Here is a 40,832-nt window from a genome sequence, read left to right on the forward strand (position 1 = left end):
AGGAAGATGAAAACGATCATATTGAAGAGTTTGGTGTGCTGGTACTGCGCCCCGGCTCTTGTAATGTGTTGGATATCGAAGTGGAAACCCATAGCCTGGATGATGCTGAGGATTAATTGAAAGATTAGCCGACCGCCAGTTTAGCCGCTTGCTTCCACATAAAGCTGGGCATTTTTTGCTTCAGCTTCCAGGTTAGATTCATTGGCTGGCTGCCGGTATGGCTGACATATTCAACCTCACCAAAATGAACAAAACCCATAGTACGTCCGTACTCATCTTTGCTCTGTTCACGGACAAACAGAAACAAACGCTTGCCTAACGACTGGTGATGAATATAGTCGAGCCCTCGCCCACGATCAGGTCGAGCACTGTTTTGTGACTGCCAATGAAATAAAGACTCACTGATTGCATAGTCGTGATACATGGTAGTTGGAGAAAACTGTTTTTCATTCTTGTTTAGAGTGACAAACAGCAGCTCCAGATTCTGATCCTTTAACACCAACACCCCTTCTCTTGCTGGCGCCTGCCTTTCAAAACTTGTGGCTGCAAAACCAACCAGTATCTGCTCACGTGCATAACGTGCATGGAGTTGGAGTGGATTATTGGATAGACCAATAATAGGCTGCTGCTCCGTATGGATACGGTTCATCAACAATCGCAGCAGATCCTTCAGCTCACTTTTTAGCCTTGTGTCATTCAAAGCTCTCAAACTTGCAGCAAGAGAATCAAAACCCACTGCTTTACCGGGCTTTTGCCAAAAATCATAGTGGCACATCAGTGCCATGCCCTGATCCATTTGCTCTGTCAGCTCAAAGTTATTCTGGCAAAGGCGCTCCAGAAAACAAAAATAATCATAACTATCACTGGTTAGCAGCCGAGTCCGTATGGCACGCTCATAAATCTGTTCAAGATTAAGCGCTGATCCAAGAGTACCAATTGGCGGCTCTTTCACTTGATCCTTGGCTTTTGCTACAAGGCTTGACCAACTACCCCGTTTATAAAGCTCTTCCAGCTGAATGTGTGGATGTATTTTAAGGAAGTTGCCCAGCGTTAATGGCAGGGTCGACTGATGGTTAAACTGGCGGATCAAACCAAGCAGTCGGCTCAAGGTTAAACTGGCCTGGCGGATGTTATCTAGCACCATTTCCTGTGTGCGTTTGGACAGCTCTATCCGACAACCCAGAGGCGCATGAGGAAAACCTTGCTTGATTTCGTCACTGATCGCACGGTTTGTTTTCCCGATTAGGGCACGAAATTTGTGAGAAAAATCGTACTCAGGACGTGAATTGCCAACAAAATCCAAGACTGTACAGCAGTCTTTCCCATCTGATAAACGCAGACCACGTCCAAGTTGTTGCAGAAAAATAGTCAGACTCTCTGTTGGCCGTAGAAAAAGTAGTGTGTCGACCTCGGGGATATCAACACCTTCGTTAAAAATATCCACGACAAAAAGTACTTTGATTTCACCTGATCGTAGCGCTTGTTGTTTCTGGTGACGCTCAGCGGAATTGTCACTGGTCAACAGATCACAGGGTATACCTTTAAGTATGAATTGCTGACACATATACCGAGCATGTTCACGACTCACACAAAAAGCCAGTGCTCTCATGCGATTCATATCCGTCACAATTTCTTGCAGGCTCTGCAGAACTTTATCAACCCGCTGCTGATTGTGAGTGTACAGGTTAGTCAGTTGCGCTATGTCGTAACGTCCACGACTCCAGCTGATTTGACGAAGATCTGTGTCATCATCAATACCAAAATACTGGAAAGGACTGAGATGTCTGCGGTTGATGGCTTCCGGCAAACGAATTTCTGCTGCAATCACACCACCAAAGTCAGCCAAAATATCAGAACCATCATGCCGTTCTGGTGTTGCTGTTAAGCCAAGCAGTACTTGGGGAGTAAAAAAATCTAGAAGTCCACGGTAGCTACTCGCAGCGATGTGATGTACCTCATCAATGACTATGTAGTCATAGTAGCTTGGCTCTAACCGCAAGCTGGATAACTGGTTATTCAAAGTCTGGATGGAGGCAAATAGCTGGCGGTAATGCTCTGGGCGGTTTCCACCAACCCAGAGCTCGCCAAAGGTGCTGTTTTTGAGTACGCCACGGAAAGCAGCTCGCGCTTGCTTGAGAATTTCTTCACGATGGGCAATAAATAAAAAATGAGCCGTAGGGTTTTCTTTGATGAATCGAGCAAAATCAAAAGCAGAAATCAAGGTTTTCCCAGTGCCTGTCGCTGCCACAACCAAATTTTTATAGCGCTGATGCAGTGATCGCTCGACAGCTAATTGCTCCAATATTTCTTGCTGGTGTGGAAATGGCTGCAGGTCAAAAAAATGCTGCTCGGTTGCGCCAAATCCGCCGCGAGCCTGGCTCAATGCCTGTTTAAGTTTATCCGTGCTAGCTGCTTTGCCATCAAACAACTCAAACTCACTCGAAGCCCAATAGGTTTCAAAGGTACTGAGTGATTTATCAATAATATGAGGGATTTCCTGAGAGGTGATTTTCAGGTTCCATTCCAGCCCACTGGTTAGTGCTGAGTGTGATAGGTTAGATGAGCCAATGTAACCCGTGTGGAAGCCTGTATTGCGAAGAAAAAGGTAGCTTTTGGCGTGCAAGCGTTCTCGTTGGGTGTTGTAACTCAGCTTGACTTCTGTGTTGGGCAAGGAGGCCAGGAACTCGACTGCTTTGGCATCTGTCGCTCCCATGTAAGAGGTTGTAATGACTTTGAGTTCACGTCCACTATGAGTAAATGCCTCCAGCTCTTTTCGAAAGATTCGAATACCCGCCCACTTAATAAAAGAAATTAGCCAATAAATTGTATCAGCGGACATAATTTCACGCTTGAGCTCACTTTCCAGCGACAGTCCTGCATTACTACCACAGAACAATTCACTTTGTGTTAGCCCTGTCAGCGGAAATATGTCATCGACATATTTCTTTAGATCTGCTGCTATCGGATTATCAAGCTCATAGAGAGCAGTGAGAATTCTCCCTTGACAATCAATCAGATTATCGCCAAAAAAATCATCATCCTGTAGCTGATTTTTAAGCCACATAAGTAGTTGATTTGATAACTCGATCTGATTTTTTAGCTGATCATCATCCTGCGGGATGGAGTTAATTGCGTATTTGAGGATTTGAGTTAAAAAGCGTGAAAGCCAGATCGAGGCCTCGCCTGTCTCCAGCTGACGCTCGCCAACAAAGAACTTATCGTGGTTTAAATGCTTCGAAACCAGCTGAGTAATCAGCTGCTCATAGATCCCTAAAGACTGCATTAGTAGATTCCTTTTTAACCCAGCGGCTCATGCCTAGGCCAAAAATCAAGCTGGGGCCGAGCATCAGGATGCCGTAGATCACCGGGGGTACAGACATCTGGGCATTACCCAGCACCATCAGGGTGACCACCAGCGCAGTGCCACCATTTTGCACACCCACTTCCAGACCAATGGTGATACGTCGGGCAGCATCCTGTCGCCAGAGTTTTGCCCAGTACCAACCGGCAATTAATGCCAGGGTATTCATCAGCAACACCGCGGGGGCTGTGGCCGCCAGAAAAGCAGGCATACGCTCCCAGTGTTTACTGCTGATGGCAACAATCACCAGCAACAGAAAAGCAAAAGACAGGGGTTTCATGGCGCGGGTGGCACGCTGCGCAAAACCCGGCCAGTTGGATGCTGTTAGCATCCCCAGCAGGATAGGCAGCAGTGAAACCAGGATCAGTTGTGCCCAGGTGCGTAATAAAGGCAGTTCAATCGCCAGGCTTTCTTTCAGCCAGTAATTAATAGCCAGTGCCGACAACAGCGGTAAGGTAAAGGGGATAATCAGGCTGGTAATGGCCGTCAGGGTGACGGATAAAGCCACATCACCACGACTGAGAAAAGTCATCAGGTTAGAGGTGGCACCACTGGGTGCAAAGCTGAGTATCATTAACCCAACTGCAAAGATGGGTTGTAAATCGAAAAGATAGATGACCAGTAGAGCCATCAAAGGTGGCAGGATAAACTGTCCGGTGAGTCCTGCCAATACTGCAAGGGGTGCTTGGCGCACCCGCATAAAATCACTCACAGAAAGCGTCATGCCCATTCCGAGCATAATCAGGAACAGGGCAGCGGGTAGAAAAAAACTCAGCAGCCAATCTTGTCCCATGTTTCAGCCTCAGTGCTGGTTTTCGTTATCAAAGTCGTCCACTTCATCCAGAACCTGGGATAAAAGTGGTGCCTGATCATCCAGGTCAAAGACCATAAAAGACAGCTCAATTTCAACAAATGCATCAAACAGCGCGCGATCAATGTCATCCGGCCAGAGTGCTTCATCTTCTTCCCAGGAGAACAGCTCGTTTTCCAGCAGATCCAGATACCGCTCTTCAATCAGGTCATCCAGTGCTTCTTCGTCCTCCAGCTCAGAAATCAGGTAGGTGGTGGCCTCCTGATTGACTTCTTCAAGGCTGACCTGCTCTCCTGCACTGTCTTCCAGGCTGTTGATCCAGTCAACAAAAGGCTGTCTTAATCGGACACTGATGGCAGAACGGTTGAGCATTTTCATGGTGAATCTCCGGCGGATGGCTGGTGGGCATTATGCTCACTTCCCGGCAGGAAACCAAGGGATAAACCCTTGATTTCCTGCCGGTGTGGATCAGTTATTAGTGTGCAGCGCCTCATTCAGCTCAATCGCTGAACGGTTGGCTAAACACTCAACACGACCTGTCTGGGAGTTGCGACGAAACATCAGGTCATCCTGACCAGCCAGAGCACGGGCAGCCACGGTACTGACCACCTGCCCCTGATCATCCAGCAGGGTGATTTTGCTGCCGGAGGTGACATACAGGCCAGATTCCACTGTGCAACGATCACCCAGCGGGATACCAATACCAGCATTGGCACCAATCAGGCACTTGTCACCCACGGAGATGGTGATGTTGCCACCACCAGACAAAGTACCCATGGTTGAGCAGCCGCCACCCAGATCGGAACCGGCACCCACAAATACACCAGCACTGATGCGACCCTCAATCATGTTGGGGCCTTCTGTACCGGCATTAAAGTTGACAAAACCTTCATGCATGATGGTAGTGCCTTCACCCAGATAAGCACCCAGGCGTACCCGCGCAGTATCAGCAATACGCACACCGGTGGGCACCACAAAGTCACACATACGCGGGAATTTATCCACACTGTCAATGGTAAGAATCTTGCCTTCCATCCGCGCATGCAGCTGGCGCTGGGGCAGCTCATCCAGATCTATGGCGCCGTCACTGGTCCAGGCCACATTTTTCAGCAGGCCAAAAGCACCGGTCAGGTTAACACCATGGGGTTTGATCAGGCGGTGAGACAAAAGATGCAGCTTGAGGTAAACCTCCGGCACACTGGCCGGATCAGCATCGGTAGCCAGCAGAGTCACCACCAGCGGGCGATGACTGCGTTTCATTTGTTCAGCAATCACTGCCAGGTCATGGTGACCAGCGGCATCCAGTGCTTCAGACAAGGCGCTGAGGCGTTCAACATTGATGGTATGAGCCTGATTACCACCTTCATAACCGGAGGCATCAATTAATGCCTGTGCCAGGGTTGCATCAGGTTTTAATGACGGACGCGGATAATAAACTTCCAGCCATTCACCCTTGCTGTTATGGGTGCCAACACCAAAACCGCAGGCAAAAAATTCGGGAGTACTCATAGCTCTTTCCTCAAAGTTTAAATTCAGTTCAATTTTGTCTGCCATTCAGCGCGGCTTGCCACTCGACCGAATCAAATCCGACCAGCAGCTGATGACCGGTATCCAGTACCGGACGTTTGATCAGGCTTGGATTGGCCTGCATCAGTTGAATGGCAGAGGTGGCATTGATCGCTTCACGATCAGATTCCGGCAGTTTGCGCCAAGTGATACCGCGACGGTTGACCAGTACTTCCCAACCCAGTTGATCAACCCACTGCTGCAGGATGGCAGTATCAATACCGGCTTTTTTGTAATCATGAAAGTGGCAGTCCAGTTGCTGCTGTTGCAGCCACTGACGCGCTTTTTTCATGGTATCGCAGTTGGGAATTCCGTATAGAGTCAGCATTTTAACCTTTTTCTCAACATCCTGCTTCAATAAACCGACGCAGTCGCTGCGCCCCTTCAATACACTCGTCCAGTTCAGCCACCAGCGCCATACGGATACGGCCAACCGCCGGGTTACGACCCTCCACCTCACGCGACAGATAACGCCCCGGCAACACACCCAGATTCTGGGTTTCCAGTAGGCGGCGGGTGAACAACTCATCATCAATTGGAGTCACCGGCCAGAGATAAAAACCAGCATCTGGGCGCTGTATATCCATCACCGGTTGCAGTATTTCCAGTACCGCATTGAACTTGGCGCGATAAATTTCACGGTTGGCTTTTACATGGGCTTCATCCTGCCAGGCAACCTGTGAAGCCACCTGATGATGCGGTGGCATAGCACAACCATGGTAGGTGCGATAACGTAAAAAAGCCTGAATCAGTTGTTCATCACCGGCAACAAAACCTGAACGCAATCCCGGCAGATTGGAACGTTTGGACAAGGAGTGGAACACCAGGCAACGGCTGAAATCCAGCCGTCCACTTTCAGCACAGGCTTGCAGCAGACCGGGCGGTGGATTGTTTTCATCAAAATAGATTTCTGAATAACACTCATCGGCACAGATGACAAAATCGTACTCATCTGCCAGCGCCAGCAGTTTTTTCTGCTGCTCCAGTGATAACAGCGCCCCGGTGGGATTACCCGGAGAGCAGATAAACACCAGCTGGGTGTCACGCCAGACCTCAGCAGGTACCTGGGCAAAGTCCGGCTGGAAGCCATTTTCAGCCGTGCAGCTTAAATAATGCGGTTGACCACCCGCGAGTAAAGCCGCACCTTCATAAATCTGATAAAAGGGGTTGGGCATCAGCACTTTTGCTGGGCGTGAGGCATCCACCAGCGTTTGTACTATGGCAAACAGGGCTTCACGAGTGCCATTCACTGGCAACACCTGCGTCTCGGCATTCATGGCCGCTGCAGGTAACTTAAAGCGCCATTCACACCAGTCGACAATGGCCTGACGCAAGGACAAATCACCCTTGGTGACGGGGTATTTACTAACTCCCTTTAGCGCACCACTGAGTGCATCCAGTACCACTTGTGGCGCTTCATGCTGGGGCTCACCAATAGTAAAAGCAATGCGCTTAAGGTCTGCCGGTGGGGTAACGCCTGCAGTTAATACCGCAAGCTTTTCAAAGGGATAGGGATGAAGCTGTTTCAGATAGGGATTCATTCAGTGCACTGCTCCTGTAAAAGCGCTTGTCAGTCTTTAATCCAATAATTTAACGGCTCCGACCCACGGCATAGGCGGGATAACCCGGCTCTCTGGCTTGTTTGTCCAGCTCTTCACATAAACGCGCCTGCAATTGCAGACACAGCTCAGGGTCTGACAGCGGGCTACCATCTTGATGGGTGATAAAAAACACGTCCTCCACCCGTTCACCGAGGGTGGCAATTTTGGCATTCTGCAACCACAGATCAAATTCCACAAAAATTCGTCCAATCCGTGCCAGTAGGCCAGGGCGATCCGGTGTAATCACTTCAATTAGTGTGCGCAGGTTGCTTGGATCATTGCTGATATAAACCTGGGTTGGCATGGTGAAGTGTTTTAATTGTCGTGGTGTATGGTGTTGCACCAGTGCCGGGAAGTTTTCCGGATTATGCAGAGCGCTGATCAGTTCCTGACGGATTTCTTCCAGCCGCTCAGCAGCCCTGGGCACCTGTCCATCCTGCTCCAGCACAATCAGGGTGTTCAGGGTGTAACCGTTACGGCTGGTGGAGATACGAGCATCATGGATGGACAAACCCAGCCGATCCATAATTGCAGCGGTTGCGGCAAAACCAAAAGCGGCATCACGGGTATGAATAAACACCTTGGTGCCCCCTTCTTTCATGTCATCCGTTGGGGCAGCCACCAGCACCAGTGGTTCACTGCTTTTGCTATGTTGCAGAATACCCTTAGTATGCCAAGCCACTTCACTGGGTGCATCCTGCAAGAAATAATCATCATCCAGGGTTGTCCAGAGTTCCAACACCTTCTGCTGATCAACACCCATGGCACGCAGTATCGCCAGTGCCTGTTGCTGGGTTTCTTCAACCCATTCCGCTGGATCAATCGGGTTTTCCAGACCCCGTCGGAAGGCGCGGGTGGTTTCTGTGTACAGCTGATTCAGCAGAGCCGCGCGCCAGCCGTTCCACAAGGTGGGATTGGTGGCATTAATATCTGCAACCGTCAGCACATGCAGGTAATCCAGATGCACTTGATCACCGACTGTTTCTGCAAAGTGGCGAATCACATCTGGATCGGATATATCCTGTTTTTGAGCAGTCATGGACATCAATAGGTGGTTTTCCACCAGCCAGCAGACCAGATGAGTATCCCGTTTTGATAACTGGTGGCGCTCGCAGAACAGCCGCGCATCTTCAGCACCCAATTCGGAATGATCACCACCCCGCCCCTTACCCAGATCATGATACAAACCCGCCAGCCAGAGGATTTCCAGCTTGGGTAACTGATGAATGATGCTGGCCGCCAGCGGGAAGTTTTTCTCTTTTCCGGGTTCACGAAAACTTTGCTGAAAACGCAGTAACCGCAGGGTATGGGCATCCACGGTGTAAACATGAAATAGATCATGCTGGGTCAGGCCCACAGCATGTCCAAACTCCGGCAGATAACGTCCCAACATGCCGTAACGGCTCATGCGAGTCAGTTGCAAGGGTACATCACCCGCAGCGCGTAATAATTCCATAAACAGGCTGCTGGCACGTAAATCACGGCGGAAAGCTTCATCGATCAGATGACGGTGATCGCGCAGCGCACGAATGGTGATGGCGCGCACCCCTTCAATTTCTGGGTGTTGTGCCATCAGCAAAAAAATTTCAATCAGGGCAAAAGGGTGACGCTCAAACACTTCATTCCCCACCTCATCACCCAGATGTTCAATCAACCCGTTACGGATCTGGAAACGCCGGTTGATCGGGGTGATCTTCTGTTCTTCATCTTTTTTCAGCAGCACTTCTTCAAAATGCTGCAGTAAAACGTCATTCAGTTCGGTCAGGGTGGTGACCACGCGGAAATACCGCTTCATGAATTGCTCAACGGCTAGACGTTTTTCTGTATCCAGATAACCAAACAACACCGCCAGCTGACGCTGGTAATCAAACAACAGGCGATCTTCTGCTCGCCCGGAAATCATGTGCAGGGCATAACGCACTTGCCACAGAAAACACTGTCCCTGCTCCAGAATACGCATTTCAGTTTCAGTGAGGAAACCTTCCGCCAGCAGATCCTGCACGGTGGTGGCATTAAAGTGGCGCTTGGCGACCCAGCCAACCATCTGAATGTCACGCAGACCGCCGGGAGAGCTTTTGATGTTGGGTTCCAGACTGTATTCACTGTTGTTGAATTTGTAGTGGCGGGTGATCTGTTCCTGCCATTTGGCTTCAAAAAATTTTGCTGAAGTCCACATACATTCGGTGCTGAGACGCTGCACCATTTCAGTTCTCAGGGCATCGTTGCCGACCAGCGTGCGATTTTCCAGCAGGTTGGTGGCAACGGTGATATCAGCGCGTGCTTCACGCTCACAATCGGCCAGTGAGCGCACACTGTGCCCCACATCCAGCTTGATATCCCACAACAGGGTAATAAAATCCGACAACAACTGGCGATAACGGGTGTCATCGTCATCTTTCAGCAGAATCAGCAGATCAATATCCGATTTGGGATGTAACTCTCCGCGGCCATAACCACCCACCGCCAGCAAGGCAATACGCTCATCCGGCCAGTCAAAACGCTGCCAGATACAACTCATCAGCTGATCCATCGCCCAGGCACGACCGTAAATCAGATCCCTGATATCCGCACCATCATAAAAGGCCTGATCCAGGCGCTGGTTGATCAAGGCCAGCGCCTGCTTAAGCAGTGGAATGACAGGAAGGGTCGAGTCTTTGAGCTGAGACTTCAGCTTGGCAAAGTGATACAGGGATAAATCGGGTCTGAACTGGTAGTTAACACTCATCACCCTGCCTCACTGACTCTTGTCTGGATATTCAATGTTTAGGATATTAAAAGGGTTCTTCGCTGCGTCGGGTCAACACTTCCACCCCGGTTTCGGTCACCAGCAGGGTATGCTCCCACTGCGCCGACAGACTGTGATCCTTGGTAACCACTGTCCAGCCATCTTTCAGCAAACGACAGTGGCGTTTGCCTGCATTAATCATCGGTTCAATGGTAAAACACATGCCCGGTGCCAGCACCAGGTCACTGCGCGGGGTGTAACCATCATAATGCAGAATCTGGGGATCTTCGTGGAACACCTGGCCAATACCATGACCACAATACTCCTGTACCACTGAGAAACGCTCCTTGTCGGCCATTTTCTGGATCAGCTGGCCGATTTCAGAAATGCGTGCACCTGGCTTCACCAGGGCAATGGCAGCATAGAGTGCATCGCGAGTGAACTCGGTCAGACGCCGCGCCAGAATGGAGGGTTCACCGACATAAAACATCTTGCTGGTATCACCATGATAACCATCCTTGATCACGGTAATGTCGATATTGACCACATCACCCTTTTTAAGAATCTTGTTTTCATCCGGAATGCCGTGACAGATTACATGGTTGACCGAGGTACAGATGGATTTCGGGAAACCGTGGTAATTCAGGGGAGCGGGAATGGCATCCTGCTCTTCGGTAATATAACGATGGCAGATGTCATTCAGCGCCCCGGTGGTAATACCAGGCTGAACATGAGGTGCGATCATCTCCAGCACTTCCGCAGCCAGACGACCGGCCACACGCATTTTTGCTATTTCTTCAGGTGTCTTGATACGGACATTCATTCAGGAAAACTCTTGCGTAAAAAAATCACCCGGAAGAAACCCGGGCTTTATGTCAGAGCCGAACTATGCTATAAAGTGCGCGCTCAAAATCAACCACGAAGGATACGGCAAGGGCAAGCCAATGGCAAACCCACGAACGTCTCCAAAACGGTTGGATTCTGAGCCAATAAACCGCACAAAAACTGTGCATTATAACGTCACACATATACCGACACATGCATCTGGGTGCCTGTCAGTTTTACTGAGAGGTTGATGTCTGGGGTATATGGAGGCCTAACCCGTACTATCGGAGTATTTTTTCATGGCACAAGTATCCATGCGTGACCTGCTGCTGGCTGGCGCACACTTTGGTCACCAGACCCGTTACTGGAACCCGAAAATGGGTAAGTACATTTTCGGCGCTCGTAACAAGATTCACATCATCAACCTGGAAAAAACCGTTCCTGCACTGAACGAAGCCATCAGCTTTGTTGAGAAGCTGGCCGGTGGCAAAAACAAAATTCTGTTTGTTGGCACCAAGCGCGCTGCTGCCAAGGTGATCCGCGAAGAAGCAGACAAAGTGGGCATGCCTTACGTCAACCACCGCTGGTTAGGCGGTATGCTGACCAACTACAAAACCATCCGTCAGTCTATCCGTCGCCTGCGTGATCTGGAAACCCAGCAGCAGGACGGTACTTTTGACAAGCTGACCAAAAAAGAAGTGCTGATGAACCAGCGCGAGATGGAGAAACTGGAACGCTCCATCGGCGGCATCAAGAACATGGGCGGCCTGCCTGATGCCCTGTTTGTGGTTGACGTTGACCACGAGCGCCTGGCCATCAACGAAGCCAACAAGCTGGGTATCCCGGTCATTGGTATTGTTGATACCAACTCTAACCCAGACGGTGTTGACTTTGTTATCCCCGGTAACGATGATGCCATCCGCGCTGTTCAGCTGTATGTTCGCTCCATTGCCGCTGCTTGTGGCAAAGCACGCGAAGAAGCGGGTGAGGAACTGGTTGAAGTTGCAGAAGACTCTGCCGAGTAATCACAGTGTCACCGGCCTGAACCAGTATTCAGGCCGGTTTCTCTATTTCCCGGTTGCTGCCTCCTGATTCGACTGCACCACCTTTGGTTATCCACGTGTGGTTATCCGTGTGAGCAGCAACCCTCTAAATATCTTCTAATCAAGGGGTTTAAGTCATGGCAGTAATTAGCGCCTCCCAGGTAAAAGAACTTCGTGAGCGTACCGGTCTGGCAATGATGGAGTGCAAAAAAGCACTGCAGGAAGCCGACGGTGACATCGAGCTGGCAATTGAAAATCTGCGTAAATCTTCCGGTCTGAAAGCCGCTAAAAAAGCAGGTCGTATTGCTGCTGAAGGCGCTATCGCTACTCGTGTTGCAGCAGATGGCAGCTACGGTGTGATGATCGAAATCAACTCCGAAACCGACTTTGTTGCCCGCGATGATAACTTCCTGAACTTTGTTAATCAGGTTGCTGAAAAACTGCTGGCTACCCGCGAGACCAACGTTGCAACCCTGACTGCCGGTGAGCTGGAATCTGCCCGTGAAGCACTGGTACAGAAAATCGGTGAAAACATCACTGTACGTCGCGCCACTGTTGTTGAAGGCGCCTTGGTTGGTGAGTATGTTCACGGTGGCCGCATTGGTGTACTGACTGTACTGAATGGCGGCACTGCCGAAGCAGCCAAAGACGTTGCTATGCACGTTGCTGCAGTTAATCCGCGCGTTTGCAAGCCAGAAGACATGCCGCAGGAAGTGCTGGACAAGGAAAAAGAAATTATCCTGGCTCAGCCTGACATGGCTGGCAAACCGGCTGAAATCGCTGAAAAAATGGTCGGTGGCCGTATCAAGAAATTCCTGGCTGAAAACAGCCTGAGTGAACAGCCCTTCATCAAAAACCCTGACCAAACTGTTGCTGCTTTTGTTAAAGCTGCCGGTGGTGAACTGGTCAGCTTCCAGCGTTTTGAAGTGGGTGAAGGCATCGAAAAAGAAGAAGTGGATTTTGCTGCTGAAGTCGCCGCTCAGGCTGCTGCTGGTCGCTGAGATCTGCCTTGTCTGCTGACTGATCAGTAAGCAGGAAGCACCTCCAGAAACGTGCTGGGTTAACCCAGCACGTTTTTGTGCAACTGAATACCAGAAAAAAACCTCACCAACACCAGGAGACTTGCCGCTATGGCTAATACCGATCGTAACGCAAAATACAAACGGATCCTGCTCAAACTCAGTGGCGAAGCCCTGATGGGCGATCAGGATTTTGGCATCGATGCCAAGGTACTGGATCGCATGGCGCTGGAAATTGGTCAACTGGTGGGTATTGGTGTACAGGTTGGCATAGTGATTGGTGGCGGCAATCTGTTTCGTGGCGCGGCATTAAGTGCAGCCGGCATGGAACGTGTCACCGGTGATCACATGGGCATGCTGGCAACAGTGATGAACGCCCTAGCCATGCGCGATGCACTGGAGCGCAGCAACATCCGCACCCGCGTAATGTCGGCCATCCCGATGAGCGGTGTCGTTGAACATTATGACCGCCGTACTGGCATCCGTTACCTTACTTCCGGTGATGTGGTGATCTTTGCAGCCGGAACCGGCAACCCATTTTTCACCACCGATTCTGCAGCCTGCTTGCGCGGCATAGAAATTGATGCCGATGTAGTAATCAAAGCCACCAAGGTGGATGGTGTTTACAATAAAGACCCGGTTAAGCACCCGGATGCGGTAAAATACGACCGACTGACCTACGACGAAGCTCTGGATCAAAAGCTGGAAGTGATGGATCTGACCGCCATCTGTCTGGTACGCGACCAGTCTATGCCAGTTCGGGTATTTAACATGAACAAACCCGGTGCCCTGCTGAACCTGGTGGTTGGTGGACAGGAAGGCACACTCATTGATATGGGTCAGGATTGATATGAGTCAGGATTGATCAAAAACACTGACCCAAACAACTTTTTGCAAGAGGCAAACACAGTGATCAACGAAATCATTAAAGATGCGCAAGAGCGCATGGACAAGAGTCTTGAATCCCTGCAAGGTGCTTTTAACAAAATTCGCACCGGTCGCGCTCACCCCAGCATCCTGGATTCGGTTCGTGTCGATTATTACGGCAGCGAAGTGCCCATCAGCCAAGTGGCCAACGTCAACGTTGAAGACAATCGCACACTGGTGGTGATTCCCTGGGAAAAAAACATGGTGCCTGCGGTTGAAAAGGCCATCATGAAATCGGATTTGGGTCTGAATCCCAACACTGCTGGCAGCAACATTCGTGTACCCATGCCCGCTCTGACGGAAGAAACCCGCAAGGGTTACATCAAACAGGCTCGTGCAGAAGCAGAACATGGCCGAGTAGCGGTACGCAACATTCGTCGTGATGCCAACAACCAGTTGAAAGCACTGCTCAAAGATAAAGAAATCAGTGAAGACGAAGATCGTCGTGCTCAGGATGAAATCCAGAAGCGGACCGACCAGCATATTGCCGAGGTCGATCGCTTGCTGACTGGAAAAGAAGAAGACCTGATGCAGATCTGATGCAAAAAGGCCTACAGACTGCATGAAATCATCAGCGGAAAAATACCCGGTTCTGGAGCTGTTGCCCCGCCATGTTGCCATCATCATGGATGGCAACAATCGCTGGGCAAAGGCTCGCAAACTGCCGGGTATTGCAGGTCATAAGGCCGGAGTGGATGCCGTTCGTGCGGTCATGGAGATCGCGCTGCGCCTGGAGATTCCTGTGCTGACACTCTTTGCTTTTTCCAGCGAAAACTGGAAAAGGCCGGCAGAAGAAGTCAGTGGTCTGATGGAGTTATTCAAATGGGCGCTAAAACGCGAAACCCGTCGTCTGAATAAATACGGTGTACGCTTGCAGATTATTGGTGACCGCAGTAGCTTCACCCCTGAACTGCAAAAACTGATGACCAAGGCGGAAGAGCAGACTGCTGCCAACAGCAAACTAACACTGGTGATTGCTGCCAACTACGGTGGTCGTTGGGATATCACCCAGGCCGCAGCAAAACTGGCCGAGCAGTTGGCCGTCGGTGAGATTACCCGTGAACAGTTGACCGAAGAAGCGCTGCAGCAGCATCTCAGCCTGAATGGTCTGCCCGATCCCGATCTTTGCATTCGTACCAGCGGTGAACAGCGCATCAGTAACTTTCTACTGTGGCAGCTGGCCTATGCCGAACTGGTGTTCGTTGAGGACTTCTGGCCGGACTTTCGCCAGGATGCCTTTTATGACACCCTGAAAATCTTTGCCGGTCGCCAGCGACGTTTTGGCGGGCGTGAAGAACACAATAACAACAGCTGACCGGGAACACCCAGCCATGCTCAAACAAAGAATCATCACTGCCCTGATCCTGGCACCACTCGCCTTGTGGGGGCTTTTTGGCCTGGATTCCACCGCCTTTGCTGTATTCACTGGCCTGGTGATTGCTATTGCCGCCTGGGAGTGGGCTCGACTGTCCGGTTTACAACTCACTGGACAAGTGGTGTTTCCAGCCATCATCCTGCTGGCATTGTTCGGAGCTTATGGCCAACCTCATTTATTACATCAGGCACTCTGGCTTGGAGCAGTTTGGTGGTTGCTGGCGCTGTTTTTTGTTATTACCTACCCACGCACCGCTCATCTCTGGCGTTGTACGTCCCGCCGCGTGTTTATGGGTGTTTTTGTATTAATTCCAGCCTGGGCTGGTTTTGTGCTACTGCGCGAAACCGGCTGGTTCTGGCTGTTATATGTGTTGCTGATTGCCTGGGTGGCTGATGTTTTTGCCTACTTTGCCGGTCGTGCATTCGGTAAACACAAGCTGGCACCGGCGGTCAGCCCCGGCAAATCATGGGAAGGTGTACTTGGTGGCATGTTCGGTACAGCACTGCTTAGCATGGCGGCCAGCCTGTGGCTGAGTTTCAGCCTGATGCAGTTTGTTACCCTGTTGATTCTGACCTTGATTATTACCGCTGTTTCGGTACTGGGTGACCTGACTGAAAGCCTGGTTAAACGTGAAGCTGGTATGAAAGATTCCAGCCAACTGCTACCCGGCCATGGCGGTGTAATGGATCGCATTGATAGCCTGACCTCCGCCATCCCGCTTTTTGCCTTGCTGCTGCTGAATTTTACCGGGGCTCTACTATGATTCGTGTTGCACTATTGGGAGCAACCGGTTCCATCGGTCAGTCAACCCTGGATGTGATCCGTCGCAACAACGAACAATACGAGGTGTTTGCAGTCAGCGGGCACCAACGTCTGACTCAACTGCTTAGCATCTGCCAGGAATTTAACCCGTCTCTGGCCTGTGTACCCGAATCCGCTGCCGCTGAATTTCAGCAACAACTCCGTGTTGTCGGCTGTACCACCGAGGTACTCTGCGGCACAGCTGGACTGGAACAACTGGCAGCAGGCAGCCAGGTTGATGTGGTGGTGGCTGCCATTGTGGGTGCTGCTGGCTTATTGCCAACTCTAGCGGCTGTAAAGGCGGGTAAGCGTATTCTGCTGGCAAACAAGGAAGCACTGGTGATGTCCGGTGCACTGTTTATGGAGGCCGTAGAACGGCACGGCGCCACCTTGCTGCCAATTGACTCAGAACACAATGCCATTTTTCAGTGCCTGCCCGTTGATTTCAGTCGTCGCAGCTTTGTCGAACAGGGCATTGAGAAGCTGTTATTAACAGCATCCGGTGGGCCTTTCCGGGGCTGGCAGCGCGAAGCACTGCTATCCGTAACACCTGAACAGGCGGTTGCTCATCCCAACTGGTCCATGGGGCGCAAAATTTCAGTTGATTCAGCCACACTGATGAATAAAGGTCTGGAGTTAATCGAAGCCTGCTGGCTGTTTAATGTCCAGCCCGAAGCCATACAGGTGGTGGTTCATCCACAGAGCATCATTCACTCGATGGTTAGCTATCGGGATGGCAGTGTACTGGCACAGCTCGGCAACCCGGATATGCGCACCCCCATCGCCCATGCACTGGCCTGGCCGGAACGTATTCATGCCGGTGTAAAGCCACTGGATTTGATGAGCAGTGCAGCTCTGACTTTTGAGCAGGCGGATGAAACCGCCTTTCCTTGCCTGAACCTGGCGCGGGAAGCCTTTCGCTTAGGTGGCACTGCTCCAGCCACTTTAAATGCGGCTAATGAGGTGGCAGTTGAGGCTTTTCTGGAACGCCGCATTCGTTTTACCCAGATAGCAGAAGTGATTGACCGGGTCTTGAATCTGAGCAAAATTCGTCCGGCAAACGATCTGCAACTTCTGCTGTCAGAAGACCGGCTTGCCCGTCAACTGGCACAACAAGTCATTGGACAATTCCATTAACACACCAGACGTATAACCGAGTTGTCATGGATTTTTTACATACCGTATTCGCATTAATCATCACGCTGGGCATCCTGATCACTTTTCACGAGTTCGGGCATTTCTGGGTCGCCCGCCGTTGTGGTGTCAAGGTGCTGCGATTTTCAGTCGGTTTTGGTAAACCCCTGCTGCGCTGGCATGATCGCCAGGGCACCGAGTATGTGATTGCCCTGCTGCCACTCGGTGGTTATGTCAAAATGCTGGATGAACGCGAAGGTGAGGTTCCTGCAGAACTGCTGGATCAATCCTTTAACCGAAAAACAGTAGGACAACGTTTTGCCATAGTCGCCGCCGGGCCGCTGGCCAACTTCCTGCTGGCTATTATTGCCTACTGGTTTTTGTTTGTGGTAGGTACTCAGGTTCCCGCACCACTGGTTGGACAGGTAGAAGAAGGCTCTCCTGCTGCACTGGCCGGCATGCAACCCGGTGATGAAGTGCTGCGGGTTAATGGCCGTGACACCGCCAGTTGGCAGGAGGTCGGACTGGGACTGCTGGCAAACATGGGTGAATCCACCCGTATCACTCTGGATGTCCGTCAGGAAAATGCCAGTCACGAACGTCAGTTACAGGTCAACGTACAGCAATTCCTTTCCGGGCAAGGTGAACCTGATCCTTTTGGCAGCCTGGGTTTTATGCCCTGGCGTCCAGATATCGAACCCTTGCTGGGCAGTATCCAATCCTCCAGCCCCGCACAACTTGCCGGATTGCAAACCGGAGATCGTATTCTTTCGGTGAATCAGCAAGCAGTTCTGAACTGGTCTTCACTGGTCGAGCAACTCCAGGCACATCCGGGTCAACAAATAGCCTTGGCTGTGGAACGCGAAGGCCGGTATTTGGAGTTATCGATCACTCCAGCCACAAGGCAACTGGATGATGGTCGTGAAATCGGTTTTATTGGTGCCGGAGTACAAATGCCCGAATGGCCTGCTCACCTGCTGCGCGAAGTTCGCTTTGGGCCGTTTGAATCTCTGTGGAAAGCGACTGAGAAAACAGCCGAAATGAGCTGGCTGACCCTTCACTCCATCGGTAAAATGATCACCGGCCTGATTAGCCCAACCAATCTGTCCGGCCCCATCACCATTGCACGGGTTGCCAGTGACTCAGCCAAGTCCGGCTGGGAAAGTTTTATCACTTTTCTGGCTTATGTCAGCATCAGTTTGGCTATTCTCAACCTGTTGCCTGTTCCGGTGCTGGATGGTGGGCACCTGATGTTTTATGCCATTGAAGCAATTCGTGGCAAACCGGTTTCTGAAGCAGCGCAAGAAATGGCAACCCGAGTGGGGTTAGCCATGCTGGGCAGTCTGATGATCCTGGCCTTTTATTTTGATATTTTACGCCTCTGACAACAGGCGTTTATCCTCTGGCAACTCTATCTTGCCAGAGGTTTTTCTTTTAATGTTAGCAATCTCCTTACGGTTACTGCTGACTGGCACCACTGAAACGGATACTTAACAGCGTGAAATTTCGTTATTCCTTTGTAAGCAGCTGTCTTGCCACTTCATTGTTGCTTGTCACCCTTTCTGTCTCTGGTGCGGATTCGCAAGTCTTTAATATTGAAGACTTGCGGGTTGAGGGTCTGCAACGAGTCTCTCCTGGCAGAGTTTTTGCCGAGCTGCCTTTACAACCTGATGAACCCGTTTCACTTCAGCGTATCACCCAGGCCAGCAAGCGCTTGTTTGAAACCGGGCTGTTTGATGATATTGCCGTTTATGAAGATCAGGGGCAGTTGGTAATTCAACTGCAAGAGCGCCCCACATTAAAAACACTGGTGATCGAAGGCAACAAAAAAGTCTCCAGTGACGACCTGAAAACAGGCCTGACCCAGGCCGGATTGGATGAAGGGCAAATTTTTCAGCGTTCCACCTTAGATCAGATCAAGCTGGAATTGCAACGCATGTACCACGGCCAAGGACGCTACAACGCTCATATTGAAAGTCGCGTGGAGCAATTACCCCGCAATCAGGTGGCCGTTTATCTGGATATTTCCGAAGGTAGTGTAGCCAGCATTCGCCGTATCAACCTGGTGGGTAACCAGGCTTTTGATAATGAAACCCTGCTCAAGCGACTGGAGCAGGAAGAAGATAAAGGCTGGACTCTATTTTCGTCTGCTGATCAGTATTCACGCGAAAAACTATCCGGTGACTTAGAGCGCTTAAGATCCTGGTATCTGGATCAGGGTTACCTGCGCTTTAATATTGAATCCACCCAAGTCTCCATCAGCCCCGACAAGCAGGATGTTTTTATCACCATCAATGTTTATGAAGGTGATCAGTATGAAGTTAGTGAGATAGAGCTGGCTGGTGAATTGATTTTAGAAGAAAAACAGCTGATGCCGCTGGTATTCCTGGCTCCTGGCGCCACCTTTTCACGCAGCGCCATGACAGCCTCCAGTGAAGCCATGCGTAGCCGACTCGGCAGAGAAGGTTATACCTTTGCTGCTGTTAATGGTCGCCCGGAAATTGATGATGAGAACAAACAAGTCAAGCTGACCTTTTTTGTAGAACCGGGTCGCCGCAGTTATGTCCGACAAATCAACTTCCGTGGCAACACCAGCACCCAGGACGAAGTGCTGCGCCGTGAGTTATTACAAATGGAAGGTGCATCCGCCAATACCGATCTAATTCAAGCATCCAAACAGCGACTCGAACGACTTGGCTTTTTTAGTACAGTGAATGTGGAAACACCGCCCGTTGCTGGCAGTCCAGACCTGATTGATGTCAACTACACCGTTGAAGAACAGCCCTCTGGTTCAGTTTCGGCAAGTGTTGGTTTTTCACAAGCCAGCGGTGTGGTTTATGGTGCATCCCTGGCACAACGCAACTTTATGGGCACCGGTAATACCGTCAGCCTGGCCGCCAACAAAAGTGATTACCGTACCAGCTATAATTTTTCTTATCTGAATCCCTATTACACCATTGATGGTGTGTCGCGGGGCTTTAATGTGTTTTACCGCGAAACGGACTTTGATGCGTTTGGTGTTTCAAGTTATGCCACCGATGCCTACGGCGCCAATGTTACTTATGGTTATCCCATTTCGCGTGACAGTCGCCTCAGTCTGTCTATAGGTTTTGACAATACTCTTGTACAAGCTGAAACCTTTGCTGGATCAATCAGTATTGATGAAATCAGGGATTTTGAAGCCCGTTACGGGCTGGAGTTTCTGAATTACAAACTCACTGGCCGCTGGACACAAAATCGTTTAAACAGAGGTGTATTGGCTACAGCAGGCAGTCATCAGGTGGTCAGCCTGGAAACAGCCGTACCGGGTTCCGACTTTGATTATTACAAGGCGACCTATCGGGGACAAAAATACTTCTCTCTGGGTAACAACTGGTCACTGAAATTCCGCGGTGACCTGGGTTATGGTGATGGTTTGGGCAGCGATTATGACCGTCTGCCATTTTATGAACACTTCTTTTCCGGTGGTCTGGGTTCTGTAAGAGGGTATCGATCCAACAGTCTGGGGATGCGCAGCAGTCGTAATGGCATTGAAACCATCAGTGCCTTTGGTGGCAATATTCTGCTCGAAGGTTCTGCTGAGTTGATTTTCCCCTTACCCCTGGTAGAAGATCAGCGCTCGCTGCAAACCAGCCTGTTTATTGATGGCGGTAATGTTTTCACCAACCGCTGCTTTAATAGTGCCAACTGTTCTGAAGGCATAGATACTGCAGAGTTGCGTTTTTCAGCAGGTGCCAGCCTGACCTGGCTGACTGCTATTGGTCCTCTATCATTTAGCCTTGCGCGCCCGCTGAATGAACAGGACGGTGACCGCACTGAATTCTTCCAGTTCTCACTGGGACAAACCTTCTAATTCAAGGAGCCATACGATGAACAAACTGTTATTAAAAGCCATATTGATACTGACACTGCTGCTGGCAGGTATCCATTCAGTTCATGCACAATCGACCACTCCAAAAATTGCGGTGCTGGACTGGCAGGCGGCTATGATGGAAACAACCAAGGTCAAGGCTGAGTTCCAGAAAGCAGACCAACAACTTGCCGGTGAACAAAACCGTGCACGTCAGTTGGCTGAAGAAGCTCGTGCACTGCAGGAGCGCCTACAGCGTGATGGCTCCATCATGAGTGAAGATGAACGTCGTCGTCTGACTCAACAGGTGGAGCAAAAAGCACAGGAATATCAGTTTGTAATGAGCCGCTTGCAAAAGCAGCAACAGGAACTACGCCAGGACATCATCAATCGCCATAGACCTAATCTGGAAAAAGCTGTTAATGCCATGATTGCCGAGAAAAAAATTGATATTTTGCTGGATCGCCAGGCTGCTGCTTTTGTAAAACCGGAATTTGATATAACTCCGGCGGTGGCCGAACAGCTTAATAAAATGGAGTGATCACTAGCCCCATGAAATCCTTTACTCTTGCTGAACTGGCAGAATATCTGCAAGCCGAGCTACGGGGTGATCCGCAGCATTGCATCAAGGGACTCGCCAGTCTGGAGCTTGCCGAGTCAAACCAGATCAGCTTTCTAAGCAATATAAAGTATGCCGCCTATCTACATCAGAGCAAGGCCGGTGCTGTACTGCTCAAACCAGAACAGGCAAAAGACTATCAAGGTAATACCCTACTGTTAAAAAACCCCTACCTGGGTTTTGCAAAACTCAGCAGACTTTTTGATGATGCGCGCCCTGCTGCCGGTTACTGCCACCCCAGTGCAGTTATTGCTGCTGATGCCTTTATTCATGCCAGTGCGCATATCGGCCCAGGAGTGGTGATTGAGTCGGACTGTGAAGTTCAGGCGGGAGCAGTAATTGGTGCGCATTCAGTGCTGGCACAAGGCTGTGTGATTGGTGAGAATACGCAACTTCACCCACGAGTTACGCTTTATCGCAGAGTTCAGATAGGTAAAGACTGTATTATTCACTCTGGTGCAGTGCTGGGATGTGATGGTTTTGGTTTTGCACCCACTGGTGGTGACTGGGAAAAAATTGCTCAGTTGGGTAATCTTATTATTGAAGATCAGGTCGAAATTGGTGCCAATACCACCATTGACCGCGGCGCCCTGGGTGATACCGTCATTGGCCGTGATGTAAAAATTGACAATCTTGTGCATATTGCGCACAACGTACGTGTTGGTGAACACACAGCCATTACGGCGTGTGTTGGTATAGCTGGCTCCACCGAAATTGGAGCCAATTGTATGTTTGGTGGTAATAGCGGTATTGCCGGTCATATCCAGATCTGTGATGGTGTGCAGGTTACAGGCATGGGCATGGTCACCGGATCCATTACAGAGCCCGGTGTTTATTCGTCCGGTACTGGTCTGTTGCCCGGCAACCAGTGGCGAAAAAGTGCCGTCCGTTTTCGCCAGTTGGATGAAATGAATCAGAAGGTCAGAAATCTGGAAAAACAGCTCCAGCAGTTATCTGACCCAGAATAAAACAACTTAACCCTGATGACCCTTCAGGTATTAACAACTTAACGCCAAACCCTCACATTACGGCGTTTATCAGAGGCAGACAGTCCATGATCATGGATGTAAATGAAATCAAGAAGTACCTTCCACATCGTTACCCATTTCTGCTGGTTGACCGAGTTCTGGAAATTGAGCTGGGTAAATCCATCGTTGCCTACAAAAACATCACCGTTAATGAGCCATATTTTCTGGGTCACTTCCCGGAACACCCCATTTTCCCCGGAGTGCTGATTATTGAAGCCATGGCACAGGCTGCAGGTATTCTTGGTTTTAAAACGGTCAACAAGTTGCCAGCAGATGGTCATCTCTACTACTTTGTAGGGAGTGAAAAAACCCGCTTCAAACGCCCTGTTGTACCCGGTGACCGTTTAACACTGGAAGCACAGGTGTTGCGTGAAAAGCGTGGTATCTGGGTTTTTGCTTGCCGTGCCCATGTTGACGGTGAAACCGTCTGTGAAACCGACATTACTTGTGCGGAGAAAAGAGTTTGAGTCAGATACACCCTACTGCGCTGATTGATCCCCGAGCGCAACTGGCTGATGATGTTGAAGTCGGACCTTACTCCATTATCGGCTCAGATGTCAGCATTGGAGCAGGAAGTATAATCGGTCCACATGTTGTAATCCGTGGTACCACGGTCATGGGTGAACGTAACCATATCTTCCAGTTTGCCAGTGTGGGGGAAGACTGCCAGGACAAAAAATACAAAGGCGAACCTACTCGACTGGAAATCGGTAATGACAACGTTATCCGTGAATGTGCCACCATCCACCGTGGTACTACTCAGGATCAGGGCATTACCCGCATAGGTAGCCGTAACCTGTTTATGGCTTATGCCCATGTGGCTCATGACTGTATTGTTGGCAATGACTGCATTCTGGCGAATCAGGCCACACTGGCCGGGCACGTACATGTAGATGATTTTGCTATTCTTGGTGGTATGGTTGCCGTACACCAATTCAGCCGTGTGGGCGCTCATGCCATGTGTGGCGGTGGCTCGATTATCCTCAAGGATATCCCTGCTTATGTGATGGTCAGCGGGCATCCCGCAGAAACTCACGGCATCAACTACGAAGGCTTAAAACGTCGTGGTTTCTCCAAAGAAGCCATGCAAGCCTTGCGTCATGCTTACAAGGTGGTGTTCCGTCAGGGGATGATCCTGCAGGATGCCATTGCTGAACTGGAGCAGGGCGAATTACTGCCCGAAGTGGAAGTTTTCCTCAACTCCATCAAACACTCTGCACGCGGCATCACCCGGTGAAAATTTATCTGGTTGCCGGAGAACTCTCCGGCGACATCCTTGGTGGCAGCCTGATTCCTGCATTAAAAACTCATTATCCGGATGCAGAATTTCGTGGGCTGGGTGGTGAGTTAATGCAGGCTCAGGGACTCACCAGTCTTTATCCGCTGGAAACCCTTTCGGTAATGGGGCTGGTTGAGGTGATCAAACACCTGCCAGAACTCATCCGTGTGCGCCGCCATTTGTATCAGGACGCTCTGGAATGGGGAGCCGATCTGATGGTTGGTATTGACGCACCTGACTTCACCTTGGGATTGGAGAAAAAACTGCGTTTGCAGGGTGTTAAAACCGTGCACTACGTCAGCCCCTCGGTCTGGGCCTGGCGACAGGGGCGTATCAAAGGCATCAAAAAAAGCACCGATCTGATGCTGACCCTGCTGCCCTTTGAAGCCGAGTTTTATCAGCAACATCAAATGCCAGTGGTTTTTGTGGGTCATCCAACGGCGGATAAACTGGCTCTGCAGCCTGACAAAAGATCCGCACGTGAGCAGTTTGGCATAACATCCGATACCCAACTGGTCAGCCTGTTACCTGGCTCTCGCCGTAGTGAAATCGCCCGTTTGGGGCCTCTATTCCTGCAAACAGCGCAACAACTGAAACATGCCTGCCCCAATGTTCATTTTTTATTACCCGCAGCATCTGCGCAGCGCCATGCTGAACTCACCGAATTATTACAACACTACCCAGTGGCAGATCTGCAACTGATTCAGGGGCAGGCACACGAAGCCATGCAGGCAGCCGATGTCAGCCTGATAACATCCGGCACCACCACGCTGGAAGCCCTGTTCTGTAAAACTCCCATGGTTGTTGCATATAAAATGTCACCCTTGAGCTGGTGGCTGATGAAACGGCTGGTAAAAATCCAGTGGGCCAGCCTGCCCAATTTGCTGGCTAATCGTGCATTGGTCACTGAACGGCTGCAGGATGCGGCCACCAGTGAAAAACTCTGCAAGGATGTCAGAGACTTGCTGGAACAACCGGGGCAAGCAGAACAGCAGGTACAGGCTTTTTATGCCATCCACCAGCAGTTACGCCGTAATGCCAGTAAACAGGCCAGCAAAGCCATTGTTGAACTGATGCAAAGCGGGACAACAATCCAATCATGAAAAAAACTGAGCTAACGGCCTTGCTGCCGCATGAGATTCCTTATCAAGGTATTCTGCTAGCCGGTGTGGATGAAGCCGGGCGCGGGCCGCTGGTTGGATCAGTCGTGGCTGGTGCAGTGATTCTTGATCCCTCTCGCCCCATAGCAGGGCTGGCGGATTCCAAAAAACTCAGCGAAAAAAAGCGCTTGTTGCTGGTAGATGAAATACGTGAAAAAAGCCTGGCCTGGGCAGTTGCAGAAGCCAGTGCAGCGGAAATCGACCAGCTCAACATCCTGCAGGCTAGTTTTTTAGCCATGCAACGTGCGCTGGATGCCCTGAGTGTTCAGGCCGAGTTTGTACTGGTCGATGGCAATCGACTGCCACGCACCTTACAACAACCAGCACTGGCCGTAGTGAAAGGCGATGCGCGGCATCCTGCCATTTCTGCAGCATCAATTCTTGCCAAGGTCACCCGTGATGCCCAGCTGATGGCATTACACCTGCAACACCCTGAGTATGGCTTTGCCAGTCACAAGGGGTATCCCACCAAAGCACACCTTGAAGCCTTGGCTTGTTACGGTGCACTGCCAGAACATCGCAGAAATTTTGCACCCGTGAAAAAACAACTGGCTTTAGATCTGTAGCACCAGGTGTTTATAAAACCTGCTCCGGCTTTTTGGCATGGATCAGGATGTATCGCCCCATACGCCACCAGGGTTCCTGCTGGCAATAACGTCGTTCAATCTGTAATAAACGCTGGGGTGTGGCTTCTGGCGGCAGTTTCAGGCGCAGGTAATCGTTAAACACTCTGACACCTGTTGTGCTGTGGATTTCCAATCCAGCATCTTTTAACCACTCAATCACTTCTTCCGGTTGCAGGGGTGAAATGGGGGTCAGGCGTTTACCACGCCCTTTGCCGCCAAGCCCTTCTCCAGCTATTCCTTTACCTTCTGACCCTGCTTCCGGCACTTTTTCCAATACCCGTTGCCAGTTACCACGCAGGATATTCGCCAGCAACAGGGCATCCTTGTTAAAGAACATCAGTGATAGATAACCACCCGGCGCCAGATGCTGTAACAATTCTTGCAGGGTTTCGCGCGGTTGATGTAACCATTCCAGCACTGCATGGCAAACCACCAGATCAAAGGTTTGTGAGGTTTCCGGAAGCTGGTGACTAAGCTCTTGAATGGATGCCACCAGAGTTTTCACGCCATAACGTTGCAGGCGGGCAGCAGCGTAGTCCAGCATCTCTGCTGCCGGTTCAGCCAGTAATACCTGATGACCTTTACGAGCCAGCCAGCAGGAGACCTGCCCCAGACCACCACCAGCATCCAGCACTCGAAGGCCGGTCTGCTGTAGTGGCAGATCGGCCAGCATACGTTCGTGCAGGATTTTAAGACGCAGACGACCCTTGGCTGTCCCATAAATATTACGGGCAAATTTTTCTGCCATGCCACTGCTGAAGTGGCGATCATGCTGGATAGGAGTGGCCATGGGAAAGGAGTGCGCCATCCCTGGCGCAGCTGCAAAGATCAGCTATTGAAGGGGTGACGCAGGACAATGGTCTCTTCGCGGTCAGGACCGGTGGAGATGATGTCAACCGGTACACCAATCTGCTCTTGCAGGTAGTTGATGTAACTGCGGGCATTGGCGGGCAGTTGCTCCAGCGTTTTAGCGCCTACGGTGGACTCAGTCCAACCTGGCAGTTCTTCATACACTGGCGCTACCGCTGCAAAACCTTCTGCATCCACGGGTGAGTCGATGCGATTACCGTTTTTGTCTTCATAAGCTACACAGACTTTTAATACATCCAGCCCGTCCAGTACATCCAGCTTGGTCAGACAGATACCGGTGACCGAGTTGATCTGCACTGCATAACGCAGCGCCACGGCATCAAACCAGCCACAACGACGGGCACGACCGGTGGTGGTGCCAAACTCGTGGCCTTTGGCAGCCAGGTGTTCACCATCCGCATCAAAGAGTTCTGTCGGCATGGGGCCGGAGCCAACACGGGTGGTGTAGGCTTTGGTGATGCCCAGAATGTAATCCAGATACATGGGGCCAAAACCGGAACCGGTTGCGGTGCCGCCCGCAGTGGTGTTGGAACTGGTCACAAAGGGGTAGGTGCCGTGGTCAATATCCAGCAGTGAACCCTGCGCCCCTTCAAACATGATGTTGGCACCCTGCTTACGCAGGTTGTGCAGGTAAGCGGTGGTGTCCGTGACCATCGGGCGCAGTTCTTCAGCGTAAGCCATGCACTCATCCAGCACCTTCTGGAAATCAACCGGCTCTTCCTTGAAGTAGTGCTGCAGTACAAAGTTATGATAAATCAGCACTTCGCCCAGTTTGGCAGCAAAACGCTCTGGGTACATTAAATCACCCAGACGCAGGCCACGACGAGCTACCTTGTCTTCATAAGCCGGGCCGATACCACGACCGGTGGTGCCAATTTTAGCCTCACCGCGTGCTTTTTCACGCGCCAGATCCAGACGTACGTGATAATTGAGGATCAGCGGGCAAGCAGCGGACAGTTTCAGACGGTCACGAACCGGAACGCCACGCTCCTCCAGCATTTTGATTTCTTTGATCAGTGCGTCGGGAGCCAGTACGACCCCGTTACCGATCACACAGGTCACCTTGTCTCGCAAAATACCGGAAGGAATCAGGTGCAAAGCGGTTTTTTCGCCCTTAACCACCAGTGTATGCCCTGCGTTGTGGCCGCCCTGGAAACGCACCACAGCCTGAGCATTTTCGGTCAGCAGATCAACGACCTTGCCCTTGCCTTCATCACCCCACTGGGTGCCCAAAACGACGACGTTCTTGCCCATGTTCTGATCTCTATTGCCTGAATGAATATTTAAACTGCGCGAATATTGCAAAAAACGAATCACCAAAGGTTATCAAGCATCAGGTGCTTGTCAAACGCTTCCTGCATCCAGCAGTTTCCACTGATTGCCCACCCTGCCAATACGCTGTGCCGGTGTAGCCGGCAGATTGGCCATGTCAGCCTCCATCACCACACGCTTGCCTGCTGCTCGTAGCTCATCCAGCAAAGCCCGCCCAGCCGGATCACGTAACATGGCGGCGGGCGCGGCAATGGGTACTTGCAGTGTAATATTTCCCTGCAAGGCTGCGAGCATTTTTAAATCAGTGGAAAAACCTGTTGCCGGACGAGCGCGACCAAAAGTCCGACCAATCTCATCATAACGTCCACCTTTTGCCAGTGCTTGTCCCAGACGAGGAACATAAGCCGCAAAAACCAGTCCGGTATGGTAGTGATAACCCCGTAACTCGGATAAATCCAGATACAGATTAACCTGTGGATAATGCTCTTGCAGCGCCTCTACCAACTGCTGCATCTCTTGCAGCGCCTGAAGCACCGCTGCCGGTGCATCAGCCAGATAGGTGATCGCCTTGTTCAACACATCCGGGCCACCATTCAGCTCGGCCAGCCGCTTTAATAACTGCACTGCAGGTTGATTCTGCCAGGGTGCCAACAAGGCTTCAATTTCTGCCAGACGTTTGTGTTGCAGGATATCAAACAGGCTGACTTCAATATCCTCCGGTAGATCGGTTTCGTCCAGCAAGGCACGATAAATACCAACATGCCCCAGATCCAGGCAAAGGTTCTCGGCACCCGCCAACAACAGGCTATCAGTCATCAGGCAGAGGATTTCCAGATCACTATCCACACCACCATGACCAAACAGCTCAGCACCAATTTGGATGGGCGAGCGGGAACCCAGCAGGTTTTCCGGCTGAGTACGCACAATTTCTGCGGAGTAACAAAAACGCGCCACACCTTCAACTGGCATGGAGTGAGCATCCATCCGCGCCACCTGAGGGGTGACATCAGCACTGACACCCATCATACGGCCACTGAGCTGATCAGTGACCTTGAAGGTTTGCAAATCCAGATCATATCCTGCTCCGGTGAGCAGGGATTCCAGAAACTCCACCTTGGGTGGCAATACCAGCTCATAACCCCAGCCGTGAAACAGATCCAGCAGCTTACGACGCAGGTTCTCAATCTGACGCGCCACAGGTGGCAGAACTTCATCCATGCCATCCGGTAGCAGCCAGTGATCCGCACGACTCATAAACTTCTCCAACCTTGTGTTTGTAGAATCTTGTGTTTTTAAAGCCTTCACAAAAAAACCGGGAGTCGAAACTCCCGGCGGTTGTGACTGACCAGTGGATTAACGACCTTTGGAGCCTTCCAAATAACGGAAGAACTCACTTTTTGGACTGACCACCAGTATATCCTGCTTGCTACTAAAGCTGCTGCGATAAGCTTCCAGGCTGCGCAGGAAGCTGTACAACTCAGCATCCTGTTTGTAGGCATTGGCATAAATGCCTGCCGCTTCTGCATCCCCTTCACCACGCAGAATGTCGGCATCTCGCTGTGCGGTTGCCAGAATAACCTCACGGTTACGGTCGGCGGCGGCACGGATACGCTCTGACTGTTCCTGACCCTGGGCACGGTATTCACGTGCTTCACGCTGGCGCTCAGTCCGCATCCGCTCATACACCGAGTTGGATACTTCTGTTGGCAGATCGATCCGTTTAACACGAATATCCAGAATCGACACACCCATAGCTTCTTTCATGGCTGCATCCAGATCAGCAATCGGACGTTGCATCAGTTCATCACGCTGTTCACTGACAATTTCAACCAGGGTACGGCGACCAAACTCGTTACGCAGACTCTCATCCACGCGTGGTGCAATCAGGCGCATGGCGGCCTGTTCGTCACCGGCTGTGGCCTCGTAGTAACGAGTCACATCAACAATTTTCCACTTTACAAAGGAGTCTACAATCACCCCTTTGCGATCACCGGTCAGGTAACGGGATGGGCGAGCATCCATGGTCATTACCCGTGTGTCAAACAGACGCACGGTGTTGTAAACCGGAATTTTGAAACGCAGGCCGGGCTCAATATCACTTTCAACCACTTCACCGAATTGCAGGCGAATGGCTCGCTCGGTTTCGTTGACCACATACAGGCTACTGCTGGCGAATAGTGCTACACCGCCCAGCAGTGCCAGCGCAACTAAAGAACGTGCGTGCATTAGCGACCCTCCCGACGGATGGTGGTATTGGTGTTCTGGCGCTCACGGATGCGTTCAATGACACGATCAGTCAGCTGCTCAAGTTCAAAGTCACCGGCCTGACCACCCGCTGTTGCTGCACGAGTACTGCTGGTGGTGGCTGCTGGTGCAGAGCTACCGGAAATCATACGATCCAGCGGCAAGTACATCATGTTGCTGCTGCCTTCCTCGGTATCCACCAGCACCTTGCTGGAGTTGGTCAGCACTTCTTGCATGGTATCAATATACAGACGCTCACGAGTGACATCAGGAGCCTGGCGGTATTCCTTCAGTAGTGCCAGGAAGCGTGTGGATTCACCCACAGAGCGAGCGGTTACAGCCTCGCGATAACCCTGAGCTTCTTCACGGATACGAGCAGCACGACCTTCAGCTTCTGGCAGTACCGAGTTTTCATAAGCACGAGCCTGGTTGATGGTACGCTCACGATCTTCACGAGCGCGGATAACATCATCAAAGGCTGACTGAACTTCATCAGGAGCAGAAGTGCTCTCGATGTTGACGGTTTGTAATGTCAGACCCAGACCAACACGACCATCCAGCACGTCAGTATCGGTCAGACCCAGGTTAGTGACGTACCTTTGCAGACGATCAAATACACCCTGTGCCAGTACTTCACGGCCTTCGGTCAGAATCTGGATCAGGTTGGTGGTACCCACTTCGTGACGCAAAGAAGAGTCCAGTGCATACTCCAGGCTGCGCTCAGGATCACGTACGTTGATCAGGTAAGCTTTTGGATCACTGACCACATACTGAATGGAAATCGCAACCTGCACAATGTTTTCGTCCTTAGTCAGCATGGTGGCGCGCTGATTAAACGAACGAATACGGGTGACATTCACCTTGCGTACTGAGTCCAGAATCGGCGGGTTCCAGTGCAGACCGGGTGTCACGGTTTCGTGATATTTACCCAGACGCAACACCACACCACGCTCGGCTTGATCCACCAGATAAAAACCACTGGCAAACCAGATGGCCAGCACCAGAACAGCAACCAGTGCGGTCAGGCCATAACCAGCAAATTTGCCGGTTGGTTTGCCGCCATCACTGCCCCTGCCACCCTTGCCGCCCTTGCCGCCAAATACACCGTTCAGTTTATCTTGCAGCTTACGTAGAGTTTCATCTAAATCCGGCGGCCCCTGATTCGGCCCCTGACCACCACCATTGTTATTACCGGAATTACGGTCTGGCTTGCGCCCACCGCCACTCCAGGGGTCGTGCTGATTGCCGTTGCCACCTGGCTCATTCCACGCCATAAATTTTCTCCAGCAGAAAACGGGTAAGGGTTTACCTTGCCCGGGGTTTAACTAAAAAGAGTTGTATTCGTGTGATGTTTAGTCGGTTTTCAAGCTAAAAAGTTTGCGCAATCCTACCCTAAAATCCATCAGCGGTCATGGTTTTGTGACCCAGTGTAATGACTCTTCTGCAATATCCAGTTGAGATAACAGTTGCCGGAAGTCCTTTTGTGGCAAACGTACATCCAACAAGCAGTGGCCTTCTTCATCATAAGTATCAGCCAGTACACCCTCAGCCTGAAACAAACCGGCACGCAAGCGACTCTGATCCGGCTGCAGGCGCAGACTGCCCTGCACCAGCACAGTGGCAAGACGCTCACTGATCGCCTGCAACAACAGATCAATGCCCACGCCAGTTACCGCAGATAACCAGACACGCAGAGGTCGACCTTCATCATCCCGATCAATACGAGGTTGTTGTTCCAGCAGGTCGATCTTGTTAAACACCATCAGAGTCGGCACCTGATCCGCTTCAATTTCTGCCAGAACTTCTTCTACCTGATGGATGTTGTCATCCCGTTCCAGACTGGCAGCATCCACCAGATGCAGCAATAAAGTGGCTTCTGAAGCTTCCTGCAGTGTGGCCTGAAAAGCCTCGACCAGTTTGTGCGGTAGATGACGGATAAAACCAACTGTATCAGCCAGCACCACTGGCCCCACATCATTAATATCCAGACGACGCAGGGTTGGATCCAGTGTGGCAAACAACTGGTCAGCAGCATACACACCGGAAGCCGTCATGCTGTTAAACAGCGTGGACTTACCGGCATTGGTATAACCGACTAGTGATACAGCCGGGATTTCTGCCTGTACACGTGCACGGCGACTGTTTTCGCGCTGTACCCGTACTTTTTTCAGGCGACGATGAATGGCACTGATACGGCCACGCAACAGGCGGCGGTCTGTTTCCAACTGGGTTTCACCCGGACCGCGCAGACCGATACCACCCTTCTGACGTTCAAGGTGAGTCCAGCCACGCACCAGTCGGGTGCTCATGAACTCCAGCTGTGCCAACTCGACTTGCAGTTTGCCTTCGTAAGTGCGGGCGCGCTGGGCAAAAATATCCAGAATCAGGCCGGTACGATCCAGCACCCGACATTGCAACTCGGCTTCCAGGTTACGTTCTTGTGAAGGTTTAAGGCTGTGATTAAACAGTACCAGTTCGGCTTCATGCTCCTTAACGGCAGCACGAATTTCTTCCAGTTTGCCTTCACCGACAAAAAAACGGGGGGATGGATGGCTGCGGCTGCCACGTATCAGGGCAAGCGGTTCAGCACCTGCTGAACGAACCAGTTCGAGGAATTCAGCTGAATCTTCTCTTGCAGACTCTTCCGGCAAATCGATATGCACAAGGACGGCTGTTTCGCCGCCCTTTTCGCGTTCAAAAAACAATCAGTAACTCCCGGCGGCTGACCTCAGGCTTCATCTTCTTCCTGGGTAGGCAGGCGCACATTGCGTGAAGGTACAACAGTGGAAATGGCATGTTTGTACACCATCTGGCTAACGGTGTTACGCAGCAGGATAACAAACTGGTCAAAAGACTCGATCTGACCCTGCAGTTTGATGCCATTCACCAGAAAAATGGATACCGGTACCCGCTCCTTACGCAGCAAATTCAGGTAAGGATCTTGCAAAGTTTGCCCTTTGGACATGGTGTGTCTCCCTTGAACATTAGAATTTTATGAAATCTTGATTTTTTTATCCGCTCTGCCTGTTCCGCATGGCAGCAGAATAACGGTTGGTGCATTGTTCAGGCTCAATTATAACCTTGGTTTTCAGATTTTGTCCGGCATTTCTATCGCACCTGCAAAATCAGCGGTTGCAGGCTTTTTTCTGCTGCCTCACCGTCCAGAAAGGCACGGGTTGCTGACAGGGTTATCGGCAACAATTCAGCAGCATCACTCTGAATCCAGTTCAATTTTTGCCAGGATCGCATCCAGGTCAACTGTCGCTTGGCCAGCTGACGGGTGGCTGCAATGCCCTTTTCCAGCAAGGCTGTACGATCATAATCGCCATCCAGATATTGCCAGACTTGACGATAACCCACGGCACGCATGGAAGGCAGCCCCAGGTGCAGATCTGCTCGTGCGCGCAAAGCTTCGACCTCTTCAATAAAGCCTTGTTCCAGCATCTTTGCAAATCTTTCTGCAATTCGCTGATGCAGGGTGGATCGGGCTGCCGGAGCTAAACCCAGCTGCAACAAACGCCAGGGAAATTCCGGCCGAACCTGCTCCAGCCACAACTGACTGCGGGTTTTGCCGGTCAGTTCCCACAACTCCAGCGCCCGTAAGGTACGCTGCGGGTCGGTGGCCGCAATTTTTGCTGCAGATTCCGGGTCAATTTCTGCCAGACGCTGATGCATGGCCGGACAACCCAGCTGCTGTAACTCAGCACTCAAACGCTCACGGATTTGTGGATCTGCCTGCGGCAGATTGGATTCACCGGCCAGCAAGCGCTGGTAATAGAGTGAAGTGCCACCTACCAGCAACGGGGTTTTACCCGCTGCGGTGATGTCCTGCATGGCCTGCAAAGCATCCCGACCAAAATCACCGGCAGAATAACTTTCAGCTGGATCACGAATGTCCACCAGCCGATGAGGAGCGCGCTGCAGGGTGGTTGCATCCGGTTTGGCGGTGCCGATATCCATGCCCCGGTAAACCAATGCCGAATCCACACTGATGATTTCACAGTTCAACTGCTCCACCAGTGCAACCGCCAGATCAGTTTTTCCGGCGGCAGTTGGCCCCAGCAAAAAGATGGCGGGAGGTGCCAGAAGATTCATCAACGACCTCTCAGAAACAGCTTGTCGAGATCCTGCAGGGTCAGCTGAAACCAGGTAGGACGACCATGATTACACTGATCACTGCGTTCAGTGTTTTCCATATCACGCAACAGGGCGTTCATTTCCGGCAGCGACAACTGTCGCCCGGCACGGACAGAGCCATGGCAGGCCAGAGTGGCCAGCACTTCATTGATGGAGTTTTCCAGGCTGCGGGCACTGCCATAACGCTTTAACTCCTGCAGCAGATCAAAAACCAGTTTTGCGGCATTGGCTCCCTGCAACAACACCGGCATGGAGCGAATCACCACCTCCTGCGGGCCAATCACATCCAGCTGTACACCCAGATCCTGCAACACCTCAACCTGCTCTGCTGCCAGGGTTGCAGCCTCTTCATCCACACTGAGTGATTCCGGCACCAGCAGCGGCTGAGCCGACAAAGGCCGTTGTAACCAGTCTTTTTTAAGGCGCTCATAAGTAATGCGTTCATGGGCGGCATGCATATCCACCACCACCAGCCCTTGTGCATTTTGCGCCAGAATATAAATACCCTGCAGCTGTGCCAGTGCATAACCTAGCCGTGGCACCTCACCCGGCTTAGACGGTGTTGATGGTGTGTCTTCAGCCAGCTGTCGGTAAAAGGCTAAGGTGTCGCCCGTTTGTGGTGCCGCAGGATTCACGGTGTAACCGGTGCGAACTGGCTGGCCAGCGGTATGTCTGCTGCCTGCCTGCCAATCCAGAGGAGCCTGTTCACGCACCTGGTGACTCAGCGGCAAGGTAGGCGCATCAGCAGCTGCAACCGCCGCTTGTATCTGAGGTGTTGTAATCGGTGAGTCTGACTCAGCGCCTTTCTCCGCACCTTTCTCCGCACCTTTCTCCGCACCGATCAGGGCACCGGAAAGGCGTTTATGCAGGCTGCTGAAAATAAAATCATGTACCCAGCGTCCATCACGGAAACGTACTTCGTGTTTGGTGGGATGCACATTCACATCCACCACCTGCGGATCGACCTCCAGATAAAGCACAAACACCGGATGCCGACCGTGAAACAACACGTCCTGATAGGCCTGACGTATGGCATGAGCTACCAGCTTATCCCGCACCACCCGGCCATTGACAAAAAAGTACTGACGATCGGCCTGAGCACGCGCATAAGAGGGCATACCCACCCAACCGGATAAACGTATACCGGTGGCCGTGACATCCACTGGTAAGGACTGATCAACAAACTCTCGCCCCAACAACTGTGCCATGCGCCGTTGTTGCTGGGTTTCGTCATCACTGCTGATAGGGGATAACTGATGCAGTAATTTGCCCTGATGCCTAAGACTGAAACCCACATCCTGACGGGACAAGGCCAGCCGACGGAACACTTCTTCCAGATGATTAAATTCAGTACGTTCAGTACGCAGAAACTTGCGTCTGGCCGGGGTATTAAAAAACAGATCTCGCACAATCAGACTGGTGCCACGCGGGTGAGGTGCCGGCGTCACCTGTGACTGCATGTCCCGACCTTCTGCTACCACGCGCCAGCCTTTGCCTGAATCATCGGTGGCGGTGACCAGTTCCAGCCGTGAAACCGAGCTGATGGAAGCCAGCGCTTCACCCCGAAAACCCAGACTGGCAACACCTTCCAGATCATCCAGGGTGATGATTTTGCTGGTGGCATGACGCGCCAGCGCCAGCGGTAGATCCTGTTGTCCGATGCCACTGCCATCATCACGAACCCGCAGTAATTTGACACCACCAGCTTCCAGCTCAATATCAATCTGACTTGCACCGGCATCCAGGCTGTTTTCCACCAGCTCTTTTAAAACCGATGCAGGACGCTCAACCACCTCACCGGCTGCAATCTGGTTAGCCAGGCGCGGGGTAAGTACCTGAATAGGTCGGATTGCAAGGGAAGGACTCATGTTGACGGAATCCGTAGGGTCTGACCCACTTGTATGGCATCGGAACTTAAATTGTTGATTTTGCGGAGTTCACCAATATCCACACCACTACGACGAGCAATCTCGGACAGGGTATCCCCACGACGGATAACATAACGTCTCAGGTCACTGCTGGTGTTATTAGCCAACACAGTATTGGGTGGTGGGTTTTCCCGGAAATACTCTTTGACAGCTGCGGCAATCTGGGCTGCCATCTGGCGCTGGAAGGCAGGATCTCGCAGACGTCGCTCTTCCTGAGGATTAGAAATAAAACCAGCCTCGATCAGCATCGATGGCATATCCGGTGACTTCAACACCAGAAAACCGGCTTGCTCCACATCGCGTTTGTGCAGGCGATTGACCTGCCCCATGTTTTTTAATACCCGCGAACCGGCTTTTAAACTTTCTGACAAGGTGGCTGTCATCGAAAGATCCACCAGCACACCAGCCAGAGTTTCATCCTTGTCACCCAGAGTTAGCACACCTTCCACACCACCTATCAGATCTGCACGATTTTCACTGTCGGCCAGCCAGCGGGCAGATTCGGAGCTGGCACCCCGCTGAGATAAAACATAAACCGATGAGCCACTGGGTTGTGGAGAGCGGTAAGCATCCGCATGGATGGATAAAAACAAGTCAGCACGGGCATTCCGCGCCACATCAACTCGCTTTCGCAAACCGATGTAATAATCACCGGTTCGGGTTAACACCGCATCAAAAGCAGGGTCCTGATTGATCAATCGCGCCAGTTCACGTGAAATTCCCCACACCACCGTTTTTTCACGTGTACCACCAGGCCCTATGGCTCCCGGGTCTTCACCACCATGTCCCGGATCAATAGCAATAATAATCCGGCGTTGTTCACGCGGCAGGGATTCCCGCGGTGGGGCTTTTTGTACCCGAACCTGCTCCGGCATCACCAGATCCACTACCAACCGGTGGCCGTACTGATCATTGGGGCGTAACAAGAAACTGCGTGGTTGCACCTCCCTGCTTAAATCCAGCACCACCCGCAGATCCTGTTGATTACGAACCGCTGAACGTATACGGCTAACCGGTGTGGATTGCAGATCCTGGCTTTCCAGCTGGGTATTCAAGCGCACACTGCTGATATCAATAACCAGACGGCGTGGATTTTCCAGTGCAAAAACGCGATGTTGCACCGGCCCGCTGAGATCAAACACCAGGCGGGTATGATCCGGCGCAGGCCAGACTCTAAGACTATCAATACGTGAATTGGCATTCGCCAGAAAAGGCAATACCAGCAGCAACACGGACAGGTTCCGTAACAGCAATCGGATCATGTTTTTCATTCGGTCAGGAGGTTTTCTGTTAAGTCAGTTGTTGCAAGGCGGCCTGTCCAGCCGGACTTAAAGCGGTGATCTTCAGTGAACGACCGTCTTTTTCAACACAAAAATCAAGATGTAGATCTGCAGGTGGCAAAAAACCCTGCCCCTTCTGTGGCCACTCAATCAGGCACAACGCGGTGTCATCAAAATAATCACGGATGCCGATGTACTCCAGCTCTTCAGGATCCGCCAGACGATAAAGATCAAAATGATAAACACAATGATCTTTTAACAGATAGGGTTCAACCAGAGTATAGGTAGGACTTTTAACCGCTCCCTGGTGCCCCAGACCCTGAATCAATCCGCGAGAAAAAGTAGTTTTACCGCAGCCCAGATCACCCTCAAGGTAGATCACACCACGAGGAAACAGCTTGCCCAACCGGGCACCCATTTCAGTCTGTGCGGCCTCATCAGCCAAAAAAAACTCCGCTTTCATCCTGTTTCCATCCACTATCGATCCGCCATTATAAGAAAAAAAAGCCGACCTCGCCTTACCAGACTTTGCCTTAATTCACCCCTTTGCGTAAATAAGGTAACAAATCACTCGGCAACAAACCTCTTGGCTGATCACCAGCGGCTTGATCACCAGCCTGAGCGTGGATTCTTACACCCAGCTGTGCAGCCTGATCGGCACTGAACCCCTGTGCCATCAAAGCAGCAATACAACCACTCAGCAGATCACCCATACCCGCCACACCCATGCCGGGATTACCAAAAGGGCAGATCAGCGGCAACTGCTGACCATCCGGTGTTGCCACCAGTGAACCGGCACCTTTTAACAACACAACCGATGCTGTGTGCTGAACCAGTTGATTCACTGCCCGTAGACGATTCTGCTGCACCTGATCCACCAACAGCCCCAGCAAACGCGCAGCTTCGCCCGGATGAGGTGTCACCACCCGCTGCGGGCAATTCGGTGGTGTCAGCCCGGCAGCCCAGAGATTCAGCGCATCTGCATCGACCAGCTGCGCCCCGTTAAAGTTCCAGCTGGCTTGCCAGAGTTCGTGTGCCAGTGGACTCTGACCCAACCCCGGACCAATCAGTAACACATCCGCCCAGTCAAAAGCTCGCTGCAGCTGTTGCTGTGGTTTGTCCTGCAGAGCCTCCACCATAATTTCTGGCTGTGCCGCCAGAAAAGCTGCCACATACTCAGGTGCAGTGATGACTTTTACCATGCCCGCGCCACAGCGCAGCGCCGCCTGGGCAGCCAACAGCGCCGCACCACCCATCCCCGTCAGCCCACCAATAATCAACAGGCGACCATGATCTCCTTTATGACCTGCAGCCTTGCGCGGTGATAACGGATGGCTCATTTGCTGCTGCAACCCGGCGACTACCTGCACCGGCCAGTCCTCCGGCTTGATGCCCAAATCACTGAGCAACACCTCACCACAGACCTCGGCACCGCGCCCAGTGAATAATCCCGGTTTACAGGCAATAAAAGTCAGGGTGATGTCCGCTCTGACCACACTGTGACCAAACTCACCACTGTCGACCCACAAACCCGAAGGTGTATCCAGCGCCAGCACGGGTGCTTTTGCCGCATTGATGGCCGCAATCCAGTCCACCAGCTTGCCTCGAACCTCACCTTGCAAACCGATACCCAGCAGGGCATCCACCAACACTTCATCTTCTGCAAAATCTACTGCGGTCGGTTCTGTTGTTTGTGGTTGCAAACCATAAGCGGCTACATCGGCCCAGGCCTGAGCCGCTTCATTACAGTAATCGGCAGGATTAATCGCCAGCCACAAGCGCACTGCCATTCCCGCCTGGGCAGCATAAAGCGCCACCAGCAGACCATCTCCGCCATTATTACCACCACCACAAAACACATTGATCCGCTGCATCTGCGGCCAGCGTTGCTGCAACAACAACCAGGCAGATCTTGCTGCCCGCTGCATCAGCTCATAACCCGGTGTACCGGCAGTAATCACTTGCCGATCCAATTCAGCGCAGGCACTCGCGGTGTAAAGTGGTCTAGGGGTTGAGCGGGACTGTCGACGAGGATTGATCAACATACAAGGCATCCTTGATTAAATAACGATCTCAAGCTTAACCTGCTGCGACTCTACAGCCTACCCTTTCAAGGTTCATCCTTCATACCAACAAATGAAGTGATGGATGCTTTTTCACGAAACGTGATGCGTATGATGACCCTGGTGGGTACAGCAGCTACACTGGGTTCCGTTGATCATCTTTGGCTGGATCGCCGCCATGTTGCTGTAAGATAAACCCATGACCAATACCCACACCCAAACACTGCTGCAGCAACTGGCACAGGACATCAAATACCTGGCACGGGAACTGGGTTTTTCTGCAGTGGGGATCAGCGGTGTGGATCTGGGTGAACACCCGGCTTACCTGCAAAAATGGCTGGCTGCTGGCTATCATGGTGACATGGGCTGGATGGAAAACCATCAGGACAAACGCGCTGACCCAGCCCTGCTGGAACCCGGCACCCTGTCGATTGTCAGTGTACGGCTGGATTACCTGCCCCTGGAAACCCAGGCAATCAAGGTACTCAACAACCCTGAACAGGCTTATGTCAGCCGTTATGCACTGGGACGGGATTACCACAAACTGATTCGTAAACGTCTGGCGCAGCTGGCTGATCAAATCAATCAACGGCTGCAACAAACCCCAGAGCTGCAAACCGCCTTTGGTGAACTCAAAAGCCGGGCATTTACCGATTCCGCACCCGTACTGGAGCGAGGTATTGCCCAGCAGGCCGGGTTAGGCTGGATCGGCAAAAACTGCATGTTGATCACTCCCAAAGCCGGCAGCTGGTTTTTTCTGGGCGAGTTGTACTTAAACCTGCCACTGCCACCCGATTCACCTTTTGTAAAAGACCACTGCGGCCAGTGTAATGCCTGCCATACCGCCTGCCCGACCCAGGCATTTGTAGATGATGGTGTACTGGATGCTCAACGCTGTATCAGTTACCTGACCATAGAATTAAAAGGCAGCATTCCGCTGGAGCTACGCCCGCTGATTGGTAACCGCATTTTTGGTTGTGATGATTGCCAGCTGGTTTGCCCCTGGACACGGTTTGCCCGCACCACCCAGGAAAATGACTTTTATCCCCGCCACGATCTGGATAGCACTCAACTGCTGGAATTATTCACCTGGGATGAAACCACCTTTTTAAAAAACACCGAAGGCTCCGCCATCCGCCGCACCGGTTACATCAACTGGCTACGCAACATCGCCGTGGCACTCGGCAACGCCCCACACAGCAACGCTGTGATGCAGGCACTACAGGAAAAAAGCCTGCACCCGGAAACAGTGGTTAGAGAACATGTGGAATGGGCGCTGGAAAGGCAG

At 51.6% G+C, this 40,832-nt stretch carries 36 protein-coding genes; 16 read left to right on the top strand and 20 right to left on the bottom strand.

The window, feature by feature from the left end:
- Positions 1–124: 124 nt before the first annotated feature.
- The 8 genes from IBX50_RS03305 to map all read right to left on the bottom strand — a co-directional run bounded on the left by IBX50_RS03305 (position 125) and on the right by map (position 10,887).
- Positions 125–3,283, bottom strand: coding sequence for a DUF3427 domain-containing protein (locus IBX50_RS03305; RefSeq protein WP_292253268.1), 3,159 nt, complete (start codon positions 3,281–3,283; stop codon positions 125–127).
- Positions 3,261–4,154, bottom strand: a complete 894-nt coding sequence (locus IBX50_RS03310) for a bile acid:sodium symporter family protein (protein WP_292253269.1) — start codon at positions 4,152–4,154, stop codon at positions 3,261–3,263. Before IBX50_RS03310 ends, IBX50_RS03305 begins: the two co-directional genes overlap by 23 nt.
- A gap of 9 nt (positions 4,155–4,163) precedes the next feature.
- Entirely contained in the window at positions 4,164–4,550 is a 387-nt protein-coding gene (locus tag IBX50_RS03315) for a hypothetical protein (RefSeq protein ID WP_292253271.1), read from the bottom strand.
- Positions 4,551–4,640: 90 nt separating this feature from the next.
- Positions 4,641–5,681, bottom strand: a complete 1,041-nt coding sequence (gene dapD / locus IBX50_RS03320; RefSeq protein ID WP_292253273.1) for a 2,3,4,5-tetrahydropyridine-2,6-dicarboxylate N-succinyltransferase — start codon at positions 5,679–5,681, stop codon at positions 4,641–4,643.
- Positions 5,682–5,709: 28 nt separating this feature from the next.
- Positions 5,710–6,066, bottom strand: coding sequence for an ArsC family reductase (locus tag IBX50_RS03325; RefSeq protein ID WP_292253275.1), 357 nt, complete (start codon positions 6,064–6,066; stop codon positions 5,710–5,712).
- Positions 6,067–6,079: 13 nt separating this feature from the next.
- Positions 6,080–7,279, bottom strand: a complete 1,200-nt coding sequence (dapC, locus tag IBX50_RS03330) for a succinyldiaminopimelate transaminase (protein WP_292253276.1) — start codon at positions 7,277–7,279, stop codon at positions 6,080–6,082.
- Between the two features lie 49 nt (positions 7,280–7,328).
- On the bottom strand, positions 7,329–10,067 hold the full coding sequence (locus IBX50_RS03335) for a [protein-PII] uridylyltransferase (protein WP_292253277.1): 2,739 nt from the start codon (positions 10,065–10,067) through the stop codon (positions 7,329–7,331).
- A 43-nt stretch (positions 10,068–10,110) separates the two neighbouring features.
- On the bottom strand, positions 10,111–10,887 hold the full coding sequence (map, locus tag IBX50_RS03340; protein ID WP_292253278.1) for a type I methionyl aminopeptidase: 777 nt from the start codon (positions 10,885–10,887) through the stop codon (positions 10,111–10,113).
- Positions 10,888–11,188: 301 nt separating this feature from the next.
- On the opposite strand from map, the gene rpsB reads away from it, so the two are divergent.
- From rpsB to rnhB, 15 genes are all read left to right on the top strand, one after another.
- On the top strand, positions 11,189–11,914 hold the full coding sequence (gene rpsB, locus IBX50_RS03345) for a 30S ribosomal protein S2 (protein ID WP_292253279.1): 726 nt from the start codon (positions 11,189–11,191) through the stop codon (positions 11,912–11,914).
- Between the two features lie 155 nt (positions 11,915–12,069).
- On the top strand, positions 12,070–12,933 hold the full coding sequence (tsf, locus tag IBX50_RS03350; protein ID WP_292253280.1) for a translation elongation factor Ts: 864 nt from the start codon (positions 12,070–12,072) through the stop codon (positions 12,931–12,933).
- Positions 12,934–13,062: 129 nt separating this feature from the next.
- Complete coding sequence (pyrH, locus tag IBX50_RS03355; RefSeq protein ID WP_292253281.1) at positions 13,063–13,800, top strand: UMP kinase; 738 nt, start codon at positions 13,063–13,065, stop codon at positions 13,798–13,800.
- A gap of 60 nt (positions 13,801–13,860) precedes the next feature.
- Complete coding sequence (gene frr, locus IBX50_RS03360) at positions 13,861–14,418, top strand: ribosome recycling factor (protein ID WP_292253282.1); 558 nt, start codon at positions 13,861–13,863, stop codon at positions 14,416–14,418.
- 22 nt (positions 14,419–14,440) lie between these two features.
- Positions 14,441–15,193: a polyprenyl diphosphate synthase gene (gene uppS / locus IBX50_RS03365; RefSeq protein ID WP_292253283.1), complete on the top strand. Its 753-nt coding sequence runs from the start codon at positions 14,441–14,443 to the stop codon at positions 15,191–15,193.
- Between the two features lie 16 nt (positions 15,194–15,209).
- Entirely contained in the window at positions 15,210–16,016 is an 807-nt protein-coding gene (locus IBX50_RS03370) for a phosphatidate cytidylyltransferase (protein WP_292253284.1), read from the top strand.
- A complete protein-coding gene (gene ispC, locus IBX50_RS03375; protein WP_292253285.1) occupies positions 16,013–17,191 on the top strand; it encodes a 1-deoxy-D-xylulose-5-phosphate reductoisomerase in 1,179 nt (392 codons plus the stop codon). The genes IBX50_RS03370 and ispC overlap by 4 nt, the downstream gene beginning before the upstream one ends.
- Positions 17,192–17,217: 26 nt before the next feature.
- Positions 17,218–18,573 carry a sigma E protease regulator RseP gene (rseP, locus tag IBX50_RS03380; protein ID WP_292253286.1) on the top strand — a complete coding sequence of 452 codons (1,356 nt, stop codon included), beginning with the start codon at positions 17,218–17,220 and terminating at the stop codon, positions 18,571–18,573.
- A 113-nt stretch (positions 18,574–18,686) separates the two neighbouring features.
- On the top strand, positions 18,687–21,041 hold the full coding sequence (bamA, locus tag IBX50_RS03385; protein WP_292253287.1) for an outer membrane protein assembly factor BamA: 2,355 nt from the start codon (positions 18,687–18,689) through the stop codon (positions 21,039–21,041).
- A gap of 16 nt (positions 21,042–21,057) precedes the next feature.
- Positions 21,058–21,579 (top strand): OmpH family outer membrane protein, encoded by a 522-nt coding sequence (locus IBX50_RS03390; protein WP_292253289.1) that lies wholly within the window; start codon positions 21,058–21,060, stop codon positions 21,577–21,579.
- A gap of 11 nt (positions 21,580–21,590) precedes the next feature.
- Complete coding sequence (gene lpxD / locus IBX50_RS03395) at positions 21,591–22,625, top strand: UDP-3-O-(3-hydroxymyristoyl)glucosamine N-acyltransferase (RefSeq protein WP_292253291.1); 1,035 nt, start codon at positions 21,591–21,593, stop codon at positions 22,623–22,625.
- 86 nt (positions 22,626–22,711) lie between these two features.
- Complete coding sequence (gene fabZ, locus IBX50_RS03400; protein WP_292253293.1) at positions 22,712–23,152, top strand: 3-hydroxyacyl-ACP dehydratase FabZ; 441 nt, start codon at positions 22,712–22,714, stop codon at positions 23,150–23,152.
- Positions 23,149–23,922: an acyl-ACP--UDP-N-acetylglucosamine O-acyltransferase gene (lpxA, locus tag IBX50_RS03405; protein ID WP_292253294.1), complete on the top strand. Its 774-nt coding sequence runs from the start codon at positions 23,149–23,151 to the stop codon at positions 23,920–23,922. Before fabZ ends, lpxA begins: the two co-directional genes overlap by 4 nt.
- Positions 23,919–25,067, top strand: coding sequence for a lipid-A-disaccharide synthase (gene lpxB, locus IBX50_RS03410; RefSeq protein WP_292253295.1), 1,149 nt, complete (start codon positions 23,919–23,921; stop codon positions 25,065–25,067). The genes lpxA and lpxB overlap by 4 nt, the downstream gene beginning before the upstream one ends.
- Entirely contained in the window at positions 25,064–25,690 is a 627-nt protein-coding gene (rnhB, locus tag IBX50_RS03415) for a ribonuclease HII (protein WP_292253296.1), read from the top strand. Before lpxB ends, rnhB begins: the two co-directional genes overlap by 4 nt.
- A gap of 10 nt (positions 25,691–25,700) precedes the next feature.
- On the opposite strand, the gene IBX50_RS03420 is transcribed toward rnhB, so the two are convergent.
- The 12 genes from IBX50_RS03420 to IBX50_RS03475 form a co-directional block, all read right to left on the bottom strand.
- Positions 25,701–26,540: a methyltransferase domain-containing protein gene (locus IBX50_RS03420; RefSeq protein WP_292253297.1), complete on the bottom strand. Its 840-nt coding sequence runs from the start codon at positions 26,538–26,540 to the stop codon at positions 25,701–25,703.
- 38 nt (positions 26,541–26,578) lie between these two features.
- Positions 26,579–27,874: an adenylosuccinate synthase gene (locus tag IBX50_RS03425; RefSeq protein WP_292253298.1), complete on the bottom strand. Its 1,296-nt coding sequence runs from the start codon at positions 27,872–27,874 to the stop codon at positions 26,579–26,581.
- A 90-nt stretch (positions 27,875–27,964) separates the two neighbouring features.
- On the bottom strand, positions 27,965–29,146 hold the full coding sequence (locus IBX50_RS03430; protein ID WP_292253300.1) for an ATP phosphoribosyltransferase regulatory subunit: 1,182 nt from the start codon (positions 29,144–29,146) through the stop codon (positions 27,965–27,967).
- A gap of 99 nt (positions 29,147–29,245) precedes the next feature.
- Complete coding sequence (gene hflC / locus IBX50_RS03435) at positions 29,246–30,118, bottom strand: protease modulator HflC (RefSeq protein WP_292253301.1); 873 nt, start codon at positions 30,116–30,118, stop codon at positions 29,246–29,248.
- The gene (gene hflK / locus IBX50_RS03440; protein ID WP_292253303.1) at positions 30,118–31,410 is read right to left on the bottom strand and encodes an FtsH protease activity modulator HflK; all 1,293 of its coding nucleotides are present in this window, start codon (positions 31,408–31,410) and stop codon (positions 30,118–30,120) included. Before hflK ends, hflC begins: the two co-directional genes overlap by 1 nt.
- Before the next feature lie 135 nt (positions 31,411–31,545).
- Entirely contained in the window at positions 31,546–32,841 is a 1,296-nt protein-coding gene (gene hflX / locus IBX50_RS03445) for a ribosome rescue GTPase HflX (protein ID WP_292253305.1), read from the bottom strand.
- Positions 32,842–32,864: 23 nt separating this feature from the next.
- A complete protein-coding gene (gene hfq / locus IBX50_RS03450) occupies positions 32,865–33,101 on the bottom strand; it encodes an RNA chaperone Hfq (RefSeq protein ID WP_292253306.1) in 237 nt (78 codons plus the stop codon).
- Between the two features lie 143 nt (positions 33,102–33,244).
- Entirely contained in the window at positions 33,245–34,231 is a 987-nt protein-coding gene (gene miaA, locus IBX50_RS03455) for a tRNA (adenosine(37)-N6)-dimethylallyltransferase MiaA (RefSeq protein ID WP_292253307.1), read from the bottom strand.
- Entirely contained in the window at positions 34,231–36,141 is a 1,911-nt protein-coding gene (gene mutL / locus IBX50_RS03460; RefSeq protein WP_292253308.1) for a DNA mismatch repair endonuclease MutL, read from the bottom strand. Before mutL ends, miaA begins: the two co-directional genes overlap by 1 nt.
- Entirely contained in the window at positions 36,138–37,472 is a 1,335-nt protein-coding gene (locus IBX50_RS03465) for an N-acetylmuramoyl-L-alanine amidase (protein WP_292253310.1), read from the bottom strand. The genes mutL and IBX50_RS03465 overlap by 4 nt, the downstream gene beginning before the upstream one ends.
- A gap of 19 nt (positions 37,473–37,491) precedes the next feature.
- Complete coding sequence (tsaE, locus tag IBX50_RS03470) at positions 37,492–37,944, bottom strand: tRNA (adenosine(37)-N6)-threonylcarbamoyltransferase complex ATPase subunit type 1 TsaE (protein WP_292253312.1); 453 nt, start codon at positions 37,942–37,944, stop codon at positions 37,492–37,494.
- Positions 37,945–38,014: 70 nt separating this feature from the next.
- Positions 38,015–39,526, bottom strand: a complete 1,512-nt coding sequence (locus IBX50_RS03475; protein WP_292253314.1) for an NAD(P)H-hydrate dehydratase — start codon at positions 39,524–39,526, stop codon at positions 38,015–38,017.
- A gap of 217 nt (positions 39,527–39,743) precedes the next feature.
- On the opposite strand from IBX50_RS03475, the gene queG reads away from it, so the two are divergent.
- Positions 39,744–40,832, top strand: a 1,089-nt coding sequence (gene queG, locus IBX50_RS03480) for a tRNA epoxyqueuosine(34) reductase QueG (protein WP_292253315.1), incomplete at its 3' end; no start/stop codon positions are given.

Source organism: Marinospirillum sp., assembly GCF_014859565.1.

Excerpts from the sequence above, each read along its gene's own strand:
- IBX50_RS03305 (WP_292253268.1), bottom strand. The coding sequence starts at position 3,283 with ATGCAGTCTTTAGGGATCTATGAGCAGCTGATTACTCAGCTGGTTTCG.
- IBX50_RS03310 (WP_292253269.1), bottom strand. The coding sequence starts at position 4,154 with ATGGGACAAGATTGGCTGCTGAGTTTTTTTCTACCCGCTGCCCTGTTC.
- IBX50_RS03315 (WP_292253271.1), bottom strand. The coding sequence starts at position 4,550 with ATGAAAATGCTCAACCGTTCTGCCATCAGTGTCCGATTAAGACAGCCT.
- dapD (WP_292253273.1), bottom strand. The coding sequence starts at position 5,681 with ATGAGTACTCCCGAATTTTTTGCCTGCGGTTTTGGTGTTGGCACCCAT.
- IBX50_RS03325 (WP_292253275.1), bottom strand. The coding sequence starts at position 6,066 with ATGCTGACTCTATACGGAATTCCCAACTGCGATACCATGAAAAAAGCG.
- dapC (WP_292253276.1), bottom strand. The coding sequence starts at position 7,279 with ATGAATCCCTATCTGAAACAGCTTCATCCCTATCCCTTTGAAAAGCTT.
- map (WP_292253278.1), bottom strand. The coding sequence starts at position 10,887 with ATGAATGTCCGTATCAAGACACCTGAAGAAATAGCAAAAATGCGTGTG.
- rpsB (WP_292253279.1), top strand. The coding sequence starts at position 11,189 with ATGGCACAAGTATCCATGCGTGACCTGCTGCTGGCTGGCGCACACTTT.
- tsf (WP_292253280.1), top strand. The coding sequence starts at position 12,070 with ATGGCAGTAATTAGCGCCTCCCAGGTAAAAGAACTTCGTGAGCGTACC.
- pyrH (WP_292253281.1), top strand. The coding sequence starts at position 13,063 with ATGGCTAATACCGATCGTAACGCAAAATACAAACGGATCCTGCTCAAA.
- uppS (WP_292253283.1), top strand. The coding sequence starts at position 14,441 with ATGAAATCATCAGCGGAAAAATACCCGGTTCTGGAGCTGTTGCCCCGC.
- IBX50_RS03370 (WP_292253284.1), top strand. The coding sequence starts at position 15,210 with ATGCTCAAACAAAGAATCATCACTGCCCTGATCCTGGCACCACTCGCC.
- ispC (WP_292253285.1), top strand. The coding sequence starts at position 16,013 with ATGATTCGTGTTGCACTATTGGGAGCAACCGGTTCCATCGGTCAGTCA.
- rseP (WP_292253286.1), top strand. The coding sequence starts at position 17,218 with ATGGATTTTTTACATACCGTATTCGCATTAATCATCACGCTGGGCATC.
- IBX50_RS03390 (WP_292253289.1), top strand. The coding sequence starts at position 21,058 with ATGAACAAACTGTTATTAAAAGCCATATTGATACTGACACTGCTGCTG.
- lpxD (WP_292253291.1), top strand. The coding sequence starts at position 21,591 with ATGAAATCCTTTACTCTTGCTGAACTGGCAGAATATCTGCAAGCCGAG.
- fabZ (WP_292253293.1), top strand. The coding sequence starts at position 22,712 with ATGATCATGGATGTAAATGAAATCAAGAAGTACCTTCCACATCGTTAC.
- rnhB (WP_292253296.1), top strand. The coding sequence starts at position 25,064 with ATGAAAAAAACTGAGCTAACGGCCTTGCTGCCGCATGAGATTCCTTAT.
- IBX50_RS03420 (WP_292253297.1), bottom strand. The coding sequence starts at position 26,540 with ATGGCCACTCCTATCCAGCATGATCGCCACTTCAGCAGTGGCATGGCA.
- IBX50_RS03425 (WP_292253298.1), bottom strand. The coding sequence starts at position 27,874 with ATGGGCAAGAACGTCGTCGTTTTGGGCACCCAGTGGGGTGATGAAGGC.
- IBX50_RS03430 (WP_292253300.1), bottom strand. The coding sequence starts at position 29,146 with ATGAGTCGTGCGGATCACTGGCTGCTACCGGATGGCATGGATGAAGTT.
- hflC (WP_292253301.1), bottom strand. The coding sequence starts at position 30,118 with ATGCACGCACGTTCTTTAGTTGCGCTGGCACTGCTGGGCGGTGTAGCA.
- hflK (WP_292253303.1), bottom strand. The coding sequence starts at position 31,410 with ATGGCGTGGAATGAGCCAGGTGGCAACGGCAATCAGCACGACCCCTGG.
- hfq (WP_292253306.1), bottom strand. The coding sequence starts at position 33,101 with ATGTCCAAAGGGCAAACTTTGCAAGATCCTTACCTGAATTTGCTGCGT.
- miaA (WP_292253307.1), bottom strand. The coding sequence starts at position 34,231 with ATGAATCTTCTGGCACCTCCCGCCATCTTTTTGCTGGGGCCAACTGCC.
- mutL (WP_292253308.1), bottom strand. The coding sequence starts at position 36,141 with ATGAGTCCTTCCCTTGCAATCCGACCTATTCAGGTACTTACCCCGCGC.
- IBX50_RS03465 (WP_292253310.1), bottom strand. The coding sequence starts at position 37,472 with ATGAAAAACATGATCCGATTGCTGTTACGGAACCTGTCCGTGTTGCTG.
- tsaE (WP_292253312.1), bottom strand. The coding sequence starts at position 37,944 with ATGAAAGCGGAGTTTTTTTTGGCTGATGAGGCCGCACAGACTGAAATG.
- IBX50_RS03475 (WP_292253314.1), bottom strand. The coding sequence starts at position 39,526 with ATGTTGATCAATCCTCGTCGACAGTCCCGCTCAACCCCTAGACCACTT.